Annotated in this window: 45 protein-coding genes (2 of these 45 cut by a window edge); 30 read left to right on the top strand and 15 right to left on the bottom strand. The window is 67.9% G+C overall.

The genetic code is table 11. From position 1 onward, the window contains the following. Nucleotides 1–1085 carry the 3' portion of an acyl-CoA carboxylase subunit beta gene (locus FBT69_04840; protein ID MDL1904128.1) on the top strand. It extends 835 nt beyond the left edge of the window, so only the last 1085 of its 1920 coding nucleotides appear in the window; the start codon falls outside the window, past its left edge; its stop codon occupies nucleotides 1083–1085. A 6-nt stretch (nucleotides 1086–1091) separates the two neighbouring features. On the opposite strand, the gene FBT69_04835 is transcribed toward FBT69_04840, so the two are convergent. Both FBT69_04835 and FBT69_04830 read right to left on the bottom strand, forming a co-directional pair. Then, entirely contained in the window at nucleotides 1092–1436 is a 345-nt protein-coding gene (locus FBT69_04835) for a hypothetical protein (GenBank protein ID MDL1904127.1), read from the bottom strand. Next, nucleotides 1433–1669, bottom strand: a complete 237-nt coding sequence (locus FBT69_04830) for a DUF433 domain-containing protein (GenBank protein ID MDL1904126.1) — start codon at nucleotides 1667–1669, stop codon at nucleotides 1433–1435. Before FBT69_04830 ends, FBT69_04835 begins: the two co-directional genes overlap by 4 nt. Before the next feature lie 289 nt (nucleotides 1670–1958). Here FBT69_04830 and FBT69_04825 point away from each other — a divergent pair, with 289 nt between their 5' ends. Next, nucleotides 1959–3050, top strand: a complete 1092-nt coding sequence (locus FBT69_04825; GenBank protein MDL1904125.1) for an arabinan endo-1,5-alpha-L-arabinosidase — start codon at nucleotides 1959–1961, stop codon at nucleotides 3048–3050. 41 nt (nucleotides 3051–3091) lie between these two features. Here the strand turns inward: FBT69_04825 and FBT69_04820 are convergent, their stop codons facing one another. Further along, on the bottom strand, nucleotides 3092–3961 hold the full coding sequence (locus FBT69_04820; GenBank protein MDL1904124.1) for a DUF1559 domain-containing protein: 870 nt from the start codon (nucleotides 3959–3961) through the stop codon (nucleotides 3092–3094). 113 nt (nucleotides 3962–4074) lie between these two features. Here FBT69_04820 and FBT69_04815 point away from each other — a divergent pair, with 113 nt between their 5' ends. Then, nucleotides 4075–5037, top strand: a complete 963-nt coding sequence (locus FBT69_04815) for a hypothetical protein (GenBank protein ID MDL1904123.1) — start codon at nucleotides 4075–4077, stop codon at nucleotides 5035–5037. A gap of 12 nt (nucleotides 5038–5049) precedes the next feature. Here FBT69_04815 and FBT69_04810 read toward each other — a convergent pair whose 3' ends face one another. After that, a complete protein-coding gene (locus FBT69_04810; protein ID MDL1904122.1) occupies nucleotides 5050–5571 on the bottom strand; it encodes a hypothetical protein in 522 nt (173 codons plus the stop codon). Between the two features lie 144 nt (nucleotides 5572–5715). Between FBT69_04810 and FBT69_04805 the strand changes: the two genes are divergently transcribed. From FBT69_04805 to FBT69_04750, 12 genes are all read left to right on the top strand, one after another. After that, complete coding sequence (locus tag FBT69_04805; GenBank protein ID MDL1904121.1) at nucleotides 5716–6660, top strand: hydroxymethylglutaryl-CoA lyase; 945 nt, start codon at nucleotides 5716–5718, stop codon at nucleotides 6658–6660. After that, entirely contained in the window at nucleotides 6660–7397 is a 738-nt protein-coding gene (locus tag FBT69_04800) for an enoyl-CoA hydratase/isomerase family protein (GenBank protein MDL1904120.1), read from the top strand. The genes FBT69_04805 and FBT69_04800 overlap by 1 nt, the downstream gene beginning before the upstream one ends. 48 nt (nucleotides 7398–7445) lie before the next feature. Beyond that, on the top strand, nucleotides 7446–13139 hold the full coding sequence (locus FBT69_04795; GenBank protein ID MDL1904119.1) for a hypothetical protein: 5694 nt from the start codon (nucleotides 7446–7448) through the stop codon (nucleotides 13137–13139). A 103-nt stretch (nucleotides 13140–13242) separates the two neighbouring features. After that, complete coding sequence (locus tag FBT69_04790; protein MDL1904118.1) at nucleotides 13243–14004, top strand: enoyl-CoA hydratase/isomerase family protein; 762 nt, start codon at nucleotides 13243–13245, stop codon at nucleotides 14002–14004. A 71-nt stretch (nucleotides 14005–14075) separates the two neighbouring features. After that, nucleotides 14076–15020: an enoyl-CoA hydratase/isomerase family protein gene (locus tag FBT69_04785; protein MDL1904117.1), complete on the top strand. Its 945-nt coding sequence runs from the start codon at nucleotides 14076–14078 to the stop codon at nucleotides 15018–15020. A gap of 82 nt (nucleotides 15021–15102) precedes the next feature. After that, nucleotides 15103–17043 (top strand): acyl-CoA dehydrogenase, encoded by a 1941-nt coding sequence (locus FBT69_04780; protein ID MDL1904116.1) that lies wholly within the window; start codon nucleotides 15103–15105, stop codon nucleotides 17041–17043. Nucleotides 17044–17132: 89 nt separating this feature from the next. Continuing rightward, entirely contained in the window at nucleotides 17133–18263 is a 1131-nt protein-coding gene (gene pdhA, locus FBT69_04775; protein MDL1904115.1) for a pyruvate dehydrogenase (acetyl-transferring) E1 component subunit alpha, read from the top strand. Nucleotides 18264–18313: 50 nt separating this feature from the next. Further along, nucleotides 18314–19288 carry an alpha-ketoacid dehydrogenase subunit beta gene (locus FBT69_04770; protein ID MDL1904114.1) on the top strand — a complete coding sequence of 325 codons (975 nt, stop codon included), beginning with the start codon at nucleotides 18314–18316 and terminating at the stop codon, nucleotides 19286–19288. A 69-nt stretch (nucleotides 19289–19357) separates the two neighbouring features. Continuing rightward, nucleotides 19358–20734, top strand: coding sequence for a 2-oxo acid dehydrogenase subunit E2 (locus FBT69_04765; protein ID MDL1904113.1), 1377 nt, complete (start codon nucleotides 19358–19360; stop codon nucleotides 20732–20734). Between the two features lie 496 nt (nucleotides 20735–21230). Continuing rightward, complete coding sequence (gene fusA, locus FBT69_04760; protein ID MDL1904112.1) at nucleotides 21231–23345, top strand: elongation factor G; 2115 nt, start codon at nucleotides 21231–21233, stop codon at nucleotides 23343–23345. Between the two features lie 111 nt (nucleotides 23346–23456). Then, entirely contained in the window at nucleotides 23457–24074 is a 618-nt protein-coding gene (locus FBT69_04755) for a nucleoside monophosphate kinase (GenBank protein MDL1904111.1), read from the top strand. Between the two features lie 29 nt (nucleotides 24075–24103). Then, complete coding sequence (locus FBT69_04750) at nucleotides 24104–24889, top strand: type II secretion system protein (GenBank protein MDL1904110.1); 786 nt, start codon at nucleotides 24104–24106, stop codon at nucleotides 24887–24889. 7 nt (nucleotides 24890–24896) lie between these two features. On the opposite strand, the gene FBT69_04745 is transcribed toward FBT69_04750, so the two are convergent. Continuing rightward, entirely contained in the window at nucleotides 24897–26321 is a 1425-nt protein-coding gene (locus tag FBT69_04745; GenBank protein ID MDL1904109.1) for a transglutaminase domain-containing protein, read from the bottom strand. 154 nt (nucleotides 26322–26475) lie between these two features. On the opposite strand from FBT69_04745, the gene FBT69_04740 reads away from it, so the two are divergent. The 4 genes from FBT69_04740 to FBT69_04725 all read left to right on the top strand — a co-directional run bounded on the left by FBT69_04740 (nucleotide 26476) and on the right by FBT69_04725 (nucleotide 30727). After that, entirely contained in the window at nucleotides 26476–27924 is a 1449-nt protein-coding gene (locus FBT69_04740; protein ID MDL1904108.1) for a class II fumarate hydratase, read from the top strand. A gap of 134 nt (nucleotides 27925–28058) precedes the next feature. Continuing rightward, nucleotides 28059–29570, top strand: a complete 1512-nt coding sequence (locus FBT69_04735; protein ID MDL1904107.1) for a hypothetical protein — start codon at nucleotides 28059–28061, stop codon at nucleotides 29568–29570. Nucleotides 29571–29687: 117 nt separating this feature from the next. Beyond that, on the top strand, nucleotides 29688–30320 hold the full coding sequence (locus tag FBT69_04730) for a porin (protein ID MDL1904106.1): 633 nt from the start codon (nucleotides 29688–29690) through the stop codon (nucleotides 30318–30320). Between the two features lie 101 nt (nucleotides 30321–30421). After that, nucleotides 30422–30727: a hypothetical protein gene (locus FBT69_04725; GenBank protein MDL1904105.1), complete on the top strand. Its 306-nt coding sequence runs from the start codon at nucleotides 30422–30424 to the stop codon at nucleotides 30725–30727. Nucleotides 30728–30748: 21 nt separating this feature from the next. On the opposite strand, the gene FBT69_04720 is transcribed toward FBT69_04725, so the two are convergent. Continuing rightward, on the bottom strand, nucleotides 30749–31759 hold the full coding sequence (locus FBT69_04720; GenBank protein ID MDL1904104.1) for a tetratricopeptide repeat protein: 1011 nt from the start codon (nucleotides 31757–31759) through the stop codon (nucleotides 30749–30751). Nucleotides 31760–31796: 37 nt separating this feature from the next. Here FBT69_04720 and FBT69_04715 point away from each other — a divergent pair, with 37 nt between their 5' ends. Continuing rightward, a complete protein-coding gene (locus tag FBT69_04715) occupies nucleotides 31797–35102 on the top strand; it encodes a valine--tRNA ligase (GenBank protein MDL1904103.1) in 3306 nt (1101 codons plus the stop codon). Then, nucleotides 35099–36151, top strand: a complete 1053-nt coding sequence (locus FBT69_04710) for a hypothetical protein (GenBank protein ID MDL1904102.1) — start codon at nucleotides 35099–35101, stop codon at nucleotides 36149–36151. The genes FBT69_04715 and FBT69_04710 overlap by 4 nt, the downstream gene beginning before the upstream one ends. A gap of 78 nt (nucleotides 36152–36229) precedes the next feature. Here FBT69_04710 and FBT69_04705 read toward each other — a convergent pair whose 3' ends face one another. From FBT69_04705 to rsmH, 5 genes are all read right to left on the bottom strand, one after another. Continuing rightward, complete coding sequence (locus FBT69_04705) at nucleotides 36230–36916, bottom strand: hypothetical protein (protein ID MDL1904101.1); 687 nt, start codon at nucleotides 36914–36916, stop codon at nucleotides 36230–36232. Nucleotides 36917–37068: 152 nt separating this feature from the next. After that, nucleotides 37069–39255 (bottom strand): penicillin-binding protein 2, encoded by a 2187-nt coding sequence (locus tag FBT69_04700; GenBank protein ID MDL1904100.1) that lies wholly within the window; start codon nucleotides 39253–39255, stop codon nucleotides 37069–37071. Then, the gene (locus FBT69_04695) at nucleotides 39207–39512 is read right to left on the bottom strand and encodes a hypothetical protein (protein ID MDL1904099.1); all 306 of its coding nucleotides are present in this window, start codon (nucleotides 39510–39512) and stop codon (nucleotides 39207–39209) included. The genes FBT69_04700 and FBT69_04695 overlap by 49 nt, the downstream gene beginning before the upstream one ends. Nucleotides 39513–39534: 22 nt before the next feature. Beyond that, the gene (locus FBT69_04690; protein ID MDL1904098.1) at nucleotides 39535–40413 is read right to left on the bottom strand and encodes a LysM peptidoglycan-binding domain-containing protein; all 879 of its coding nucleotides are present in this window, start codon (nucleotides 40411–40413) and stop codon (nucleotides 39535–39537) included. Nucleotides 40414–40488: 75 nt separating this feature from the next. Further along, on the bottom strand, nucleotides 40489–41448 hold the full coding sequence (gene rsmH, locus FBT69_04685) for a 16S rRNA (cytosine(1402)-N(4))-methyltransferase RsmH (GenBank protein ID MDL1904097.1): 960 nt from the start codon (nucleotides 41446–41448) through the stop codon (nucleotides 40489–40491). Here rsmH and sppA point away from each other — a divergent pair. The 4 genes from sppA to FBT69_04665 all read left to right on the top strand — a co-directional run bounded on the left by sppA (nucleotide 41447) and on the right by FBT69_04665 (nucleotide 46008). Further along, complete coding sequence (gene sppA, locus FBT69_04680) at nucleotides 41447–42724, top strand: signal peptide peptidase SppA (GenBank protein MDL1904096.1); 1278 nt, start codon at nucleotides 41447–41449, stop codon at nucleotides 42722–42724. The two genes, rsmH and sppA, sit on opposite strands and share 2 nt — an antisense overlap. A gap of 7 nt (nucleotides 42725–42731) precedes the next feature. Next, nucleotides 42732–43253, top strand: a complete 522-nt coding sequence (locus tag FBT69_04675; protein MDL1904095.1) for a hypothetical protein — start codon at nucleotides 42732–42734, stop codon at nucleotides 43251–43253. A gap of 633 nt (nucleotides 43254–43886) precedes the next feature. Beyond that, nucleotides 43887–44801 carry a hypothetical protein gene (locus tag FBT69_04670; GenBank protein MDL1904094.1) on the top strand — a complete coding sequence of 305 codons (915 nt, stop codon included), beginning with the start codon at nucleotides 43887–43889 and terminating at the stop codon, nucleotides 44799–44801. 10 nt (nucleotides 44802–44811) lie between these two features. Beyond that, nucleotides 44812–46008, top strand: coding sequence for a type II secretion system protein (locus FBT69_04665; protein MDL1904093.1), 1197 nt, complete (start codon nucleotides 44812–44814; stop codon nucleotides 46006–46008). Nucleotides 46009–46024: 16 nt separating this feature from the next. Here the strand turns inward: FBT69_04665 and FBT69_04660 are convergent, their stop codons facing one another. Continuing rightward, nucleotides 46025–47161 (bottom strand): aminopeptidase, encoded by a 1137-nt coding sequence (locus FBT69_04660; GenBank protein MDL1904092.1) that lies wholly within the window; start codon nucleotides 47159–47161, stop codon nucleotides 46025–46027. 137 nt (nucleotides 47162–47298) lie between these two features. Between FBT69_04660 and FBT69_04655 the strand changes: the two genes are divergently transcribed. Then, a complete protein-coding gene (locus FBT69_04655; protein MDL1904091.1) occupies nucleotides 47299–48060 on the top strand; it encodes an OmpH family outer membrane protein in 762 nt (253 codons plus the stop codon). A 359-nt stretch (nucleotides 48061–48419) separates the two neighbouring features. Here FBT69_04655 and FBT69_04650 read toward each other — a convergent pair whose 3' ends face one another. Beyond that, a complete protein-coding gene (locus FBT69_04650; protein ID MDL1904090.1) occupies nucleotides 48420–49466 on the bottom strand; it encodes a hypothetical protein in 1047 nt (348 codons plus the stop codon). A 499-nt stretch (nucleotides 49467–49965) separates the two neighbouring features. Further along, nucleotides 49966–51177: a glutamine-hydrolyzing carbamoyl-phosphate synthase small subunit gene (gene carA / locus FBT69_04645; GenBank protein ID MDL1904089.1), complete on the bottom strand. Its 1212-nt coding sequence runs from the start codon at nucleotides 51175–51177 to the stop codon at nucleotides 49966–49968. A 21-nt stretch (nucleotides 51178–51198) separates the two neighbouring features. On the opposite strand from carA, the gene priA reads away from it, so the two are divergent. The 4 genes from priA (at nucleotide 51199) to FBT69_04625 (ending at nucleotide 56538) form a co-directional block, all read left to right on the top strand. Then, nucleotides 51199–53517: a primosomal protein N' gene (priA, locus tag FBT69_04640; protein ID MDL1904088.1), complete on the top strand. Its 2319-nt coding sequence runs from the start codon at nucleotides 51199–51201 to the stop codon at nucleotides 53515–53517. A gap of 92 nt (nucleotides 53518–53609) precedes the next feature. Next, nucleotides 53610–54467 carry a D-amino acid aminotransferase gene (locus FBT69_04635; protein MDL1904087.1) on the top strand — a complete coding sequence of 286 codons (858 nt, stop codon included), beginning with the start codon at nucleotides 53610–53612 and terminating at the stop codon, nucleotides 54465–54467. Further along, nucleotides 54464–55807 (top strand): UDP-N-acetylmuramoyl-L-alanine--D-glutamate ligase, encoded by a 1344-nt coding sequence (murD, locus tag FBT69_04630; GenBank protein ID MDL1904086.1) that lies wholly within the window; start codon nucleotides 54464–54466, stop codon nucleotides 55805–55807. The genes FBT69_04635 and murD overlap by 4 nt, the downstream gene beginning before the upstream one ends. Beyond that, the gene (locus FBT69_04625; protein ID MDL1904085.1) at nucleotides 55786–56538 is read left to right on the top strand and encodes a hypothetical protein; all 753 of its coding nucleotides are present in this window, start codon (nucleotides 55786–55788) and stop codon (nucleotides 56536–56538) included. Before murD ends, FBT69_04625 begins: the two co-directional genes overlap by 22 nt. 3 nt (nucleotides 56539–56541) lie before the next feature. Here the strand turns inward: FBT69_04625 and FBT69_04620 are convergent, their stop codons facing one another. Continuing rightward, nucleotides 56542–57671, bottom strand: the 3' portion of a protein-coding gene (locus tag FBT69_04620; GenBank protein ID MDL1904084.1) for a PDZ domain-containing protein. 328 nt of this gene lie beyond the right edge of the window; the window shows 1130 of its 1458 coding nt (coding positions 329–1458); its start codon lies beyond the right edge, outside the window — the gene reads right to left on this strand; its stop codon occupies nucleotides 56542–56544.

Raw genomic sequence — 57671 nt, 5'->3', positions numbered from 1 at the left:
GCCTGTACCTCGCCGGCCCCGCCCTGGTGAAGGCGGCGATCGGGCAGCAGGTCTCGGACGAGGAACTCGGCGGCGCGGAGATGCACGCGAGCGTCAGCGGAACCATCGACTTCCGCGAGCCGGACGACGAGGCGTGCCTCGTCCGCGTGCGCTCGCTGGCCGCGAAGTACGCACCGGCGACGAGCCGCGACGCGACACGCTCGACCGCTTCGTCGTACCGCGACGCCGCGGACGTGTACTCGATCTTCACCGACAAGCCCGGCGCGCAGTACGACGTGAAGGAAATCATCGCGTGCTTCGTCGACTCGAACGCGGTTCCCAATACCGAAGGTCACCAGTCCCTCGCCCCCGACTTCGACGAATACAAGTCGGAGTACGGCCGATCGCTCGTCTGCGGCTACGCACGCATCGGCGGGCATCCCTGCGGCATCGTCGCCAACCAGTGCCGCCTGACCACGCGCACCATGCCCGGCGGCCGCGCCGGACCGTCGAAGTCGACCAACATGCCCCGCGTAATCTACGACGACTCCGCCGACAAGGCCGCCCGCTTCATTATGGACTGCAACCAGCGCAGGATTCCCATCGTCTTCTTTCACGACACCACCGGCTTCATGGTCGGGCGCGACAGCGAGCAGGCGGGCATCATCCGCGCCGGCGCGAAACTCGTCAACGCCATGAGCAACTGCGTCGTGCCCAAGATCGTCGTCATCATGGGAGGAAGTTACGGCGCGGGCAACTACGCCATGTGCGGCCGCGCCTTCGACCAGTTCCTCTCCTTCGCATGGCCCAGCGCCAAGTGCGCCGTCATGGGCGCGGCCCAGGCCACCGGCACGCTCGCCATGATCGAGGAGAAGAGCCGGGAACGAAAGGGTGAGACCATCGACCCCGAGACCCACCGTGCGATCCTCGACGCCGTACGCGCGTCCTACAACGAGCAGCAGGACATCCGCCACGGCGCCGCCCGCGGCTGGGTCGACCGCATCATCCAGCCCCACCGCACCCGCGACGAACTCATCGCCGCCCTCGACGCGACGCGGAACTGGGACTACTCACGCGAGTTCCGGACGGGGGTGCTGCAGACGTGAGGAGCTCTATCTCGGTGCCCTGTGGACTTCGACGAGTGGTTCGCCCGAGTCGAGCAATCCCAGCGCTCTCTCAAGAGCCGCCCCAAAGAACTCTCGGAGCGCTCTATTCGTCACGTTGCCGACCCTGACCCAGAGCACCTGCGGAGGGGGCCCCAGACGCGTGACGAGATCCGCGAAGTCCTCGTCCTTCGTCACGATCACCTGCCCGGGCTTGCGCAGCGCCTCGAAGATCGCTCCGTCATCCGCCACGGCATAGGGCGTGTCCCGAACGTGCTCGCACTCCACGTCAAACGTAGTAGCGATCCATGACCCGATGGCCGGTGGAAGCTGCGCATCGAGCCAGAGTTTCACGCCGCCACCTGCACGTGCGCGGCCCGTCTCGCCGCGAAGACCAGGCACGCCCGGATGTCGTCACGCTCCAGGTCGGGGAAGTCCGCGAGGATTTCGTCCTCGCTGACTCCCTCCGCCAGCATCTCGAGCACGTCCATCACCCGGATCCGCAGCCCTCGGATGCAGGGGCGACCCCCACACTGCCCCGGCTTCTGGGTGATGCGCTTCAGCAGGCTCTCGGCGTCGATCGGCATGGCGCCATCATATCCGCACCCGACGAAGCCGCACGCCATGCCGTCGAGGCCCCGGCGGAGAGCCGAAGGGACGCCCCTGCGGTGAGAAGCGCGAGAGAGGCTCCGTCAGTGCGCGGTGCCGCGGCGTGCCGTATGCTCGATGCCGGTGTGCGTCGTGCTGAGCGTCCCGTGTGCTGCGGTGGGATCGAAGTGCGCCCGCTCATGAGGTCCTGTCGTCCAAGGCCCGGTCTCCACAGGGTCTCGGGTGTCCATGGGGAGAAGTCCCCCATCATCGCATAAAGTTGTGCGAATGCGACTCCCCCCGATCATCGTGTTCGCGTTCGTCGCGACGCCGCTCAACGCCCAGAGCGCCGACCCCGACCTCAAGGCACGCGGCCTCTCCGGCAACCCCGTCTTCGAGGGCTGGTACGCGGATCCCGAGGCGGTCGTCTTCGGCGACCTGTACTGGGTCTATCCGACCTGGAGCGACGACTGGGGAGAGAGCGTCGCGGACGAACGGGCGGCTGCAGGAGAGCAGCGGCAACGCCCCATTAATCCGCAGTACCACAAGCAGACGTACTTCGACGCGTTCAGTTCCCCCGACCTGGTGCACTGGACGAAGCACCCACGCGTGCTCGACCTTGCCGACGTCTCGTGGGGCGAGTACGCCCTCTGGGCCCCAGCCGCCGTCCACGCCAACGACCGCTACTACCTCTTCTTCGCCGCCAACGACATCCAGAACAACGAAGAGATCGGCGGCATCGGCATCGCCGTCGCGGACAACCCCGCAGGCCCCTTCAAGGACGCCCTGGGCAGACCGCTCATCGACCGCTTCCACAACGGCGCACAGCCGATCGACCAGTTCGTCTTCCGCGACGACGACGGCCAGTACTACATGTACTACGGCGGCTGGCGGCGGTGCAACGTCGTCAAACTCGCCCCGGACCTGCTGAGCCTCGTCCCCTTCGAGGACGGCGAGACCTTCAAGGAGATCACGCCGGAGCAATACGTCGAGGGGCCGTTCGTTTTCAAGCGCGGCGGCCGCTACTACCTGATGTGGTCCGAGGGCGGCTGGGGCGGCCCGCACTACTCGGTGGCGTACGCGATCGCCGACTCTCCGATCGGGCCTTTCCGACGAGTGGGCAAGATTCTCCAGCAGGATCCGGAGGTGGCGACCGGCGCGGGACACCACTCGGTGATCCCCGTGCCAGGATCGGACACGTGGTACATCGTGTATCACCGGCGGCCGCTGGGCAGGACAAGCCCGCATCACCGCGTCGTGTGCATTGACGAGATGCACTTCGACGCCGACGGCACGATCCGATCCGTTACGATCACCTTCGAGGGCGTGCGGGCGCGGCCGCTGGTCGCGCCGGCCGACTTCACCGAAGAGGGCCGCTGAGCGAAGCATCCCTTCTCCGCTTCGCCAGGAGGACCCCGGCGTCAGTTCCGCTTCGTGTTCATCCACGCCCCCGCCAGGTACGCCCAGTCCGCGTTGCCGGGGCACGGAACATCGAACTTCTGGTTCCGACTCATGGTGATGGTCCGCCGATCCTGCCACACGTGGACCTCGGCATGACCGTCGGCGTACCCGATCGTGCTGGTGTCCTTGTGCCACACGGTCAGAGGGTCGATCCACTTCTCCTGGTCGAGGTGCATGACCCACGAATCCATGTTCACGCCCCGCGGATCGGACTCTTCGATGAAAACGAACTTCGATGTCGGGAACTGCACCGCGCTCATCCGGCGCGTCACCGTGTGCCCGCCGATGTACGACTCCCACTTCTCGTCCCCGCTGACCCAGTTGGGCATCGAGTAGGTTCGGAAGGCGATCGCACCGGCGACGCCGCGCCCGCGCGCGCGGAGGTCGGAAGGGCAGTGATACGCCTCGACGTTCTCCAGGTAGGGGTAGAGTTTGCCGTTGCGGATGCCCCTCTTGTGGCCTTCCGTGTCCTTCGCCTGCTGGAGGGCGTAGGTGCTCATGTATCCGCCGTCGGGGAGCATGGGCCAGTCGGCCCAACTGTGGTCGTGGTCGCGCCGATCTGTCCATGACGACACGATCCCGTCGTCGTTGTCGTCGGCGTACATGACGAACGCCGTCGCCAGGCTCTTCTGGTTGGCGAGGCAGACCGTCGCCCTGCCCGCTTCGCGGGCGTGCGCCAGCGCTGGCAGCAGGAGGCCGACCAGGAGGGCGATGATCGCGACGACGACCAACAGCTCGATCAGCGTGAACGCGCACGCGATCGGACGTCCGCCACCGACGACGCTCCGATGGCTGGCTCGCGTCGTGATCCTCTCCATGGTCTGCCGCATCGGCGCCTAGCCTACCAACTCGTGGCCAGTGGTCGCAACCCTCGGCCAGAGACTTCGCGAACGCGCGACGCGGGGGGGTTCCACGTCGCGGCACATCAACTCGGACTGCCGCCATGCCCGAGACACCCTCCACTCCCCTCCGTCCCTGGCTCCTCGCCGCCTGGCCCGGCATGGGCAACGTGGCGGTCATCGCCGCCGGGTATCTCATCAAGCAACTCGCACTCCGCCCTTTCGCCGAGGTTCACGCCCCCGAACAGTTCGACATCGGGCAGGTGGACGTGGTGTCGGGGATCATCGAGCAGACGCGCCTGCCCCGCAGCGTCTTCTACCGGACGCCGGAGGGCGCGTCGGGGCGGCCGCTCATCGTCTTCCTCGGCGAAGCCCAGCCCACACACGGCGGGTACATGTTCGCGCAGCGGCTGCTGGAACGAGCCGCCGCCTTCGACATCGAACGCGTCATCACCTTCGCCTCGATGGCCTCGCAGGTGCATCCGACCGACGAGCCCGCCGTACACGCCGCCGCGACCTCGCCGCTGCTCCTCGAAGAACTCGTCCGCAGCGGAGCGCAGCCCGTCGAGGGCGGGCAGATCGGCGGCCTGAACGGCGTCCTCCTCGCCGCCGCCATGGAGCGCAACCTCCCGGGGCTCTGCCTGCTCGGCGAGATCCCCTTCTACGCCGCCAACGTCCCGAACCCCAAGGCCGCGCGGGTCGTCCTCGAGTCGTTCTCGGAACTGGCGGGCGTCTCGATCGATATGGCGGAACTGACCGAGCACGGTCGGATCGTCGAGGGCGCGCTGCTCAAGATGCTCGACCGCATGCAGAAGATGACCGAGGGCGAAGATGACGATGAGAGCGAGTTCGCCGTTGCGGACGCGCCGGACGAACCGCCCGAGCCTGCCGAACCGTCTGCGAAGAAACGCCTCGACGCCGCCGCCCGCAAGCGCATCGAGCAACTCTTCGAGGACGCCCAGGCCGACCGCCGCCTCGCGATGGACCTCAAGGCGGAACTCGACCGGCTCGGCGTGTTCAAGGAATACGAGGACCGGTTCCTCGACCTCTTCAGGCGCGCCGAGTGAGCCGGCGAGGACTCATGCCGCCCGTGCGATGCGGTCGATCAACGCGTTGACAAACGCGAAGCGCGACACCTGCACGCCCGCCTCCGAGCGTTTGCGCCCCGAGGCCAGTTCATCCGCGACGGCGCGAATCTTCGCCGGCGCCTCGTCCTGCCAGCGCTCCATGAGCGCCTGAACCTTCTCCAGCTCCTCGTTGTCGAGCCACAGGCCCTGGCACTCCGTGCAGCGGTCCACCACGATGCCGCTGTCCACGCCGTAGTTGATGACGTCCATGCACTCTCCGCACGCGGGGCAGTTCACGCCGGTCTCCTCTTCCTCCTCGGGAATGCCGAAGGTCGGCTCGCGCCGGGCCATCTCGTCGATGATCGCCCGGCAGAAGGTCATCTCGCGCACGCGGACGATGTGTGCCAGTTCCTCCCCGCCCAGGAACTCACCGCCGCACCCGCCGCACGAATGGACGTGGACCCCCTCGTAGACGACCTCGGACATGCCGAATCCGCAGCACGGGCAGCGCATGGTCGGGCCTCCGGAGTGCATGGCCAGAGCATCGGAACAAGGCCGGGGGTGCGATCGCCCCGCCGACCCCGTCCCCGCCGCAGGGGAAAGCGGGCCGCCCGCACGATCCGCGCCGTCTCCCGCGCGACCGGCCGATAAACCCCCGACGACCCGCCGGCCTTTACAATGCCCGGCGTGAGCGAGCGAGTGCGGATCACCGATGTCTCCCCCCGCGACGGCCTCCAGAACGAGCCGCACGCCATCCCCACCGACGACAAGGCGAGACTCGTCGAACTCCTCACGCTCACGGGAGTCGACGAGGTCGAAGTCACCAGTTTCGTCAGCCCAAAGTGGGTGCCCCAACTCGGCGATGCCGTCCAGCTCTTTGAGGCCGTCGCGGACCTCAAGCCTCCGGAACTCGTCTTCTCCGCGCTCGTGCCCAATGACCGAGGGGCGCAGGCGGCCCTCCGCGTCAACGAGCACGCAGGACGACGAGTCATCGACAAGGTCGCCGTCTTCACTGCCACCAGCGAGACCTTCACCCGCAAGAACGTCAACGCCACCATCGCTGAGAGCGTCGAGCGCTTCCGGCCTGTCGTTGCCCTCTCCCACGGATCGGGCCTGCGCGTCAGAGGCTACGTCTCCTGCATCATCCGTTGTCCCTTCGAAGGGGACGTTCCACCCGCCAGAGTGGCTGAAGTCGCGTCCATCCTCCTCGACGCCGGCGTGGATGAGATCGACCTCGGCGACACCATCGGCGCGGCGACGCCCGAATCGCTCGCGCCCGTCCTCGACGCCATGCGCACGGTCGTCGGCGACTTCTCCCTCCGCGACGACGGCGAAGCCCCGCTCACGCTCCACCTGCACGACACGACCGGACGCGCCGCCGAGTGCGTCGCTACCGCCCTGGCGGCGGGCGTTCGCTCCTTTGATGCCGCCGCCGGCGGCCTCGGCGGCTGCCCCTTCGCGTCCACCGACGAAGCACGCGCACCGGGCAACATCGCCACCGTCCTCCTTATCCACGCCGTCGAGCGGGCGGGTTTCGTAACCGGCGTCGACCGCGAACGCCTCGCTGCGGCATCGGCCTTTGCCGAGCGCCTCGTCGCCCTTGCCGAGCGAGGGGGCGTCTGATGATCCGGCTCGACTTCGACTGCACGATCGCCTCCATCACCCTCGACCGACCCGACCGCCGCAACGCCCTCACCCCAGAGATGCTCGACGCGATCCCGGGAATGGTCGATCAGGCGGCGCAGTCTGCGCGCGTCATCGTCCTTCAAGGTGCCGGCCAGGCCTTCTGCGCCGGCTTCGATCTCTCGCTCTGCAAGGACGATCCGATCGGCGACACCATGAAATCGTTGCTGCGTGGACTGTCCATGGCCGTCCGGTCGCTCCGGGCTTGCCGCGTTCCCGTCGTCGCAGCCGCCCACGGCGCAGCCGTCGCCGGCGGATGTGCCCTCCTCGGCGGCGCGGACTTCGTCATCGCCAACGACGAGGCCCGGCTCGGTTACCCCGTGCTCCGCCTCGGCGTTTCACCGGCTGTTTCCGCGCCTTTCCTCCGTGCCGCCGTCGGCGACGCTCTATGCCGAGAACGGCTGCTGGATACGGGCCTGATCTCAGGGCGCGAAGCCGCCCGCCTCGGGTGGGTCTGGCGCAGTGTGCCCGATCCCGACTCGGTTCGTACCGCCGCGTTCGAACTCGCACAGCGGCTCATACCCAAGTCCGCGGCCGCTCTTGCCGCGACGAAACGTTGGCTCAACACCATCGACGGCACGGAAAACACCGAGTGGCCCGAACGCGCACTTCAAGCATCGCTCCGGCTTGCCGGCGGGGCGGAGGAACGGGCGATGCTGCCAGCGGCGTGGGGGTGAGGAGCGATTGAGTGATACCCAAACAAACTACGATCGAACGTGTGGATAATGGTGGGAGGAACCACGCCAGCACGATTGCGGATATGCTGTAGCACGACAGTGCATTCGGCCGGGGGCCTGCGCCCACGCGGTGCGCGGGGCCTCCACCGCTCGCCGACCCACCTCGAGCGGAGCGCCGAGACAAACGATTCGCATGAGCGAGGCCTGACCCCAAGGCTCGGGAGTCCTGAGATGTCGAGCATCTTCCGCGTTCCGGGCGCGCACGCCCGCCGTTCCGCAGCCTCCGTCGCCCGAGCCTCGGGCGCACCGCTCGAACGAGCGACGATCGACACGCTCGAACAGCGCGTGCTGCTCTCCGCGATCGACCCGTTCGTCGGGCCGCTGCCCGCATCGGCGAACGGCCGCGTGGGCGTCGTCGAGCACGTCGCCTGGCGCGGGGGGTCGATCGAGGCAAAGGCAGGATCGTGGATGGTCACCTTCGACGATGCGCTCGGCGACGAGGGCGCGATCGACGCCGCACGCCGCATCGCAGACGCTATGGGGATCGACGAGGCGACCATCCGGTCCGTCGGCCGCGGGCGATACGCGACGATCGACTCCACACAGAGACCGCACCAGTGGGCGATCGAGGCGGCGCTCCACGCCGTCGAGGGCATCAAGGCCATCGAACCCAACGCCGTCTACCACAAGCAGCAGCTCCCCAACGACCCGCTCTTCACGAACCAATGGCAGCTCGACAACACGGGCCAGTTCATCCCGGGCAGCGGGTTCGGCACCGCAGGGGCCGACGTCGGCGCGGCCGCGGCATGGGACGTCACCATCGGATCCCGCGACGTCATCGTCGCCGTCATCGACTCCGGCATCGACTTCAGCCACCCCGACCTCGCCGCCAACATCTGGCGAAACCCCAACGAGAGCGGGAACGGCGTGGACAGCGACGGCAACGGATTCGTCGACGACCTCAACGGCTGGGACTTCGGCGACCTCGACAACGACCCCAGCGAGAACATCAACACCGGACCGTGGTACGGGCACGGCACCTTCGTCTCCGGCATTATCGGCGCGGTCGGCAACAACGGCGTCGGAATCTCGGGCGTCGCATGGGACGTGTCCATCCTCCCCCTCAAGATCCCCAACAGCAACGGAAACGCGCTCCTCTCCGCCATCGTCGGCGCGCACGACTACCTCACCATGATGATCGGCGAGGGGCACAACATCGTCGCCAGCAACAACAGCTACGGCGCCTTCGACCAGGCCTTCTACGCAGACGTGCCCACGGGCTTCGACGCCGAGAAGGACGCCATCGAGCGGTTCATCCAGGCCGGGGGCACGTTCGTCGCCGCCGCCGGCAACAGCGCCTTCGACAACGACGATCCAGACATCACGTTCTTCCCAACCTCCTACAACATCCCGGGTCTCATCGCCGTCGCCGCCACAGACAACAACGACGCCCTCGCCGGCTTCTCCAACTACGGCGCAAAGACCGTGGACCTCGGCGCGCCCGGCGTGCAGGTCTATTCCACGACCGTCGGCGGCGGGTACGGATTCGGGTCCGGCACCTCCTTCGCCGCTCCCATGGTCGTCGGCGCGGTCGCGCTCCTCAAGACGCACCGTCCCCAGGCCTCCGCACAGGAAGTCCGCCAGACACTCATCGACAGCGTGGACATCCTCCCAACCCTCCAGAATCGCGTTGTCTCCGGCGGCCGACTCAATCTCATCAGGGCCTTGAACATCATCGGCATCGACGGGCCGGTCGTGAAGCGCATCGACCCGGGCCCCGTCACCGGACGCAACGACCCCTCCACAGGCCTCCCCATCGACACCATCACCGTCGAGTTCAACAAGTCCATCGACGCGTCCGTCCTCGCCATCGACTCCGCCTCCTTCCTCTACGCAGGCCCCGACGGCCTCTTCGGAACCGGCGACGACTCGACCGTCATCACCATCTCCTCCGTCGACATCGACCCCGACAACGACGCCATCATCCACATCTCGCTCGACCTCACCAACGTCCCGCAGCAACGCCTCCTCCTCGGTAAATACCGACTCACCCTCCACGCCGGCACCCCCGGCGACCCCAAGATCCGCGACCTCCTCGGCAACCTCCTCAAGGGCGACTCCAACGGCGGGACCGACGAGGTCTACGAGTTCGAGGTCGTCGGCGTCGGCGGCAGCCTCGAACCAAACGACACTCTCGCCACCGCAACTCCCGTCTCCTTCAACGCCAGCGGCAAGGCCAACTTCAACGGCCTCTTCCTCGGCGACGGCCTCCACGCCGGCCTCGACGTCGACATCTTCCGCATCACCATGCCGCGCGGCGGACTCATCACCGCACGCGTCGACGCCAAAAACCTCCAGATCCCCTCGCAGTTCGACTCCTACCTCCGACTCTTCGACGCCCTCGGCAACGAACTCGCTTTCAACGACCAGTTCAACGGACCTGACGCCTACCTCGACTACTTCGTCTCCACCGGCGGAACCTACTACGTCGGCGTCTCCGGATTCCCCAACGACGACTACAGCCCCACCATCGCCGCCAGCGGCGTGACCCAGTCCACCGGCAACTACAACCTCTCGCTCGGCATCGAACTCGTCGGCGAGGATCGCATCACCATCCCGGACAACCTCGACGCTCCAGTCGCCGTCCCACCGACAGGCACACAGGGCACGACCTCCGATTCCGTCACCGTCGCGGACGCACGCGCCATCCGCGACGTCAACCTCCGACTCGACCTCGACCACACCTTCGTCTCCGACCTCCGAATCTCGCTCATCAGCCCGCGAGGCACGGAAGTCGTCCTCTTCGATCGGCACGGCTCCAACGGCCAGGACTTCGACAACGTCCTCTTCGATGATGAGGCCGCACGGTCCATCGTCACCGCTGCCACCCCGTACTCCGGCTCCTACCGACCCACCAACGCGCTCAACAGGTTCGACGGCGAGTCCGCGGCAGGACAGTGGACCCTCGTCATCAACGACACCACCGCCCTCAACTCCGGCGTCCTCCGCTCCTGGGCGCTCGAACTCACGCTCGAAAACGACATCTTCGGCCCGTTCGAACTCAACGACACCCTCACCACCGCTCGCAACCTCAACGAAATCAACGGCACCGGCGCCGCCACACGAAACGCCTACATCGGCGACGGCGGATTCGGTCTCCTCGACCGTGACCTCTTCAGATTCCGCGTCGATGCCGGCACCACGCTTAATGCCGTCGTGACCTCCGTCGCGGACCCAAGCACCGGGCAACTCACCCTCGCCACCGGCCTGCGACTCCTCGACGCCGGCGGGAACGAGATCAAGCGTTCAACCCCGGACGGCACCCTCAACAGCAGCATCGGCGGCTTCGTCTTCGCAGCGGGAGGAACCTACTACATCGCCGTCAGCGAAGCCTCGAACCTCGACTACGACCCCTTCAACGTCACCAGCGGCACCCCGGCCGAGACCACCGGCAACTACACCCTCGCCATCGCCGTCTCCGGCGGCGTCAGCGACGCCTCCCACGTCCTCGCGGGACAGCGCGTCCGTGCAGGCATCGACAACGACGGCACCTTCGGCATGAACGACGCCGGCTCGCCCCTCGGCATCCGCTTCGACGGCATCGAGTTCCTCCGGAACGCCACCAACGGCCAGGGCCTCCGTTCCTTCTACGGCATGTCCGCGGGCGGGTACGAGTTCCTCAACAACGGCTCGTCCTCACCCACCTCCCTCCCCATGACCATGGTCAGCCAGAGCGACGCCTTCAACCGGCGCACCACCGCCCAAGGACTCTTCCGTCAGTCCCTCAACGTCGAACGCACCATCTCCTTCGGGCCCAACGACGCGTTCCTCGCCATCGACGTCCGCCTCACCAACAACGGACCCTCCACCATCTCCGACGTCTCGTGGATGGAAGCCATCGACGCCAACCAGGGCCTCAATCTCGACAACCGCGGGCCGAATACGCAGAACGACATCCTCGACGGCGTCCCCTACATGCGGTCCAGCGTCATCACCAACGCCTTCAATCAGGGCATCACCATGGCGATGGGCGCACCCGCCTCCGACACCCGCGCCATGGCCACCTTCGTCGATCCAAACTCGCTCGTCATCCGCGACCCCAACCAGGTGCTCGACTTCGGCGTCAACGATCCCGACGGCGCCTCCGCAAACCTCGTCATGGTCCTCGCCTACGACCTCGGCTCCATCGCCGCAGGCCAGAGCACGACCATGCGATACTTCATCTTCTTCGGCAACTCCCCCTCGGCCGCGCAGAGCCTCTACGACGCCGTCAACACCGGCACCGGTGCGGGACACCTCACCACCGACACCGCCAACCCCTCCACCGAGACCCTCTCCGACGGCTCCCAGGCCCCGACCCTCCCCTACCGCTCCTACTACCCCGAGGGCTTCGCAAGCCCCTTCATCTACACCTTCGTTCCCATGCTCAACCCGCACGACCAGCCGACACGCGTCTTCGCCATCGCTCGCTACGAGACCGGGCAACGCGACCAGGTGCTTGCCGACTTCGTCATCGCACCGCAGTCACGCGGCGGCATCACGCTCAACACCCCGGAAATGTACGACATCGGATTCGGCAACCCCGGCGGCTCGCTCGTCCGTCCACTCGAGCCATACGCCATCGAGCTCCGCTCCGAGCGCCCCATCGCCGCCACCTTCAGCCACTACGACACCTTCCTCCTCGACGGCCTCCGCTCCGCCGTCGGCGAGTCCTTCATCTCCGACGTCACACAGACCTGGACCATCGGCGAGGTCGAGAAGGCCGACGGCATCTTCGACATCATCATCTTCCAGAGCATCTCCGACATCACCATCAAGGTCGAGACCACGCTCCTCCCAACCGGCGGCGGAAACCCGATCGTCCTCACCCAGGAACTCGCCCCCTTCCGACGCGGCGGCTGGAACCTCTCCTCCCTCCCCAACGTCCCCAACGGTCGCTACGGCGCGCTCATCCAGGCACAGGCGCCCATCGTCGCCGCCGTCAGCAGCTACGACAACGGCATCACCACCGACGCCCCGGGCGCCAAGGGCTTCGCCGCAACGCCAGGCCTCGGAGCCACCTCCGGCGTCACCCCGGAAGGACAGTTCGGCATCAACGCCGCCGAAGAACGCGTCGGCATCGTCAACCCAAACAACGCCAGCGTCTCCGTTGTCTTCTCCTTCCTCTTCGAGAACGGCAGCGCCTACCGCACCGCACTCGACGTCCCCGCTCTCTCACGCGGCGAGATCAACGTCCAGTCTCTCCCCGGTTTCCCCCAGGGACGTGCCTACTCCATCCTCTTTGAATCACCCCTCCCGATCTCCCTCTCGCTCCCGACGGCCGTCTTCAACGACGGCAACGGCACCACCTTCGCTACCCAATCCCACACCTTCTGGGCGTTCGGCGAAGGCTTCAGGCCGCAGGATCCCTTCAACACCAACGTCGTCGAATACCTCCGCCTCTTCAACCCCACGCAGCAGGATCAGGTCGTCGAGATCACCATCCGCTTCGACGGCAACTTCAAGGGCACAAGCACCCCGCTCGGGCAGGAGGTCTTCCGCCGCGTCCTCCCCGCTCGGCGTGTCACCGAGTTCGACGTCCACGACTTCGTCACCGGGGACCGGCGCACCCAGGACGTCTTCTACGGCCTCACCATCAAAAGCCCCGCCGGCATCGTCGCCTACATGGGACACTACGACGCCTTCTTCCCCGGCGCGTTCGGCACGCTCGGCGTCCCGCTCGGCATCACCGGCACGATCTGACCGCCCCACCTCTGTTCCTCCTCAACGCCCGATGCCGACCGGCTCGGGCGTTTTTCTCGCGCACGTCGCCTAGCCTCAGACGCACCCTCCACTCGACGCCGCCATGACCGACACGCTGACTACCCTGACCATCGACGGCGCCATCGCTCGTCTCACCCTGAACAGGCCGGATGCGCGCAACGCACTCTCGGTCCCTCTTCTCCAGAGCCTCCTCGCACGTGTCGGCGAGATCGACGCGACCTTACCCCCCCCCTCTGTCCTCGTGCTCACAGGCAGCGGACCAGCGTTCTGCGCGGGCATGGACCTCCGTGCCGTGCTCGGCGACGCCGCCGCAGGCTCGACCCTCCTCGGCCTCCTCGCCGAACTGACCCTCCGCCTCCGCAGACTGCCAATGGCGATCGTCGCGGCTGTCAACGGCGCTGCCATCGGCGGCGGCTGCGGACTCGCGTGCGTCGGCGACTTCGTCTTCACCCACAACGACGCCAAACTCGGATTCCCGGAAGTCGATCTCGGCGTCTGTCCGGCTGTCGTCGCGCCCTGGGTCGTCAAACGCCTCGGCCCAGGCAGGGCGCGGCACGTCCTGCTCGCGGGAGGCGTCATGTCCGGCCAGGAGGCAGCCGCGATCGGTCTCGCAACCCGCAGCCTCCCGACGCTCGCCGATCTCGAAACCGCCGTCGCGGACCTTGCCGACAGGCTCTCCAAGGCCGGCCCCCTCGCGCTCCGGGAGACAAAGCGCCTCCTCAACACCCTCGACGGCTCCGATGACGACACCATCGTTCGCCGAGGTGCCGAGTTGTCGGCTTCGGTGCTCGCCACCGAGGATGCGCAGTCCCGCCTCCGACAACGCCTCTCCACGAAGCCCTGAACACGCCGATTCCAGAGCACGCCGCTGCCATCGCGCGCTATACTCCCGCTGTTCCGGGACGTGATCGGGGTATGTCCGGTGTCGGCTTCGGCCAGCCGCCGGGCGGTCGGAGCAGACGAATGACGGCCCAACCGCTGCCAGTCGAGCGCGATGACCGCGGAGAGCACGAAGGCGTGCTCACGATCCGGCTTGAACAGGTGGACAGGCCCATCATCGTCCTCGACCACGCGCTCATTCAGCGACTCGAAGCGACACTCGCAACCATCCCCGTCGACGCTCGCGCCGTCGTGCTTGCCTCCGCCAGCGAGCGTGCCTTCGTCGCCGGCGCGGACCTCAAGGCCATCAGCGACCTGAGCGACGAACAACTCGACCGCTACCTCGACTACGGCCAGCGCGTCTTCGGCATCCTCTCGCAACTCCCCTGCCCCACCGTCGCGGCGATCAACGGTGCCGCGCTCGGCGGCGGCCTGGAACTCGCCATGCACTGCGACGGCCTCGTCGCCTCGCCCTCACCCTCAGGCAAGCCATACCAGGTCGGCCTGCCCGAGGCATCCCTCGGCCTCTGCCCCGGTTGGGGAGGCACCAACCTGCTCCCAGCTCGCATGGACCCCGCCGACGCGATCCGCAGAACCGCAACCGGCCGCACCATGGCCTTCGACGAAGCCGCCGAGGCAGGCCTCTTCGATGACGTCGCCGCCACACCGGATGAACTGCTCGACGCGGCCAAGTCGTGGGTCTGCGCTCAGAAGACGCCGAAACGCGACGCAGCCCCGGCTCGTTGGATCGGGCGGAGCGAGACCGCCCCCGCCGTACTCGCCGCTGCCGATGAAGTCCGAGGCGAGGTGGGTTCGAGCCTGCCCGGCAAGGCCGTGCTCGACGCCGTCGATGCCGGCACGGCCCGGGGATGGCAGGCCGCGCTCGACGCCGAGCGACAGAGACTCGTGGCGCTGCGTCGCACGCCCGCCGCCGTCGAAGCCATCCGTGCGTTCTTCGAGCGCACGGCGAAGAAAGGATGACGCCCGGGGGACGGAGTTCGAGGATTCACGCCAACCCGGGGGAGGAAACACGCGGCCTCACCGCGTGACGCAGAGGTGTCCCATGGCAGACCTGAAGTCGATGAAGGGCGTCTCGGAGAAGGACCGCAAACTCATCGCGGAGGCGGAAGCCCTCCTCGGCCCGGAGCCGACCTCGATGGGCTTCATCAAGAACCTCTTCTGGGGACGATTCCGCAACGACCTCGTGCTCCCCTACCCGGAAGTCAGCCCGGACGAAGCCGCTCGCTGCGACCAGTTGCTCGCCGAACTCGAACGCTACCTCAAGACCGAGCACCCCGCCATCCAGATCGACCAGGAGCAGGAGATCCCGCGCTGGGTGATCGACCGGCTCTTCTCCATGGGCGTCCTCGGCATGACCATCCCCAAGGAGTACGGCGGCCTGGGCATGGGCATCACCAGTTACAACCACGTCCTCGAGATGATCGGCCGCTACTGCGGCTCCACCGCCGTGCTGGTCAGCGCGCACCAGTCCATCGGCTGCAAGGCCATCATGCTCTTCGGCACCGAGGAGCAGAAACGCCTCTGGCTCCCTCGCCTCGCCAAGGACTGGCTCAGCGCGTTCTGCCTCAGCGAGCCGAACGTCGGCTGCGACGCCGGCGGGCAGGAGACCACCTGCGAACTCTCGCCCGACGGAACTCACTACATCCTCAACGGCGAGAAGAAGTGGGCGACCAGCGCCGCGATCAGCGGACTCTTCACCGTCATGGCGCGCCAGAAGATGCCCGACGGGTCCGAGAAGGTCACCGCTCTCGTCTGCACGCCGGACATGGAAGGCGTCAACATCTTCGAGAAGAACCGCAGCAAGTGCGGCATCCGCGGAACCTGGCAGGCACGCATCCGCTTCTCCAACGTCCGAGTGCCGAAGTTCAACCTCCTGCACAAAGAGGGCCGCGGCCTCAACGTCGCCCTCAGCTGCCTCAACTACGGACGATGCACCCTCAGCGCCGGCATGCTCGGCGGAGCCTACGGTGCGATGAACCAGGCCATCCGATGGTCGCAGACCCGCTACCAGTTCGGCGATCCCCTCTCGGAAAAAGAACTCGTCCGCCAGCGCATCGCACACATGGCCGCCATGGTCTACGCCATGGACGCCGTCCTCTACATGACCACAGGCATGCTCGACCGCCACGACGAGGACATCATGGTCGAGACCGCCGCCTGCAAGGTCTTCTGCTCCGAGATGGGCTGGCGCGTCGTCAACGACGCCATGCAGATCATGGGCGGCGAGTCCTACATGACCGAGAATGAGATCGAACGCACCTTCCGCGATTCACGCATCAACATCATCGTCGAAGGCTCCAACGACCTCATGTGGTCCTTCATCTTCGCCTACGGCGGGAAACAACTCGGCGAATGGATGCTCAGCATCCGCGACGCCCCCCTCTCCAGGAAACTCAGCCCGGCCCTCCTCAGGGCAGCCATCCCCCTCGCCGCGGAGGTCTTCCTCGGCGTCCGCCGACGCGCCCCGGCCATCGAGGGCGTCCATCCCTCGCTCCGCCCGCAAGCGCAGCGCCTCGCACGCCTCATCTCCGAGCACACCTACCAGTTCAAGCAGACCAGCAAACGCTACGACGCCGCCGTCGTCTCCCGGCAGGCCGTGCAGGCAAGGCTCGCGCTCGCCGCCATCTACCTCCACGCCTGGGCGTGCACGCTCAGCAAACTCGACCGCGACGTGCGCCGCCACGACGGCAACGGCGGCCTCGATTTTGAACGCGACCGCGCCGCCGCACTCCACTTCTTCGACCTCGCCGAGATCGAGATCAACCGCTTCTATCGCGAGCTCTACTTCAACGCGGACGAGACCATGCTCGCGGCCGCGGACGCCGCCCTTCGCCACAACGACTCTCTCCCCACCGAGGACTTCATCATCCCCGAGCGCAGCCCGACGCCCCAGCGCGGGAAAGGCCGGCGGACCGACCACTCGTCGATCAAGTTGTTCCCGGGCGACTCGCACGCCCGGACCGCGGACGCCGCGCAACGCTGAGCCGTACCGGCACGTCGCAGGCCCACCGGGCCGCTACGCTGTCGCCAGAGAGCAGCCCGACCCGGAACCGGGCGGGCGGGAGGACGCCGATGCCGAGGAAGGTCGTCTACGAAGCGCGCGTCGAGTACGTGCAGGTTCTCGACGAGGAGGGACGCCTCGATGCCAAGCTCGCCGCGGGCACCCTGACCGACGAGCAGGTCGCCTTCCTCTACGAGCAGATGGTCATCTGCCGCCAGTACGACGAGGTCGCCTTCAAACTCCAGCGTTCAGGCCGCATGGGCACATACCCGCAGAACAAGGGCCAGGAGGCCGCCGCGCTCGGCTCCGGCTTCGCCGCGAAGAAGGGAACCGACTTCCTCGTCCCCTGCTACCGCGAGAACGCCGCCCTCTTCCTCCACGGCCTCCCCATGGAGCACATCCTCCTGCACTGGATGGGCGATGAACGCGGGAACCAGATTCCCGAAGGCGTCAACGTCACCCCCATCAGCATCCCCATCGGCACCCAGATGCTCCACGCGACCGGCATCGCGTGGGCGTACAAAATCCGACGCGAGCCACGCTGCGTCATCACCTACTTCGGCGACGGCGCGACCAGCGAGGGCGACTTCCACGAGGCCGCCAACTTCGCCTCCACGCTCCAGGTCCCCTGCGTCTTCTTCTGCCAGAACAATCAGTGGGCCATCAGCGTCCCGCGCGAAACGCAGACCGCTTCCGAAACCATCGCACAGAAGGCGCTCGCCTACGGCATGCCCACCGTCCAGGTGGACGGCAACGACCTCTTCGCCGTCTACAAGGAGACTCGCGACGCGCTCGACCGCGCCCGCAGCGGCGGCGGTCCGAGTTTCATCGAGGCCGTCACCTACCGCCTCGGCGACCACACCACCGCCGACGACGCCCGCCGATACCGCGACCCCGAGGAGGTCGCCGCGTGGCAGCAGAAAGACCCGATGATCCGCACCCGCAAGTATCTCGAGAGCAAGGGCCTGTGGGACGACGACCGCCAGCGGGCCGCCGAGGAACGCGCCAAGGCGATCGTGCAGGAAGTCGTCCGCGCCGCGGAAGGGATCGAGAAGCCCACCACCGACGACATCTTCAACTTCACCTTCGCCGAACTCCCCGACGAGATCGCCCGCCAGCGCGACACCCTGCGGACCAGCTCGATCGGCCAGGATCCGACCCAGATCGACCGCGAATCTTGGGCGAACGCCCCCACCCGCTGAGCGGCACGCGACTCGCTCCGCCCTGAGCCTTCCCACGAACGAGAACCACCATGGCGCAGATGACACTTGTCCAAGCCATCAACCACGCTCTCGCCCACGAGATGGAACGCGACGAGCGCATCGTCGTCCTCGGCGAAGACGTCGGCCTCAACGGCGGCGTCTTCCGTGTCACCGAAGGACTCCAGAAACGTTTCGGTCCAGAACGCGTCGCCGATACCCCACTCGCCGAATCCGGCATCATGGGCACCGCCATCGGACTCGCCATGGCAGGCATGAGGCCGGTCCCCGAAATCCAGTTCGAAGGGTTCCTCGGACCCGCCTACGACCAGCTCGTCAACCACGCGGCTCGCTATCGCACACGCAGCCGCGGAGCGGTCACCATCCCCCTCACCGTCCGCGTCCCCGTCGGCGGCGGCATCCACGCCCCCGAACTCCACTCCGATTCCCCGGAAGCCATCTACGCCCATCACCCGGGACTCAAGGTCGTCATGCCCAGCACGCCATACGACGCCAAGGGCCTCCTCCTCAGCGCGATCCGCGACCCCGACCCGGTCGTCTTCTTCGAACCCAAGCGTGTCTACCGCAGCTTCCGCGAGGACGTTCCCGAGGACGACTACACCATCCCCATCGGCCAGGCTAAGGTCGTCGCCGAGGGAACCGACGTCACCGTCGTCACCTGGGGCGCACCCGTCTTCCAGTGCCTCGCCGCCATGGACGAACTCCCCGAGGATGCCAGCGTCGAACTCGTCGACCTTCGCACCATCTACCCCATCGACACCGACACCATCGTCGAGAGCGTCCGCAAGACCGGCCGCTGTGTCGTCGTCCACGAGGCCCCCAAGACCGCGGGCCTCGGCGCGGAGATCGCAACCATCATCCAGGAGCACTGCTTCCTCCACCTCGAAGCCCCCGTGCAGCGATGCACAGGCTTCGACACCGTCATGCCCTACTACAAACTCGAACTCGACTACCTTCCCGAAGCCCCTCGCATCCGAAAGTGCATCGAGGAGTGCCTCGCGTACTGAGCGCGAACGCCCGGAGCGCGGCTACCACACGAACGCAGCGGCAAGGATCAGAACCAGAGGACAGATCGCATGGCCCACACGAAATCCGCGAACCCGGACCAGTTCATCCTCCCCGACCTCGGCGAGGGCGTACACGAGGCCGAACTCATCAAGTGGCGCGTCCAGGTCGGACAGGCCGTCGACGAGCACGACATCCTCGCCGAGATGGAGACCGACAAGGCTCTCGTCGAAGTCCCCAGCCCACGCGCAGGCGTCATCGCCGCACTCCACGGCAAGGAAGGCGACATCCTCAAGGTCGGCTCCGTCCTCGTCGAATATAAGGGCGATGGATCGCCGTCAAGCTCCGCGCCCGTCGCGCCGGCAGCGTCAAAGCACGCCCCCGCGATCACGCCCGAGCCTGAACCGGAAGCCGAACGCGAGGACGCAGGCACCGTTGTCGGCCAGGTCGGCGGCGACCTCGCCGGAATGACCCCACGCGACGGCAAGGCCCTCGCCACCCCCGCCGTACGCCGCCTCGCCCGCGAACTCGGCATCGACATCAATCAGGTGCCCGGCTCCGGCATTGGCGGCCGGGTCACCGAAAAGGACGTCCGCGCGTTCACTTCCGCCGGCTCCCGCCACGCTGCCGCCGCGCAGACCCGCCCCGCACCCATCCCGACAACCGCCATCCCCGCTTCACCCCCCCCCGCACGCGCGCCCTCCCACTCGCACGCCCCCGCGCAGCAGCCCGCCATCCCCCCGGGCGCGGACACGGCCGTCATCCCATTCCGCGGCGTACGCCGCACCATCGCCAACCGCCTGCGCGAGAGCGTCTCAACCGCCGTCCACTTCACCGTCATGGACGAGGCCGACGTCACCGAACTCGACTCGCTCCGCCGCAGGCTCGCGGCCGCCAGCGGCGAGAAAGTCTCCTTCCTCCCCTTCGTCTGCTCCGCAGTCTGCCGCGCCCTCGCCGGCAGGTTCGGCGCGCTCAACGCCACCGTCGACGACAAGGCCGAGCAGATCGTCCAGCACCGCGCAGTACACCTCGGCATCGCCACCGACACCGACTCCGGCCTCATGGTCCCCGTCATCCGCGACGCCGACAAGCTCGGCGTCCTCGAAATCGGACGACAGATCGACGCCATCGCCCGCGCCGCCCGCGAACGCTCCATCCCCCGCGAGCAACTCCTCGGCTCGACCTTCACCATCAGCAACGTCGGCAGCCACGCCGGCCGCTTCGCCACCCCCGTCATCAACTACCCCGAAGTCGGCATCCTCGCCGTAGGGCGCGTCCACGAGGGCATGGTCACACGCGACGGCTGGTTCCGAGTCGGCAGACTCCTCCCCCTCAGCCTCGCCTGCGACCACCGCGTCGTCGATGGCGCGACCGGCGCCCTCGCCCTCGCCGAGATCGTCCGACTCCTCCAGCAGCCCGAGCAACTCCTCACCCCCGCCAGAGCCTGACCATCCACGCCCTCCGCCGCACCGAAGACGCCCGCCGCTGGGCCGCCAGAGCCGTCGAGATCGACGCCCTCAAGCGTCTTGACCCCCTCGCCGGCCTCGACCCCCCTCGCAGACAAAGGATCGATGAACTTCTCGGCGGTTCTTGATTCCCACCAACGCCCCTCGAACAATCGACCGATCAGGGAGTAGCCCGTGGTCGCGGCGGGAGGCGTTCGCCCAAGCCGCGCCCGAAAACGGCCGATCCGAAAAGGGGACCGCGCCATGGACGAGGAAGACGAATCCGGGCCGACCCCCGCCGCACTCTGAGACGGCGGGCGGCCCGGACGGCCCGAGGGGGGCCGACGCCGAGAGCCGCCTACCGCGACTCAACACCTCTCAGACACCCGACCCCGACACGGACGACCGCGCCGGGGACCATCCACCAGACCACCACGGCCCGTGCCGGCTTCGCCCGGTGCCCGCCACGATCGCACGAACGAACCACCGAGACCGACCCATGGCCATCGACCTTTCCCATATCCGCAACATCGGCATCTGCGCCCACATCGACGCCGGCAAGACCACCGTCACCGAGCGCATCCTCTTCTACACCGGCAAGAACTACAAGATGGGCGAGGTCCACGAGGGCACCGCGACCATGGACTTCCTCCAGGAAGAGCAGGAACGCGGCATCACCATCCAGTCCGCCGCAACCACCTGCCCGTGGACACGCAACGGCGTCGAGTACAAGATCAACCTCATCGACACACCCGGTCACGTCGACTTCACCATCGAGGTCGAGCGTTCGCTCCGCGTGCTCGACGGCGCAGTCGCCGTCTTCGACGGCAAGGAGGGCGTCGAGGCCCAGTCCGAGACCGTCTGGCGCCAGGCCGACCGCTACCGTGTACCGCGCCTCTGCTTCATCAACAAGATGGACAAGCTCGGTGCGAACTTCGAGTTCTCCTTCCGCTCCATCCGCCAGCGCCTCGGCGCGAACCCCATCGCCGTGCAGTACCCCATCGGCCAGGGCCAGACCCTCGAAGGCCTCATCGACCTGCTCACTATGCGCGCGTATTACTTCGACGCCGACGAGCAGGGCGCGGTCGTCACCGAGAAGGACATCCCCGAACACCTCCGCGAGACCGCCGAACTCTGGCGCCACGAACTCGTCGAGAAGGCCGCCGAACTCGACGACGCCCTCATGGAGCGATACCTCGAGGACGAGTCATCCATCACCGACGCCGACATCCGCAAGGCCCTCCGCGCCGGCACGCTCGCCCGCAGGTGCAACCCCGTCTTCTGCGGCGCGGCCCTCCGCAACATCGGCGTCCAGCGCCTCCTCGACGGTGTCATCGACTACCTCCCCAATCCCACCGAAGTCCCGGAAGTCGAGGGCGTCGACCCCGACGACCGCGAGAAGAAACTCTCCCGCCCCCACTCTGACACGGCCCCCTTCTCCGCACTCGTCTTCAAGGTCGTCAGCGATACGCACGGCGACCTCACCTACGTCCGAATCTACTCCGGCGTCCTCAAGAAAGGCACGCGCCTCCTCAACCCCGTCAACCGCAAGCGCGAGATCGCCAGCCGAATCTTCGAAATGCACGCCAAGGACCGCATCCCCCTCGAAGAGGTCGGCGCGGGCAACATCGTCGCTGTCGTCGGCATCAAGGACTCCATCACCGGCGACACGCTCTGCGACCCCGAGAACCCGATCATCCTCGAACGCATGGAGTTCCCCGAGCCGGTCATCTCCATGTCCATCGAGCCGAAGACCGCCGACGACAAGCGCAAACTCTCCGAGGCTCTCGTCACCATCCGCCGCGAGGACCCCTCCTTCCGATCCAACTACGACGAGGAAACCGGCCAGACCATCATCGCCGGCATGGGCGAACTCCACCTCGAAATCATCAAGAACAAGCTCGTCCGCGACATGAAGGTCAACGTCGAGGTCGGCAAGCCGCGTGTCTCCTACCGAGAGGCCATCGCCGGACCGGCCAAGAACGTCCGCGGCCGGTTCGTCAAGCAGACCGGCGGGCGCGGCCAGTACGGCGACGTCATCATCAACCTCGAACCATGCACCCCAGAGCAAGCCAAGGCCGAGGGACTCGACTTCCGAGACTCCGTCGCCTTCGTCAACAAGATCATCGGCGGCTCCGTCCCCAAGGAATACATCCCCTCCGTCGAGGCCGGCATCCGCCAGACCGCCATCTCCGGCGTCACCGCCGGCTACCCCCTCATCAACATCAAGGTCGAACTCATCGACGGCTCCTACCACCAGGTGGACTCATCGCAGGTCGCCTTCGAGCAGGCCGCACGCCTCGCCCTCCGCGAGGCCGTCGCCAAGGCCGGAAGCCTCCTCCTCGAACCCATCATGAAGGTCGTCATCCTCACCCCCGAGGACTACGTCGGCAACGTCACCGGCGACATCTCCTCACGCCGAGGCATGATCGTCGACACCGAGGACCGCGACGGCGTCAAGGTCATCACCTGCGAAGTCCCCCTCTCCGAGATGTTCGGTTACACCACCGTCCTCCGCGGCCTCTCCCAGGGACGAGCCAGCAACACCATGGAGTTCCTCGCCTACCGGCCCATGCCCGCCAACATGGCCAAGGAAGTCCTCGCGGCAGGCTGACTCACGCGGCCTACCCGGGCCGAGCCGAAGCAGAGACGCCACGAGGCCGATACTGCGTACACTGGCGCGCTCCAACAGTGCCAGGGTGGAGCAGCGCGACGGAGACTCCCAATGCCCGACCGCTACCAGACCATCCTCCTCTTCGGCGCCCCCGGCGCGGGCAAGGGCACCCAGGGCAAGATCCTCGGCCTGATCCCCGGCTTCTACCACCTCTCCTGCGGCGAGGTCTTCCGCACGCTCGACATCCACTCCCCACTCGGAAGAATCTTCGTCGAGTACTCCTCCCGCGGCGAACTCGTCCCCGACGACGTCACCGTTCGCATGTGGAAGGAGAACCTCCACGCCCAGACCGTTCTCAGCCTCTACAAGCCGCACGTCGATCTCCTCGTCCTCGACGGCATCCCCCGCAACGTCAACCAGGCACAACTGATGGAGAAGCACATCAACGTGCTCGCCATCGTGCACCTGATCTGCTCCGACAAGGAGAAGATGATCGAGCGCCTCCGCCGCCGCGCCCTGAAGGAGAACCGCGCCGACGACGCCAAGGAGGAGGTCATCCGCCGCCGCTGGGAGGTCTACGAGGCCGAGACGCGCCCCGTCCTCGCGCACTACCCCAGGTCCGTCATCCACGACGTTGACGCGATGGGCTCCCCCGGCCGCGTCCTCCAGCGCGTCCTCGAAGTCGTCGTCCCCGTGCAGGAGAAGCACTTCTCCAACGCCCTCCAGTAGCAGCGCGCCTCCCGCGGTAAGATGCCGGCATGGCACGCCCACGCGCCTTCACCCTCATCGAACTGCTCGTCGTCATCGCCATCATCGCCCTGCTCGTCGGCATCCTGCTCCCCGCGCTCGGCGCGGCCAGGCAGACCGCACGCAACACGCTCTGCGGCTCGCGCACCGGCCAGATCAACCTCGCCATCGCCATGTATCTCCACGATCACCGCGAGCACCTGCCGCAGGTGCTCGTGCCCGGCTTCGACGGCGAGCCGACCGTCATCGGCACGCTCTTCGCCGGCAAGAAGGGCACGCTGCCCATGCTCCAGATCGACGAGTACGGCGCGGAACGCCGACCCCTCAACCGCTACCTCATCGACTGGACGCCCCCCCCCGACGACGCCGACACCGTCGCCGAGGTCGAGCCCTGCCGATCACCCGCCGACAAGGGCGCCGAGAACCTCCCCATCCCCGGCTTCGAGCGCTGCGAATCCATGTACGACCTGCTCGGCGCGAGCTACACCCTCAACGATCACGCCCCGGACACCAACCCCTGGGGCGACGACTACCCCACCCTCGTGCCTCCCAAGGGCGGACGCATGCCGCCGGTCCATGACACGACGAAGACCTGGGTCGTCGGCTCGCACCCCATCTACAACTACGACGACGGCGACGACCGCGGCCAGCGCTGGTACTCGCCCAAGGCCGTGCAGGCGACCCTCGGCTTCCTCGACGGCCACGTCCGCATCGCGCTGCCCGTTCCGCCCGACCGCCCCCACACCACCGACGACTTCACCTATCTCCCGCAGCCCAACTGGATGGACAGGTTCTGACGCGCGGTCAGCTGCCGGGCCGTGCCCCCGGCGGCGTCGCCCGCACAGGCGTCGTGTGCGCGCGGAACGAGAGTCGCTGATACGCACGATCCGGCGGCACCGGCGTCACGAACCACCCCCAGAATCCCGGCGACCCGTACGCACGCACCGTCGTCGGCGGGTGGAAGTGGAACGCGAACGGAATCACGCGGTCCAGCTCGTCGTGCGTGCCGAAATACCGCTGGTCCCGGTCCATGAAGTTCGGCGGCAGACGCGAAGACGAGCCGCGCATCGCCGCAGGGTCGACCGGAACCCAGCCGAACGTCCCGTTCGCTTCGTCGTAGAGCGCAAACTCCACCCACGCTCGCAGGTCCGGCACGCTCTTGGGCCGCTTCAGGTAGACCTGCTTGCCGGCCCGCGACTCCTGGTCGTACCCGATCACGATCCGCGCCGGCAGACCCGCTTTGCGGTACACGGCCGCCAGCAGGCACGCCATGTCGTACTCGCTCCCTCGCTTCTCCAGTGCGGTCAGCGGCGCGCCCTTCAAGTCAAGCCCCTCGATCATCCCCGTGCGGTCGAACGCCAGCCCGTCGCCGCTCAACTGCACGTGCTCCACCACCTTGGCCGCGAACCACTTCGCCAGCGTCACCGGCGCGATCGACTTCGGATCGCGCCCCTCGGTCCAGATCGCCACCAGGTCCGATACCGGCGCGGTGTCATACGGACGGCCGTCCGGACCGAAATCGATGAACATCTGCGGCGCGAATGTCGCGTGCGCCTCCGGCGGCCACGCCTCCTTCGGCCACGCCACCGCGCGCGCCCCACGCTCGTCGAACGTCGTCCGGTACGACGTCACAGGGATCACCACCTGCAGGCTCATCTCCCGGCCGTCGTACAGCGACGCCCCCTCCAGAGGTGGCATCACCCACTGGGCCCGCCACGTCCCCGAGTGCAGCACGTTCCCTCCAGCGTCCGCCGCGATGATCGCCGTCTCGCGCGTCACCTCGCGGTCCTGGAACTTCACCACGCCGCTGATCGCAGGCTGGATGCCGCTCGCAGACTCCACCGCGTCCATCACGCTCGACGCCGTCTCGGGAACCAGCGGCCACACGATCGTTGCGCTGCTGAACGTGAACCGATCGTTCTCCGGCGGCCGGCCTTCGATGTACCGCTTCCACGCCTCGATGTTCACGTCCACCGTCATCGTCCAACGCTTCGAGCGGTTCTCCTCACGCACGATGTACGGGCTGGGCTTCAAACGCACCGCCTGCGCCGCCGGCTGTGTGCCAGCAGGCGTCGTCACGGGTGTCGAGCCGCCCGGCGCAGGCGCCGGTTGGCCCTGCTGACGGTCGCGCGGTGTCGTGCGCCCCCCCTGCGCACATGCGCCTTCGCCAGCCATCCCCAACCCGATCAGCGCGGCGATCATCCCCGCCAACACTCGCCCTGCGTTCATCGCTCATCCTTTCGCTGGACCGCCCTCGCCCTCACAGTGGTACGGCCTTGCGCGCCCGAGGTTCCTCCTTCACCGGCCCGGCACGCCCAACGCCGCCCTTCCCTGCACGAACATCCTATGACCGTCCGCTAGAATCCCGCACAAGGAGCACTCCATGCCACCAGCCAGCGCGACGCGCACCGAACGGGACACCATGGGCGAGATGGCCGTTCCCGTCGATGCCCTCTACGGCGCTTCCACCCAGCGGGCCGTCCTCAACTTCCCGGTCTCGGGCCGACCCGTTCCAGCCGAGATCATCCACGCCTTCGCCCTCATCAAGGCCGCGTGCGCACGCGCCAACCGTCGCCTCGGACTCCTCGACGAACCGCGAGCAGAGTCCATCGTCGCCGCCTGCGCACAGATCGAACGCGGCCTCGCGGAACACGGCGGACTCGCACGGCATTTCCCCGTCGACGTCTTCCAGACAGGCTCCGGCACCAGCACCAACATGAACGTCAACGAGGTCGTAGCAAACCTCGTCTGTCTCGCCAGGGGCAAGCCCATCGGCTCCTCGAAGGATCCCGCCTATCTCCAAGCCGGCGGCGTACACCCCAACGACCACGTCAATATGGGGCAGTCTTCCAACGACACCTTCCCAACCGCGATGAACGTCGCCGCCGCGTTCGCGATCACCGCCAGACTCATTCCTGCCATGCACGCTCTCGCCGTCGAACTCGAGAAGAAGGCCCGCGAGTGGGACGGCATCGTCAAGATCGGCCGCACCCACCTTCAGGATGCGACCCCCATCCGCCTCGGGCAGGAGTTCTCCGGCTTCGCCGCCCAGGTCCGCCACGGCGTCGATCGCCTCGGCCGCGCCCTCGATTCGCTCGCGGAACTCGCCATCGGCGGCACCGCCGTCGGCACCGGCATCAACACCCACCCCGACTTCGCACGTCTCGTCGCCGCAGATCTCGCCGAACTCACCGGCGTTCCCTTCCGCGAAGCAGACAACCACTTCGAGGCACAGCACGCCCGCGACTCCATCGTCGAGACCTCCGGCCACCTCCGCACCATCGCCGTCAGCCTCAGCAAGATCGCCGGCGACGTCCGGCTCATGGGCTGCGGCCCGCGCTGCGGCATCGGCGAACTCCGCCTCCCCGCCGTCCAGCCCGGCTCATCCATCATGCCCGGCAAAGTGAACCCCGTCATCTGCGAGTCGCTCGTCATGGTCTGCTGCCGCGTCATCGGCAACGACGCCGCCATCGCCACCGCAGGTCTCGGCGGCGTCGGCGGCCTGCTCGACCTCCACGTCGCCATGCCCGTCATGGCCGATGCCCTCCTCGACTCCATCAACCTGCTCGCCAACGGCTGCGCGATGTTCACGGCCAACCTCCTCGCCGGCCTCCAACCCGACGAGGACCGCTGCCGCGAACTCATCGAGGGCAGCCTCGCCATGTGCACCAGTCTCGCGCCCGTCATCGGCTACGACAAGGCCGCCGCCCTCGCCAAGCAGGCGTACAAGGAAGGCAAGACCGTCCGCCAGCTCGCCCGCGAGCAGCACCTCCTCCCCGACGCCGACCTCGACCGCCTCCTCGACCCCATGAGCATGACCCGCCCCGGCTGAGCCGCCCGCCCGCACGATCCGAACCTCCGCGTGAGCCTGTTGTCATGCGACCGTCTTCCACCGCAACCCCCACACGCCGGAGAACCACAGCCAAACCCTTTGCGATGCGATCGATCGGCGATAACATCGTTCCCATGTTCCACCGAGTTGTCCCCGCTCTCGCCCTCACACTCCTCGGTACCTCGAGCGCATCCGCCGCCGACGGCCTGCGCGTCGCCACCTGGAACATCTCGTACTACTCCGGCGGGCGCACGTCGCACATCCAGACCTCCGTCTACGGCGTCTTCGAGGGCCGATCCTTCGCACCCGACGCCATCCTCCTCCAGGAGATGGTCAGCGAAGCCGCCGTCGCGCACATCGTCCTCGCCCTCAATACCGCGCCCGGGTCACCAGGCGACTGGGCGATGGCCCCCTTCATCGACGGCAACGATACCGACAACGCCTTCGTCTACCGTACCTCGAAACTTCACCTCCTCGACTCGGTCGTCGTCGCCGAGGGCGGCCCCCCCCCGAACCACCCGCGCGACGTGAACCGCTACGACGTGCGCCCCGTCGGCTACGAGTCCGACGCGACCATCGTCTCCCTCTACTCCTCCCACATGAAGGCAGGCACCTCCAGCCAGGATCAACAGCGACGCCTCCTCGAAGCCCAGGCCATCCGCGCCGACGCCGAGTCCCTCCCCGTAGACCGCCACTTCATCCTCGGCGGAGACTTCAACATCCAGTCCTCGAACCAGGCCGCCTATCAGGAACTCGTCGGCTCGCAGGCCAACAACGCCGGCCGCTTCTTTGATCCCATCGCCACTCCCGGCTCGTGGAACAACAACCCCAACTTCCGCTTCGTCCACACCCAGGACCCCGTCGGCCCGGGCGGCATGGACGACCGACACGACCAACTCCTCCTCTCGGCCACGCTCATCGACGGCCAGGGACTCGACTACATCGGCGACCCCGCCATGCCCTACTCCACCTTCACATGGAACGACCCGAACCACTCCTACCGCTCGTGGGGCAACGACGGCTCATCCTTCGACACCGTACTGCGAAGCGACGGCAACGAGATGGTCGGCCCCGCCATCGCCGACGCCCTGAAGGCCGTCGCCAACGGCGCGGGCCACCTGCCCGTCTTCCTCGACCTCCGCGTCCCCGCCCGCATCGTCGCGGACGGGCTGCTCGACTTCGGCACCGTCACTCAGGGCACGGACGCCTCACTGATCCTCACCGTCGGCAACGCCGGCGACACCGAACTCTGGGGCGAGGGCGGCATCGAGAACGCCGTCTACACACTCGCCGTCGCCCCCCCCTACGCCGCCCCCTTCGGCCCGCACGCCGACGCCCCCGGCGGCACGCTCAACCAGCACACCGTCACGCTCGACACCTCAAACGTCGGCTTCTTCGAGACCACCCTCGTCATCGCCTCCAACGACCCCGACATGCCCGAGTTCCACGTCGCCCTCATCGCGGATGTTGTCGAGGCCTGCCCCGCCGACTGGAACAACGACGGCACGGTCAACACCCTCGACGTCCTCCAGTTCCTCAACGCCTGGACCGCAGGCGACCCCGCCGCCGACCTCAACGGCGACACCGTCATCAACACCCTCGACGTCCTCGCCTTCCTCAACATCTTCGCAGCAGGCTGCGACTGACGCACGCAGCCTGCCCCCATCCGTTTCAGGCAGGTCCGTCTCGTCCGAGGTACACTCCTCCCCGCCAAACCCCCGGCCGACGTGCCGGGGGCGTCATGCCATCACCGGGGATACCGCATGAGCCTGAACAAGTACCTTGTCGAGTTCATCGGCACGTTCTTCCTCGTCCTCACCGTCGGATGCACCGTCCTACAGGACGCGCCGGGCGTCATCGCCCCGCTCGCCATCGGCGGCGCGCTCATGGTCATGGTCTTCGCGGGCGGGCACGTCTCCGGGGGGCACTACAACCCCGCGGTTACGCTCGCCGTCCTCATGCGCGGCCGATGCTCGCGCAACGATGCGATGCTCTACATGGTCGCCCAGCTGCTCGCTGCGGGTGCCGCGGCTCTCGCGGCGACGTTCCTCACCGGCCGCACCGGCATGCCCATGACGATCGAGGGCGTCCCCGCCGCGCTTCTCGCCGAGTTCCTCTTCACCTTCGCACTCGCCTGGGTTGTCCTGAACACGGCCACCGCCAAGGGCACCGCGAACAACTCCTTCTACGGCCTGGCCATCGGCGGCACGGTGATGGTCGGCGCGTTCGCCGTCGGCGGCATCTCGGGCGGCGCCTTCAACCCCGCCGTCGCCCTCGGTGCCTGCCTGATGAAACTCGTCTCCTTCTCCGATGTCTGGGTCCACTTTGCCGCCGATTTCGCCGGCGGGGCTGTGGCCGCCGTCGCCTTCAAGGCCGTCAACCGCGACGACAAGTAACCCCGACCCAGGCTCCTCGCACGCCCCCCCCACCGCCCGGTCCCGACCCGCTATAGTGGCTGCCACGCCGACGCCCGCGGTCGGCCAGGAGGATCGAACCCATGGCCGAGAAGGCCCCCCCCGCCAAGGTCGCCGAGCAGCTCGCCGCCTTCTACAAGCGCAACGGCTATGTCCGCAAGCAGAACACCAAACGCCTCGACAAAGAGGGCTACATGGGGTACAAGAAGGGCGACGAGGTACGCCTCGTCGTCGCTACAAAGGCGGAACTGGCAACCGTCAAGAGACTCCTCAAGGCCGCCGGCATCAAGCACGGCAAGCCCTTCGCCAAGGCTCAGCAGATCGCCGTTCCCATCTACGGCCGATACCAGGTCGCACAGTTCCTCAAACTCATCGGCAGCCGCGGCTGACCGCGATTCGCAACCCAAGCATCAACCCCCGCCAAGACGCGCGGTCATCTCCTTCGCCCCGGCGTGCCCGAGTTCAGCCGCACGCCGCGCGAACCGCAGCGCGCCGTCCATCTCCTCCGCTCGTTCCAGCCACGTCGCAGCCTCGAACGCGAGTTCCGCGTCGCCCGGCGTCGCATCCGACGCCTGCGCAAACTCCCGCGCAGCGTCGCCGGGCCTCCCGAGCAACCCGTAGCACTCCCCCATCAGTCGCAGCACCGGCAGCGAGCGCACGTCCGCCCCCTCGACACCGCGCAGCGTGAGCAGCGCCCGCTCCGGCTCACCCAGTCTGTTCAGTGCGCGCGCCTCCACCACGCGCCACGCCGTCACGCGCGGCTCGATCTCCCGCGCCCGAACCACGTGCTGCAATGCCAGGTCCGGCTTGTTCTCGCGCAGCGCGATCTCCGCCAGCGTCCCCCATACCACCGCACGCCCCTCATCCAGCCGCGCCGTCAGCAGCAGGTTCACCTTCGCACGCTGCACGTCCCCCTGTCGCAACTGCACCTGCGCCAGATACAGCGGGTAGTCCGCCTTCGTCGGGTCGGCCGCCTGCGCCGCCGAGAAATGCTCCACCGCACGATCCGGCAGCCCCGCCATGCTCGCCACCGTTCCCGCCGCGAAGTGCACCGCCGCGCCGTCCGCGCCGCTCGCCAGCGCGGCCTCGTACTCCCTATACGCCGCTCCCGGCCGGCCCAACGCAACCAGTACCTCCCCGAACGCCAGCCGCAGGTCCGGGTTCGCTGGGTGCTCGCGCACCGCTGCCGACAGCACCGCCTCCGCTTTCGCACGTTCTCCAGCCTGTACGTAGTCCGCCGCCGCCCGCAGCACGCCCTCCACCGTGCGAGCCGCACCGGGTCGATCACCCTCCGCCCCAGCCGACGATGGCCGCCGCACGACCACCGCGGTCACGAACACCGCCAGTGCGAGCACGAACAGCCCCGCCAGCACCCACGATCCACGCCCGCCTCTCGCCCCGTCGTCCGATGCCTCGCTCATGCCGATAGCGTATCGGCACGCTTAGACTGCTGGCTCCATGACCGATCCGAACGCCTCCCTCCCATCCCCGCTGCCGACACGCTACCTCCCCGCCGAGCACGAGGACCGCATCCGCACGCGCTGGGACGAGGCCGCCGCGTTCCACGCCGACCCCCGGCGCGTCCTCGAAGGCCGCGCCGCCCCGTACTGCATCCTCATCCCCCCGCCAAACGTCACCGCCGCCCTGCACCTCGGCCACGCCCTGAACAACTCCCTGCAGGACGTCCTCTGCCGCGCCCACCGCATGATGGGCTTCGAGACGCTCTGGATGCCGGGCACCGACCACGCCGGCATTGCCACGCAGACCGTCGTCGAGAAGCGCGTCTTGGCCGAAGAAGGCAAGCGCCGCACCGACTTCACTCGCGAGGAGTTCGTCGCGAAGATCCAGGCCTTCAAGGACGAGTACGAGGCAACCATCACCGACCAACTGAAGCGCATCGGCTGTTCCTGCGACTGGCAGCGACAGCGATTCACCATGGACGAGGTCTGCGCCCGCGCCGTCCGCGAGGCCTTCTTCCGCCTCTTCCGCGACGGCCTCATCTACCGCGGCAAGCGACTCGTCAACTGGGATCCCGTCACGCAGACCGCCCTCGCCGACGACGAGGTCGAGATGGAAGAGGTGGACGGCCACTTCTACTACCTTCGCTATCCCCTCGTCCACAAGCCCGCCAACCCCGCCGACCCGCGCGACGCGCAGGAGGTCACCTGGGGCGAACTCGCCGCACGCGGCTACCCCGGCGCGGACGCGCACGAACCCGACGACAACGCCTGGCTCACCGTCGCAACCACACGCCCCGAAACCTACCTCGGCGACACCGCCGTCGCCGTGAACCCCAAAGACCCACGCGCCATCCCTCTCCGTGGCCTCTTCGTGCAACTCCCCCTCGTCGGCCGCATCATCCCCATCGTCGAAGACGACTACGTCGTCATGGCTGACGCGAAAAGCGAAGACGCCAAGGCCCGCTTCGCCACCGGCTTCCTCAAGGTCACGCCCGCCCACGACCCCAACGACTACGAGATCGGCCGCCGCCACGACCTCCCCATCATCAACGTCATGGCCCCCGACGCCTCCATCAGCGACAGGCACGGCTGGAGCGATGTGGGCGACGCCGCCGTCTTCCTCGGCAAGTCACGCGAAGAAGCACGCGACCTCGTCGTCCGTGAGTTCCACGCCCGCGGCCTGCTCGAACGCACCGTCCCCTACCGCCATGCCGTCGGCCACTCATACCGCAGCCACGTCCCCGTCGAGCCGTACCTGAGCGACCAGTGGTACGTCAAGGTCACCGACGACAGTCTCCGCGGCGCGGCCCTCCGCGCCATGGCGCCCGACCAGCGCACGACGAACATTTGTTCATCGTCGGACGATACACTCCGCTTTCACCCCGACCGCTACGCCAGAACCTTCGAGCACTGGCACGAGAACCTCCGCGACTGGTGCATCAGCCGACAACTCTGGTGGGGACACCGCATCCCGGTATGGCACCGCCGGATGACGATCAAGCGGGGCGACTCCGCCGAGGCGGGCGAGTTCGGCGCGTGCGGGCTTGATCACCTGGCGCGTGGTGAATACGAGCACGGCGCACTCCGTGCCCGAGACGAAACCGGCGACGAAGTCGATCCCCGGGAGGTGCTGCGCCGCGACCGGGAGAAGGACCGCACGTTTGACCTCTTTGTGTGCTACGACGGATCCGACCCACGCGACGCACAACGCCTCGTGGAAGCGGGCTTCACACAGGATCCCGACGTCCTTGACACCTGGTTCTCCTCTGCCCTCTGGCCGCTCTCCACCATGGGCTGGCCCGATGCCGACGCCGCCGCACGCGACACGGGCATCGCCGATTTCCCCTCCCTTCTCCCCGCCTTCAACCCCACCGACGTTCTCTGCACCGGCCGCGACATCATCACCCTCTGGGTCTCGCGCATGGTCATGTTCAACCGCTACTTCCTTGACGAAGGCGCTGGCACAGGCCCACTCCCCTTCCGCGACGTCTATATCCACCCCATCATCCAGGACGGCCACGGCCAGCGCATGAGCAAAAGCCTCGGCAACGGCGTCAACCCCCTCGACATCGTTCACTCCCACGGCGCGGACGCACTCCGCCTCGTCCTCTGCCAGGCCGCTACCGCCACGCAGGACGTCCGCATGCCCGTGGACCTCGTCTGCCCGCACTGCGCGCACACCTTCGAACCCGCCTGGACCACCACCCCCGCCGGCCACCGCGTCGCGGCGCCGCACCAGACCTGCCCCGCCTGTTCGAAGAAGATGGTCACCTCCTACGGCGTCGCCGGCGGGCACGCGAAACCGACCGCCGACGCTCCGCTCGCCATGAACTCCTCCACACGCTTCGACGCCGGCCGCAACTTCTGCAACAAACTCTGGAACGCTTCGCGCTTCGCCCTGAGCATCCTCGAAAAACCCGGCGAACACGACACCGGCGAATCCGTCGCCCGCGCCTCGCTCTCGCTCGTCGATCGCTGGATGCTCTCTCGCCTCGATAGCGCCGTCCACGCCTGCGAGCAGGCCATCGCCGGCTACCAGTTCGCCGCATATGCACAGGCCGCCTACGACCTGCTCTGGCGCGACTTCTGCGACTGGTACCTCGAAGCCATCAAGCCCACCGTCGCCGCGAGCCGCGCCCAGCGCTCCGTCCTCGCGCACGTCTTCGAGGCCACGCTCCGAATCCTTCACCCGATGATCCCCTTCGTCACCGAAGCCATCTTCGAGCGCGCCAGCGCAGTCGGCGCCGATCCGCTCGAAGGCGTCACGCTCGCGCCCGCACGCAAGGGCGGCCTGCTCGCCACCGCCGGCTGGCCCATCCTCGACGACGACCTGCACGATGAGTCCGCCGAACGCGAGTTCGAACGCATCCGCGCCCTCATCACGGCCATCCGCGACGTACGTTCGCAGCATCAGACCCCGCCCAAGCGCCGCATCCGCCTCCACGCCCCCGCCGACATCGTCCGCCTCCTCGCGAGCACGGAGCCGATCGTCCAGACGCTCGCCGGCCTCCACACCGTCACCGCCGACGCGCCCGACGGCCCCTCCGTCTCGTTCCGCTTCGAAGGTCACGAACTCCGCCTCGGCGACCTCGCCGACGCAGTGGACGCCGGAGCGGAACGCGAACGCCTCTCGAAGCGCATCGCCGATCTCGACCGCTCGATCGGCGCGCTCGAACAACGCCTCGCCAACCCCGGCTACACCGACCGCGCCCCGGCACACCTCGTCCAGCAGACCCGCGACCAGCTCGACCGTGCCCGCGCCGAACGCGACGCCGCGGCCGGCTTGCTGGAGGCCCTCCCGTGAACCGGGCGATCGCGCTCGGCCTCCTGCTGCTTCTCCCCGCCTGCGCGTCCTCTCCCTCGCTCCGCGCCAACCGCGCCGCTCCGTCCCCCGGCGTCGTCGGCGCGGCGTCCACGACCTCGCCCGCCCTCGCCGTCGAGCCGTGGACCTTCAACGGCCGCGTCGGTCAGGCCATCACCACGCCGTCCTACCGCATCTTCACCACGCAGCGCGACACGCCCCTCGCCGACCGCCTCCCCGGATTCATGGAAGCCTCCCTCGCCAACTACACCACGGCAATCGCGCCGCTCCCCCCCCCTCGACGCCGGCTGGATTTCTACGTCCTCTCCAACCGCGCCGAATGGGCACGCCTCACCCGCGACCTGCTCGGCGAGGAGCGCGCCTCACGCTACCTCCACATCGAACGCGGCGGATTCTCCGACGACGCCCGCGCCGTCCTCTTCAACATCGGCCTGCACGACACCCTCGCCATCGCCGCCCACGAAGGCTGGCACCAGTACACCCAGTCCGCCTTCGCCGAGCCGCTCCCCGCCTGGCTCGACGAGGGACTCGCCGCCTGGATGGAGGGATTCCGCTGGGACGCCAGGCGACCCGACCAGCCGCTCTTCCTCCCGTGGGCGAACATCGAGCGCTTCGACCACCTGCGCGCCGCCTGGGCACGCGGCCAGACCGTCCCCCTCCAGACGCTGCTCGAATCCCGCCCTGAAGACCTCATCCGCGCCTCATCCGACGGCACGCTCACCTACTACTCGCAGGTCTGGGCACTCGCCCACTTCCTCAACGAGGGCGATGAAGGCCGATACCGCAATGCCATGCGCCGTCTCCTCCTCGACGCCGCCGAGGGCCGCATGCGCCGTGCCGTGCAGGCGCACCTCGGCCAACGCGCCGCTCGATCAGCCGTCATGCGCCGAACCGGCCCCGAAGTCTTCCTGACCTACTTCGACGACGACCTCGACGCCGTCTCCCGACGCTACGCCGACTTCATCGACCGCCTCGTCGCCACAGGCGCGAAGGACCGCATCATCGCGGGTCGGTCCCCCGTCGAGCCGTAAGCCGACGAGCGAACAAGCATACGGGCGACCCGCCCACGCGAGCCGCCCGTTCGGTATGCTCCATCTGTTCCGCGCGGCTTAACGCCGGCGGCGCATCCCCACGACCCCCGCCACGCCCAGCAGCGCGAACGCGCCCGGCGCGGGCACCTCGTAGGCACGCCAGCGGCCGTGCTCGAGATCCAACTCGAACCGCACCGGCAACGCTCCACCGACCGTGATCGAGTTGTTCGCGGCCGAGTTCCCGAAGTCGTCCCCGATCGAATAGCCCCAGTCGCCCACGCGACGGAACTTGAACTCGTACGTGCCCGCGCCAAGCGAGAAGTCCGCGCTGTGCAGGCCCCCGCCCTGATCCACGAGCTCCCACCCCGCCCCGCCGCCCCATCCGTTCATCTCGCCGACCAGTTCCCATCCGAACAACCCAGAGTCCGCCCACCCGAGACGCCACTTGCCCTCGGGGGACCACCCGTCGCCGTGCGTGTTGGTGTCGTACAGGAACACCGTCAACTCTCCGTTCGCATCCGCCACGTATCGCGCGTTGCTCCCGGGCGCGTTCATGGACCAGTCGTCCACGGTCGCCTTGAACTCGTACCCCTGTCCGGGGTTCAGCCCCGTCACCGTGTACTTCCAGGCGTTCGATCCGATCTGCGTCATCGCATCGGTGCTGTTCGACCAGCCGTTGAACTCCCCACGCACGTAGTACGGCTGGGCGATCGCCGCGCCGGCCACCACGCCGGCGCACACGAACGAAACCGCGAAAGCCTTCATGTCCCATCTCCTCATCGGCACGCGCACCGCGCTTTTGCGCCGCACCGCTGCTCCGACTCATCGCACGCCGATGCGGCCCGGATTCCAACCCGAGTATAAGCCCTCGCGGCGTCCCGGCACAAGGCTTCGAGACACACACCATCAGGTCGCTGTCAATCTGGGAGGTCTGGCTTCGTCTGCGCGCCCGCCGCGGTCGCCAGCCCTACTCCCCCCGAACTCTCACGCGGTTCACCCAGGTAGATCAGCGACCGCTCCAGCACCCGCCGCGCCACGGGCCCCGCCACCCACGAGCCGTAGTGCTGCCGCTTGCGGATCGTCTCCGGCCCCGGGTCGTCGATCACCACGAGTGCCACCAGCCGGGGCCGCTCGTACGGCGCGCCCGCCACGAAACTCGAGTTGTACTGGTTGTCGTAGTACCCCGTCGAACCAGGCGGACGACGCTTCCCCTCCGGCGCCTTGCCCAGCGGAATCTCGGCCGTCCCCGACTTGCCCCACATCGGGTATCGCCACTCGCTCTCGCTCGGGTCGGCCTTCGCCATGTTCTGCTCGACTTTCTCCGCCATCCGACGCAAAACCATCCGCGTGTGCGCCGCGACCTCCGGCGAGAGCACACGCTGCCGAAGCGCAACCGCCGGATCGCCGGGCTCCGGCGCGGTCAGCCTCACCTGCGGCAGCGTCGCCGCCAGTTCCCCAGTCCGCGCGAACACGCTGAACGCCCGCACCATCTGCACCGGCGTCACCGCGACTTCGTGCCCGAACGCCACCGACGTGTGTGTGTACTTCGTCCACTGCCGCTCGGACGTGATGATCCCTGCCGCCTCGCCCGGCAGACCGATCCCCGTCGCCCTCCCGAACCCGAACCGCGTCAGCCCGTCGCGCAACTGCCGGTGCCCGACCCGCTCCGTCACCTTCACCATGCCGATGTTCGACGAGTTCATCAGCACGTCTTCCCACGTCATCGACGCCCGCCGTGTCACGTCCGCGATCGGTCGCCCGTACGACGTGCGCCACTGCCCGCCCTCGGTGTCGATCACCTCGTCGTACTTCGCCGCACCCGCCTCGCTCACCACCGCCCATACGAACGCCTTGAACGTCGATCCCGGCTCGTAGATGTCCTCCACGCACCGGTTCCGACCCAATGCAGGATGCACCTCCCGACCCGGATCCGCTGGGATCGTCCGGTATCGCACGCCCGCCGACGGGTCATAGCGCGGCGGCGTCGGCACGCCCGGTTCAGTCTTGGCCGGCCACCACGGGAACTCCGCCAGCCCCGGCATCTCCCGGATCAGGTCCACCATCGCCAGGATTTCACCCGTCGCCGGGTCAGCGAGCACGAGCCGCCCGCCCGCCGCGTCCGCGTCGAGCACGCCGCGCTCCAGTTCCTCCGTCGCAATCCGCTGCAACTCGACGTCGATCGACAGACGCCGGTCGCGCCCGTGCTCCGCGGGCGACCACTGCCCACGCTCGATCCACAGCGGCCGACCCCACGCGTCGCGCGCATATCTCGCTTGCCCATCGCGCGCCGCCAGCTCCTTCTCCATCGTCAGTTCCGCGCCGAGCAGCCCCGTGTGCTCAAAGCCAACCTTGCCGACGATCGACGCTGCGATCTCGCCGCCCGCGTATTCGCGCACCGGACGCCGCTCCACGTGCACGCCCGCCAGCCCCAGACGCCGAATCTCGTCCAGCTGCGCATCGCTCAGCACGCCCCCGATCGGCACGTACCGAACCAACGGCTTCGGTGCCTCCCCCTGCTCCTCCTCTTCTCCTGCTTGGGACGGCGCCTTTTCAGACATCGTCTCCCCCTCTCCTGCACCTCCCACACCAAACACCACCGACAGCACGCCTCTTACCCTTCCCTTCCGCTCCGCCTCAGGCCCGCGCGCCGCCTCCAGCGCAGCCGCCCGCTCCCGATTGATCGCCATCGCCCGCACGATCCGCCGTCCGACTTCTTCTGCGGGCATACCCGTCGCCTCCGCCAGCGCGACGATCGCCTCGTCCGGCGGCGACGCGAACCGCGTCGGATCCACGAACACCCGGTACCCGATCCGCGTCGTCGAGAGCAGCCGTCCGCGCCGATCCAGCAACTCCCCCCGATATCCCACGACCGGCCTCGTCGCCAGCCGCTCCGAGACGTACATCGCCAGGTCTTGGCCCGGCCGCAACTGCAACTGCGCCACGCGACACAGCATCACCGCCAGCGCAAGCACGACGAAGCCGATCACCACCACCGCAACGCGATCCGCCCTTTCCGTCCCGGCCATCTCGCGGCTTGGCCTGCCTCGTCCGAGCCTCATCGCTCCTCTCCCTGTGCCAGCGCAGGCCCGTCCAGCCACAGCCATGCCGTCTGCTCGGGCAGGATCGGCTCAAACCCCCCGAAGTCCGACTCCAACTCCTCCGCCATCCGACGGACCTGCTCGGGTGAGACCAGCCGACCGATCTCCGCCCGCCTCAACGCGACCCGTTCGTCGAGCGCACGTACGCGCAACCGCGCCTCGGCCAGGTCGTGCGCCGCCTGCAGCCTCGCCTGCCGCATCGCCAGCAGCGTGCAGGCACACACGCCCACCGCTACGATCACGGCCGCCAGTTTCGCAAACATGCCCGCGCCCCGTTCGCTCGCGTCACCTCGCAGGGATCGTCAGCACCATGCCCACGCGGATGTCGTCCGGGTCGTCGATGCGCCCCTTGTTCGCCGCGAGCAGGTCCGACATCCGACGCGACGAGCCGAGCGTCCGCTGCGCGATCTCGCCCAGCGTGTCGCCCTTGCGCACCGTGTACGTCGTCGGCCCAGGACGCTGAGGCTCGGGCACGTGCGGCGTCGCCTCACGCGGCCGCGGCTCGGTCTGCGGCCTCGCCCGCGGCGTCTCCGGCGCGACCGTCGCCGCCACCCCCGGGATCTCAAGCCGAACGCCCTCACGCACCGTGCCGTCCGCCGACACCTTCCCCCGGTTGTGCTCCGCGATCCGCCTCCACTGGTTCCCGTCGCCGTAGTACCGCTTCGCAATCCCGAACAGCGACTCGCCCTTGGCCACGAAGTGAACCTGCAGCGGCGCAATGGGCGACTGCGGCGTGCCCGCGGGCTTCGCCTCCTGCGACGAGTGGTTCACCGCCGCTGGCAGGTGGATCACGCCGTTACGAATCTGCCCCCCGTAGTCCTTCACCACGTCCAGCAGCGACCGCCCCTCATCGCCCGTCGCCGGACCCTGCGCCAACGCGGTGCCGAGACCCGTGCGACCCGTCCCCTGCTCGAACACGAACGGCTCGACCGCCGGCACTTCCACCACCGGCGTCGGAGTCGGCGCGGGCACGTGCGTCGGCGGCGTCCACTCCGAATCCGGCAGCGTCGCGCCAGGCCCCAGCGCAAGCAGCCCCGGATCATCACCCGCCGGGTCGTTCAACTCCAAGTGCCGCGCACGCGACAGATGGTCGCTGATGAGCACCCCCACCACCAGCACGAGGGCGAACCCGACGATCAGGGCGATCTTGTTTTCTCTGGTCACGTGCGCGTCCTTGCCTTCGGTCCCGAACCCATCCTCGCCGGCCGCCGATCCGTGGCGCCCGACGCGGCCGACAGTCTACCTGCGCCTGTCATCCCCCGCCGCGCCCCCGATCGCAATCGCCCGGACTTTCGCCGATCGCGCCCGCGGGTTCGCCTCGACCTCCGCATCGCCAGGCCCCACGTGCCCGCGCGTCAGCGAGCACGCCAGCCCGCGATCCACCAGGCTCGCAAACGCCCGCTTCACCGGCCGATCCTCGAGCGAGTGGAACGAGATCACCGCCACACGACCTCCCGGCGCAAGCCATGACGCCGACCCCGCCGCGACCGACTGTGCCGCACGCTCGACCGCGCGCAGCAATCCATGAAGCGAACCCAGCTCGTCATTCACTGCGATCCGCAGCGCCTGGAAAGTCCGTGTCGCGGGGTCGATCCCGCCACCGCTCCGGCCGCACACCGACCGCACGATCCCGGCCAGACGCTGCGTCGTGGAGATCGGCTCGACCGCGCGCTCCGCGACAAGTTTTCGAGCGATGCGCCCGGCCTCGCGCTCCTCCCCGTATTCCCGCAGGATCGACGCCAGCTCGTCCTCCGGAAGCCCGTTCACCAGCTCCGCCGCCGACGACCCCACCGATGCGTCGTACCGCATGTCCAGCGGCCCCTCTCGCATGAACGAAAAGCCCCGCGACGCGTCCTCCACCTGAACCGACGCGAACCCCAAGTCCGCGAGGACCGCGTCCGCCGCCAGCCCTTCCGCTTCCATCCGCCGGGGCAACTCGGCGAAGTTGCCCTGGAACCGCACCACCCGCGGTACCCCGCCCCCGTCCCCCCCGCACACCTTCCGCACCGCCCCCGCCGCACGCTCAAGGTTTCCCGCGTCGAGATCGTTGAGCACCACCGTCCCTCGCAGCCCCACCCGACGCGCTGCCTCCACCGCGTGCCCCCCAAGCCCGGCCGTGCAGTCCGCGTAGACCTCCCCCGGCCGAAGCCCGAGCAGCCCCATCACCTCCGCCACCATCACCGGCACGTGCCCGCCCATGCCGGGAGCCTACGGAAGCAGAACGCGAAGGATGCGGGGAGGAGCACGGAGGTCGCGGAGAGAAGAACTGGGTCTGCTTCGATGGGTTCCACGATGTCATGGACTCCAGAGCCAGGATTATCTGAGCCGGGGACTTCAGTCCCCGCTCCGTCTCGCGCCCGTCCCCCTCCCCAATCTCCCCCTCCGCGTTCTCCGCATTCCTCTCCGCTACCTCCGCGTTCTCCCAAGGCACCGCCCGCCTCGGTTGTACACTCCCCCGATGCATAGCCTCCTCGCCCTGCTCGCCTGCCTGCTCGCCCTCGTCGGCTGCTCGCCGCTCTCCTTCACCGTCTCCCTCGACGGCTCAGGCGGCCGCCTCAACGAGCACACCACCCTCGCCGACCCCGGCAACCCCGCCACCAAGGTTGCCCTCATCGACCTCACCGGCCTCATTGCCGATCGGCCCCGCTTCTCCATCCTCGGCCGCGGCGAAAACCCCGTGGACGAGTTCCTCCTACGCCTCGACCGCGCTGCCGTCGATCCCGCCGTCCGCGCCGTCGTCGTCCGTATCAACTCGCCCGGCGGCTCCGTCACCGCCAGCGACGTCCTCCACGCCGAACTCCGCCGCTTCGCCGACGAGACCGGCAAGCCCGTCGTCGCCTCACTCGGCGAGGTCGCGGCCAGCGGCGGCTACTACGTCGCCCTCGCCGCCGACGAGATCGTCACGCACCCCACCGCCATCACCGGTTCCATCGGCGTCATCATCCCCACCGTCAACGTCAGCCAGGGACTCGCCAAGATCGGCATCCACTCGCGCTCCGTCACCAGCGGCCCCAACAAGGATCTCGCCAACCCTCTCGAACCCCCGCGCGAGCAGCACTACGCCATCCTCCAAGGCATGGTGGATGAGTTCTACGGCCGCTTCCGTTCGCTCGTCGTCGAGCGACGACCGGGCCTCGACGCCTCGCGCCTCGACACCATGACCGACGGCCGCATCTTCAGCGGCACGGACGCCGTCGCCGCCGGACTCGCCGACGCCGAGGGCGACGTCCGCGACGCCTTCGACACCGCGAAGCGCCTCGCCGGTGTCGACCGCGCCCGCCTCATCAAGTACGGCTACGCCCGCAAGGGAACGCCCGCCACCGCCTACTCACTCGCCGACGCCCCCCCCCTTCATCCCGCTCGCACCGACGACCGCTCCGGCGTCTCGATCGTCCAACTCAACCTCGGCGCGGGACTCGCCGCCGAGGTCGAACCGGGCCGACCGTACTACCTCTGGCTCCCCGACTTCCCGTGAGCCGACCATGCCCAGGCGCACGCCCGACCCAAACCGCATGATCCCCGTCGCGCACACGCCCGTCGAGTTCGAGGCCGAGCTCCTCGTCCACTCCCTCCGCGCCATGGGCGTCGCGGCAACCGTCACCGGCGGCTTCGGCCAGGTCATCCCCATCGCCGGCATCGCCACGCCCCTCTCCGTCATGGTCCGCGCCGCCGACCACGCCCGCGCCCGCGCCATGCTCGCCGAGATCGCCGCCCAGGCCGCACGCCGCCGCGACGAGCAGGGCCTGCCGCCCGTCTGCCCGGTCTGCGGCTACGACCTCTCCGGGCTGCCCGACGGCACCCCCTGCCCCGAATGCGGCGCGGACGCCGACGCCCTCGTATCCGGCGCGATGGGCGCTGTCCAGTGGACGCTCGCCCCCCCCCTCGAACGCCTCGAAGGCTCCACCGCGGGCCACGTCATCGCCTGGGCCGTCATCGGCCTCGTCGTCGCCGTGCTGGTCGTCGGCATCGGCGCGGCCATCCTCGACCTCTTCGGCCTGATCTGATCACGCCGGCGCGGGGAAGCCGTCGCGCGTGAACCGCCCGTCCCCGTGGAACACCTCGCCCTCGGCCTCGATCGTCCAGCCAGACCACGAGTTAGAGCAACCGATGGCCACCTCGCTCGTCTGGACCGTTGCTGCCGTTGCACGCGGAATACACGCTGTTGGGGCATCGGACACCATCCCCGATGCCCTCAGCGCGATATGACGATCCTACCAGGCAGTAGTACCATACGCCGATATACGTTAGCGTTTTGTTTGCATTCAACTGCCCCCGCTGGCCGACTGACCGTCCGAAAAGAACCCAAAGCTATTGATACGATGACCTCATTCTGGCAACATGGATAATGTCAATCTGGGAGAACGATCATGTCGAAGCTCGGTGCTTGGTGGATTCTCGTCGTTGGTATCGTGCTGCTGCTCGCGTCCGTCGTCATGGGAAGCGATTCCCTCATGGCTCCCTGTTCCTGTGGAGGCTACTCATGCGGCGGATTCACGCCTGGCGGATGTCAGGGCAGCTGCGCCTGCTGTGGACCTGTTGGCGGTCCGCGTACATGCACCTGCTGCAACCTTCAGTACGATTGCGACAATCCGCCCGCTGGCCAGCACTGCATCTTCACCTCGTGAACTGCTCGAGTCATGAGCATTGAACCGGCCAATGAACCCACCCATCGCCGACGCTGGGGGCTTCTCCTAGCAGCACTAGTCGCCCTAGCCGTTGCAAGTATCGCGTTTCTGCGTGCCATCCAGCACCGCCATGCCGTTGCGGAATCACGCCGTACGCACGAACGAGAGATCCGGGAAGCGATCGATCTCGGCCAAGAAAACTATCGTCGGATTACGATGGCGCCTTTTCGGGACTTTCCAACCGCCTCAAGCGTTCGCCCCCACCTCGCGAATCTCGCACTACCGCCCGGTGACGACCTTGCTGCGGCTGACAACGACACGCTTCGTCTCATCAATCTCACAGGCGACACTATTTACTTCCGGCTGATCCAGCAGTCTCCCGAGGCATACAGGGCATGGCGAGAATCCTCGGGCTATGTCTTCCGCGACGCCGCCGCCATGCGTCGGGAATTGGTTCCGCAAGACTACGAGTTTCTCTTTCAGGAATCCTATCCCGGCGACGATCATATTGTGTCCGTGTTTGATCGCCTTTGGACTGTCGCCCGAGACCGATTCAACGGCGCGGCAATGCCCGTTGCCCTTCCGGCGGAGGGGACCGGCTTGGCGATCGCGTTCGGACAGATCGAGTTCGGTCAGGAAATCCGCCTGCCCGTTCTTTCAGGCACGCTACCTGGGGATGTCTGGATGGGGCGCTCGCAGATCGGCTTCCGGAACTGGTGGTCCGACCCAGAAGGCGGCGCGATGCAGGCTTTGCAACGCCATGGCCGCCTGCGCGTCGCCTTGGTCGGCGTGATCCTCGAGCTTCAGTCGGGGGAACGTTACCCGTTCTCCTTCCTATACTATCAGGTTCCGTCAGGCGAATGGTGGCTATGGAGAATGAACGTGCTGAATACGACCCCCGAGCGGGGAGTCATGTTCGAGCTGTGAAGCCCTGGAGATGCTAGCCCGCACAGTCATACTGATGGTTATCGCCGCAGCGTTTGCTCTAGCCGGCGTCTTGAAGGCAGTCACGCCGCAGCACGCCTCCGGCGTGCTGCTCTATCTCTTCCCCCCACTTTCATCCACTCCTGCCGTGGCCGACGCCGCAGTTGCGACACTAGCCGGGCTAGAAGTCAGCGTTGCGATCTTGGTCGTTGTCGGCCCCCATCACCTCCTCGGGCTGTGGATGGCTACCGTGATGCTGGCGCTGTTCACAGTTGTTCTCGGAATCCTTGCTGCGAGCAGCGGCGCTCCGAGTTGTGGGTGTTTCGGCGTACCCAAGGCCGAACCACGCTCCGAGGCTGCGGCAGGCATCTTGCGCAATCTCGGGCTGATCAGTTTCGCAGGCTGGAGCATCATCAAGGAGCGAGCATCGACAGACCGGCGGCGAGAAGCCTCGCCCGCAATCGGGAGCGTTTTACGGCAAGACGCTGGAGGCTTCACTCTCCTCGAGATGCTCGCCGTGATCGTCGTTGTAAGCCTGCTCATTGCCCTGGCGCTTCCGGCCCTTTCTCGCACCCTTGAGAACGCGCGGCTAGCCCGCAATCTCGAGACCGGGCGTCAGCTCAACACGGCTCTAGCGATGTACACCGCTGACCATCACGAGCGTTTCCCGTTCTTTGGAACACCCAAGAAGCCGTACGACCCGATTCGCATCAGGGACTTTGAGATCGACGGTCCCTTCTTTCTTACGCAACGCTGGTACTGGACGAGCGTTGTTGTGCCCGACTATTTCGGCGCTCATAGGAGCGCAATCGAGCCGCCAGGACGAGCGGAGTATCTTCGTGATTACCGCGGTTATCCCGAGTTCATCATCTCATCTCATTATCAGATCACTTCAACGGTGTTCGCCCGTCCCGCATTCTGGCGCGATGATGACGCCGTAGGACAACCTCTCCATCTATTGCAGCACGTACACCCTACGTTCCAGGCTCATCTTCGATATCCCTCGAACAAGGGCCTTCTCGTCTTCGACCTCGGAGGGCCAACGGGCGTGCCTCCGAGTGAGTTCACCCCGGTCGGCCTCGGCGACCTCTCAGCCAGACTTGTCGCGTGGAAACGGCTTGACCCCGCCCTTGCTGTACAGCGCCCGTGGGGTGCGGCAGGAATGAACATCGAATCGACACGCAACGGTCTTTCCGGAGCCGATTTCTGAACTACGAACTACGTCGTTACTCCCGCGAGGCCCCGATGACGAACGTGCCGTCCCTGTGGAACACCTCCCCGTCCGCCTCGATCGTCCCGCCCGTGCGCAGGTCGCACACCATGTCCCAATGCAACGCGGACTTGTTCGCGCTCCCGCTCTCCGGGTAGCCCGCCCCCACGGCCGCGTGGAACGTCCCGCCGATCTTCTCGTCGAAGAGCGTGTTGCGCGAGAACTCCTTGATGGCGTAGTTCGTCCCGATGGCGATCTCGCCCAGCGTGCGCGCCCCCTCGTCCTGGTCCAGCATCGCGATCAGGTACGCCTCGTTCTTCCTCGCCGAGGCATCCACCACGCGCCCGCCCCTGAACGCCAGCCGCACGCCCTCCACTTCGCGCCCGTGATACACCGCCGGGAACGTGTAGTTCACGTGCCCGTCCGCCCCCTGCGGCCCCGTGAACACCTCGCCGTCGGGAAAGTTCTCGTGCCCGGCGCAGTTGATCCACTTCGACCGCGACGGGTCCACGTTCACGCGCAGGTCCGTCCCGTCGTGCCCGTCGCCCGGCGGCACGCGGAACCGCAGTTCCCGCTTCGCGCCGAGGTACTCGCACACGCGCCGCTGCCGCTCGTGGATCGCCGTCCACGCCGCCACAGGGTCAGGCAGGTGCAGCAACCCCGCCTCGAACACGAACCGCTCGTACTGCGGCAGGCTCATCTCCGCATCCTGCGCGCTGGCGAGCGTCGGGTACTGCGTCCCCACCCACCGCAGTTTCCCCTCCGCGAACCGCGTCAGGAACCGGTCCATGTACCCCTTGCGCGACTGCTGCCGCTTCGCCAGCCGCCCCGCTTCGAATCGGCTCATCGACCGCGTGTTCACGTCCGCCCACAGCCCGATATGCACGTCCATCGTCTCCACGCGGTGCGCATCGAACGGGGAGACCCATCCCAACTGCTCCTCGCTCGCGTGCTCCATCAACACAACGTCCAGAGCGTCGCTCCGCGCCGCCCAGACCGGGTGCCCTCCCGTCCGCAGCACGGCCTCGAACACCGCCTCCACCAGCGGCAGCGCGGCCGGCTCCGAGTGCACGCTCACCACGTCCCCCCGCTTCACCCGCGTCGAATAGCGCACGAGAACGTCCGCGAGCCGATCCAGCCTCTGGTCACGCATGAGAACCTCCGGGAGCGAGTGTAGCAAAGAGCCAGATCCCCAAAGCGCCGAAGTGCCGACGGAACAAGCGGACAAACCCAAAGCGCGGTCTGTCTGCCCATGCCAGTCCGCCCTTGTCGCCCCCCTCTGCCGATCTGATGATCTGCTGCTCTACTTGTTGCCCCCTCTTTGGCCGTTTGGCCCTGTGCTCCCACTCCGCTCCTACACTCCCCCCAACCTCTAACCCCGGAGCCACCATGTCCAGCATCACGCGTTCCCTGACCGGCGGCGCGATCGTCGCGGCCGCGCTCCTCGCCGTAGGCCTTCGACCCGCAACGGGCACACTCTCCCCGACACCCGCAGGCGGTGCCGAAGTGCGCATCGCCACCGTCGACACGCTCAGCCTTCTCGAACGGCTCATGGAAACCGAGGCCTACCGCCTCGAACGCGAGCAGCACACCTCGTCATGGAACGACCAACTCAAGGCCATGAGCGAGAACATCCAGGCCCTCGAGGCACGCCTCATCGCCATGACCCCGCAGGATCCCGCCGCCCAGGATGTCTACGGCCAGTACCAGTCCCAGCAGCAGGCCATCCAGGAACTCCAGCAGCGCGCCTACGCCGACGTGGACGAGTTCAGCGCGCGCCAACTCGCCGACGGCTACCGCAAACTCCACGAAGCCTGCAACCGCGTCGCCACCGAACGCGGCTACACCCACGTCGTCAGCACGCGCCTCGCCATCGACGAACTCCGCGAAGTCGGCACGAACATCCTGCTCCAGGAAGTCATGATCCGACCGCTCCTCCGTGCACCGGCAGGCGACGACCTGACCGATGCCATCGCCGACGCCCTCCAACTGCCCGAAGCGGCCGACGCGGTGGGGCCGAATGCCGGCGAGGATGTTCCCGAGGGGCGCTGACCGTACGCCTCGGGTTCACCCCGCAACGCGCCAGTGTGCCGCGGTTGCGCACGCACCAACGTGCGCAGCCGCCAATCCATCCCGCCGTACTCGCGTAGAACCAGGGGAAACGGAGTTCCTGCCGCCTCGGCTCGCCCGCCATCCCGAGGCGGCTTCCCCTCTGCCTCGTCTCGCTCCACCCAAGAATCTGACCCGGACTGCACGAGGCTTTGCCCCGACGAACACGTGCTCCAGCCGATGCCATGAGCAGCCCTCAATCCGTCCGTGTCAGGCAAAAAGAACGCCCGGGCCTTTCGGCCCGGGCGTTGATGCTACCTAGGGGTCAGGTACGAACGAGGTAGCGTTGCCGTGCAGCCGTATCAGTCGGTGCAGGGCGGGTTGGTGTAGAGGTTGAGGAAGCAGATGAAGTCGAGCGAGTTGATGTTGGTGTCGCCGTTGCAGTCGGCCAGCGGGTTGTTCGAGGTGTAGAGGTTGAGGAAGCAGATGAAGTCGAGCGAGTTGATCGCGCCGTCGTTGTTGCAGTCGACGTAGCAGTCCTCGCTGCCGCCGGTGTTGCCCCAGAAGGCCATCATGTTGCAGAGCGGGTCGGGGCAGACTCCGAAGTCGTAGTAGTAGCACTCATCGGGCATCGTGTGGACGCCGTCGGTCGGGAAGTCGTCGTCGTGCTGCTGCGAGTCGTTGGTGCCGGGGCGCCCGGGGAGGCCGCCGTCATCGGAGGTGCCCCAGAGGCCGAAGTGGCAGTTGAAGGTAGCCAGGTAGAAGAACGCGCCGTCGAAGAAGTCCGACAGGAAGTAGACGTTCGAGCCGTCACCGCCCTTGACCAGGTTCCAGCCGTCCGGCGAGCCGTCGCCGAAGGAGAACTCGGAGTACCAGAAGCCGCGGGGCAGGACGCCGTAGTCAAAGACCCAGCCGTCCGCCGCAGCAACCGCGAGGTCGCACGCGAGCGAGATGAACTCATCGGAGGTCAGGATCGCGACGTAGGCCTGAGAGGTCATGCCCCACCAGAACACCCACGCGGCGCGGGCAGAGAAGTCCTCCAGCGCGTCCGACATGTCGTTGGCGGAGAAGGGGTTCACGTACACGGTGCCGAAGTACCAGCGGGAGCCCTCGCCGATGCCGCACTCAGGCCCACCGACCGGCGGGAAGCCGGACGCGCAGTTGTCGGTGGGCTGGACGGCGTCCCACAGGAGGTCGCAGACCTCATCAACGCGGCCGAACGAGGAGGCGTCGCGCCACTCGCCCATGATCTTCAGCTGGCCGTCCACGAGGGAGACCGGCGCCACGCGGACCGGCTTGACCATCCCGTCGATGGCCTTGGCCTGGGGCTGCGGCTTGTCACCGGCGATCGCGGCGCCGGCGAGACCCAGACACATCCCAGCACAGACAAACAGGTTTCTCGCCTTCATTGAGCAAACTCCTTCTTCGATGCAAAGGAACCAGACGCACTCTTGCCCCGATCACTCCGCGGGGCAAACGCGGAACACGCGATGAACCCGACACGGAACGACCGTGACGGGAGTACGACCACTATCGAAACAACCCGCGCGGCCACCGCGCGACCCGGCACTGAACATGGCATGGGCAGCCACCGTGGGCAACGAACCGTCTCCTTCCCCCGACGAGATCCGCGAGTCTCCAGCCTGCGAATCCCCTCCGACACGGGAGATGCCCCGATCGGAGTCTGCGAACACAACCTCTCCTATCCGGCATCTCGAACGAGCCACCGGCCTATGCGCAATATACACACCTTCGCCCGCAACGCAATAGGGGGACGGGCATTTTTCCGTGTATCCTCAGATTCTCCACAAAGTTCCGCCACGGCCAGAGTTAGCCCATCTTCACAGCCTGCGGCCAGCCTCAACAATCATCCTGTCGCATACCTAACACGCCGAGCCATCCACGCACTCAAGCCGAGCCAATGCCCGCAGAAGCAGGCTCCGGCGGGCGATGGGAACCCATCATGGCCACGAACGCATCAAACAGCCCCGCCGCATCATGCGGGCCGGGGGAAGCCTCCGGGTGGTACTGGACCGCGAATACCGGACGATCCGACAGCCGAAAACCAGCCACAGTGCCGTCGTTCAGGTGCCAGTGCGTCGCCTCCGCCCCGATCGCCCGCAACGATTCGGCATCCACCGCGAAGCCGTGGTTCTGGCTCGTGATCTCCACCCGGTCCGTCAGCCGGTCATGCACGGGCTGATTCGCTCCCCGGTGCCCGAACGGCAGCTTGTACGTCCTCGCCCCCAGCGCGAGCGCCAGCAACTGGTGCCCGAGGCAGATGCCGAACGTCGGAATCGGATCGCGCTCGTCCGGACCCACCAGGTCGCGCAGCGTCGCGATCGTCCGCTCCACCGCCGCCGGATCGCCCGGACCGTTCGACACGAACAGCCCGTCGGCCTTCCCCTCTGCGCGCAGCCGCCGAACGTCCTCCGGCGAAACATCGTGCGGCACCACCGTCACCTCGCACCCTCGCTGCGCCAGGTGCCGCAGGATGTTCCGCTTCGCCCCGCAGTCCAGCGCGAGCACCCGGTACGGCTTCGGTGAGCGTGCACCGCCCTCCGGCGCCCAGTCACCCAGCGTCTCCGCCCACCTCGCCGACGACGTGCAACCGACCCTCGGCACAAGGTTCTGCCCCGCCATCGACGGCGCGGTCCGTGCGGCCTCCACGAGTGCGGCATCGCCCAGGTCCTCGCGGTCGGTCATCGCGCCGGGCATCGCGCCGCGCGTCCGAATCCGCCGCGTCAGCGCCCGCGTGTCCGCGTCCGTCATCCCCAGCACGCCATGCCGCGCGAGCCACGACGAGAGGTCGTCCGTGGCCCTGAAGTTCGAGTGCCGCCGGGCAAGTTCGCGCACCACGAACCCCGCCACCTGCACTCGCCCAGACTCCACGTCCTGCTCGTTCACGCCCGTGTTGCCGATCAGCGGAAATGTCTGCACCAGGATCTGCCCGCTGTACGAGGGGTCCGTCAGCGACTCCTGGTATCCCGTCATCGCCGTGTTGAACACGACCTCCGCGACCGACAGCACGCCCCGACCGGCGGCCCCGAACGCTCGCCCACGAACGATCGAGCCGTCGGCAAGAGCGAGTCGGGCGGTACGCGGGCGTTGGTTCGGCATCGGTAGAGTGTACGCAGAATCATGGCCGAGACACTCTTCGGACGCGAGGAACGCGGACACCCGCGCGAGGGCGGGGTCTATGTGCGCGTCGCCGTCGAGCGCGGCATCGAGGGCGCGGGCGAACTGACCTACTGGTCGCCGCAGGTCGTCATCGTCGGCCAGCGCGTGAACGTCCCCCTCGGCCGAAAGGACAAGCCTGCCGGCGGCATTGTCGTCGCCGTAGGCGGCGAGGAACTGCTCGACGGGTTCGCCCCCGACCGTGTCAAGTCCCTCCTCGCCGCGGGCACCGCTCATCTGCCCGAACCCATGCTCGAACTCGGCCGATGGATGTCTCGCTATTACGTCTGCCCGCTCGGCATGGCACTCGCCACCATGATGCCTGCCGCGGTCAAACGCCGGGCAGGACGCAGGGTCGTCACGGAACTGACCCCCGCCGAGTCGCCGGAAACGCCCCCCGACTTGACGCCCTCGGCACGCCGCGCCTGGGAAGCCATCCGAGCGATGCCGCCCGGGGCGTTCCCGCTCTCGCCGCGCAACCTCGCCGCCCGGATCGGCGAGAAGACCCTGGGAGCCATCAACCGCCTCATCCGCGCCGGGCTGCTGCTCGAAGCCGACCGCGAGACCGTCCGAGAGGCCGGCCCGCCACGAAGTCTCTACGTCGAAGCAGACCACCCCGTCGAACTCACGCCGGCTCAGGATCGCATCGTGCAGGGCATCGGGGCAGGCATGGACGCGTTCGGCGTCCACCTCCTCCGCGGCGTCACCGGCAGCGGCAAGACCGAGATCTACCTCCGCCTCATCGACCGCGTGCTCCACATGAAAGGAAGCGCTCTCGTCCTCGTCCCTGAAATCTCGCTCACCCCGCAGACCGCGGCACGCTTCGAAGCACGCTTCCGCGAACACGGCGTCGTCACGCTCCACTCCGGCCTCAGCGCAACCCAGCGCCACGCCGCCTGGGCACGCGCTGCCTCAGGCTCCGCCCGCGTCGTCGTCGGGGCGCGGTCGGCCGTCTTCGCCCCGCTCTCCCGCCTCGCACTCATCGTCGTCGACGAAGAGCACGACGCCTCCTACAAGCAGGACCAGGTGCCTCGCTACAACGCGCGCGATGTCGCCGTCATGCGCGGACGGATCGAAAACTGCCCCGTCCTCCTCGGCAGCGCGACCCCCTCGCTCGAAAGCTGGGCAAACGCCAGGGCCGATCGCTACCGACTCTGGGAACTCCCCGATCGCGTCGGTGCCGGCAGCCTCCCGCCCGTCGAGATCGTGGACATGCGCGAAGAACGCCGCGCCCGCGCCGAACTCGGCGGCGACCGCGATGCCTCCCTCGGCCCAACGCTCCAGCACGCCATCGCCGAGACCCTGCGCGACAACGGGCAGGTCATCCTCCTCGTCAATCGCCGCGGTTTCGCCCACTACCTCGCCTGCCCCAACGCCAGGTGCGGCTGGGTGATGACCTGCGACCACTGCGACGCGGGCATGGTCCTGCACCTCGGCCGATCCCTCCCCAAGGGGGGGGTGGTCCGCTGCCACCATTGCCTCGCAGAGCAGCGCGTCCCCGCGGTCTGCCCCGTGTGCGGCCTGGCCGTCTCACGCCTCGGCGCGGGCACACAACGCCTCGAAGACGAACTTGCCCGCACCTTCGGCCCCGGAACCCTCGAACCCGGACGGACCATGCTCCGCATCGACTCCGACTCCATGCGCTCCGGCCGCGACTACGCAGACGCCCTCGCCCGCTTCGGCCGCGGCGAAGTCCGACTCCTCCTCGGAACCCAGATGATCGCCAAGGGCCTCGACTTCCCCGGCGTCACCCTCGTCGGTGTCGTCAGCGCGGATACCGCCCTCGCCATGCCCGACTTCCGTGCCGCCGAACGCACCTTCCAACTCGTCAGCCAGGTCGCCGGCCGCGCGGGTCGCGGCGAGCGACCGGGCCGCGTGATCGTACAGACCTGGGAGCCCAACGCCCCGCCCATCCGACACGCCGCCGCACACGACTACCCCGCCTTCGCCGAAGAGGAACTCCACCAGCGCGGCATCGCTCGCCTGCCACCAGCAACACGCATGGTTCGGATCGTCTGCCGCGACGAGGACTCGGCCAAGGCGGGCGAAGCGGCCCGCGCACTCGCCGACGCACTGCGCGAATCCGGCGGACGCTCGGTCCGCGTTGAAGGCCCGATGCCCTGCCCCATCTCGCGCATCGCAGGCCACTACCGCTTCGCCGTCGAGGCCTACGGCCCCACCGCTGCCTCCATCCAGTCCATGCTCGCCGCCGCACGCTCGGCAGGGCTGCTCCTCAGCGACGCAAAGACCGCCATCGACGTCGACCCCGTGGCGTTGATGTGAAGAACTGGATCAAGGCATCCGGCATCGAGGAATCCGCTCCCCCCGCGCGAACACCCCACTGCCATCCCGCCTCGATCCCTCTATCCTCCCGCATGATCGTCCACCTCAACGGGGAACTCCTGCCGCGCGAGCGCGCCGCCGTGAGCGTCTTCGATCGCGGCTTCCTCTTCGGTGATGGCGTCTACGAAGGCCTGCGGTCGTTCGACGGGTGGGTCATCGCCATGGACCGCCACGTCGCGCGCATCAGCCGGGGACTCGCCGAGGCTCGGATCGACTGGGATGCCTCCCCACTCCAACGATTGACGGACGAACTGCTCGCCGCCAACGGCATCCGGGACGCTTTCATCTACTGGCAGGTCACACGCGGCACGCCCGGACCAGACGACCCCGTCCGCACCCGCCTCCCGGCACGCCCGATGCGACCGACCGTGTTCGGCTACTGCGTCCCGACCCCGGGCCTGGCCACGTGCGTCGAGCCTGCCCGCGTCCGCGCCGCGACAACGGAAGACCGCCGATGGCTCCGAGGCACGCTCAAGTCGATCTCGCTCCTCGGCAACGTCCTCGCCGCCGCCGAGGCACGCGAACGCGGCGCGGACGATGCGATCATGGTCCGCGACGGACTGGTCGGCGAGAGTTGCACCTGCAACGTCGTCGTCGTCGATGCACTCGGTCGCATGGCGACGCCCTCCCTCGACAGCGTACCGATCCTCGCCGGCGTCACGAGGGCGCTCCTCCCCGAGTTCGCGCCCGCCGTCGAGTCCCGCCCGGTTCGCGCGGTCGAACTCCGCGAAGCACGCGAGATCGTCCTGCTCGGCACACTCACCACCGTGGCGAGCGTCGTCGAGCTCGACGGCAGACCCGTCGGCGACGGGAAGCCGGGGCCGGCTGCGCGGCAACTGCTCGCCCGCTACACCGAGTGGATCGCGACCCGTTCGAGAGCACAACGATGAGCGACTTCGACGGCGCACGGGCCACGGTCATGGGACTCGGCCGCTTCGGCGGAGGCGTCGGCGTCGCTCGCTGGCTCGCGGCGCGCGGCGCGGACGTCCTTGTCACCGACCTCGAACCCGAGGATCGACTCCGTGCCTCCATCGCCGCTCTCGCGGACCTGATCGACGCGGGGAGCGTGCGCCTCCGGCTCGGTGAACACAACGTCAGCGACTTCACCACCCGCGACCTTGTCGTCGCCAACCCCGCCGTTCCCACGCCCTGGGACAACCGCTTCCTCCGCGCCGCTCGCGCCGCCGGCGTCCACGTCACCACCGAGATCGCCCTCCTCGTCGAGCGGCTCTCCGCACGCGAGCGCGTCATCGGCGTCACCGGGACCGTCGGCAAAAGCACCACGGCCGCCATGATCGCCGCCGGCCTCACAAGCGCGGGACGCCCCGTCGCTCTCGGCGGCAACATCGGCGGCTCCCTCCTCGGCAACCTCGACACGCTCGACCCCGCCGCCTGGATCGTGCTCGAACTCTCCAGCGCCATGCTCCACTGGCTCGGCGAAACCGGCTGGTCCCCCGGCGTCGCCACCGTCACCGGCTTCGCTCCCAACCACGTCGACTGGCACGGCTCGCTCGAACACTACGAAGCCTCAAAGCGAAAAATTCTGGCCTTCCAGCTGCCGGGCGACGCCTGCGTCCTCGGCTCGAGCGTGCATGAATGGCCGTCCGCAACGGGCGTGCAACGAACGCTCGTCGATCCATCGAACCGTGTCGATGCCCTGCGCGTTCCCGGCGCGCACAACGCCGCCAACGCAGCCCTCGCCCTCGCAGCGTGCAAGGCGTCTGGCGCGAACCCCGATGCCTGCGAGCGGGGCATCCGTGCCTTCGAAGGACTCCCGCACCGCCTCCAGGCCGTCTGTGATGCACGCGCAGGCGCAGGCGTCATCCGGTTCTTCAACGACTCCAAGGCGACGACGCCCGACGCCACGCTCGTCGCCATCGACGCCGTGCGCCCCCTCGGCCCAATCCATCTCATCGCCGGCGGCTACGACAAGGGCATCGACCTCTCCCCGATCGCCCGGGCCGCCCCCAGCCTCGCCGGCCTCTACACGATCGGTGCGACCGGGGACGCCCTCGCCCGCGCCGCCACCACCAACGCCGAACCCTGCGGCACGCTCGACGCCGCGGTCTCACGCGCGTTCGAGCGAGCGCGCCCGGGTGACGTCGTCCTGCTCAGCCCGGGCTGCGCCTCCTGGGATCAGTTCGAGAACTACGAGCGCCGCGGCGAGGCCTTCTGCCGCCTCGTCCTCGAACGCGCGGAGGCGACGCGATGCGCCCACTCCTCTGGCTAGCCGCACTCGGCACGCTCGCCGGATGCACCGCCCGGCCGAGCGCCACCGCGCCGGCAACACCGGCCGATGCACCGGTTGCACCGCCCGCTGTCGCTCCCGACAACGGCTGGACCGAAGCCTTCCCCGGCGTTCGGGTCAGTGTCGCACGCCGCGCCGTCGAGATCGAAGGGATCGTGCCCATCGACTGCCATCACCCGGAAACCCCGGACGTCTTCCTCGAAATCGTCGTCTGCACACCCGACACACGCGAGCACGAGGCGCTCGTGATGACGCGAGCGCTCCCCTCGCACGTCCACGCCGCCCTCCTTCTCATCGGGCTGGACGCCGGCGCGCCCGGCTCGTTCACCCACGACGACGAACGCCGACTGGTCCGCGTTCCGCCGCGCGGCGACGCCGTCCGCGTCCTGATCTTCGCAAACGACGACGACACCGGCGTCCCCGTGAGCGACTGGGTCGTGAACGTGAAGTCGGGCCGACGACTCAGCGAAGACACCCTCGGCGGCTGGGTCTTCGCCGGCTCACGGATCGTCGAGCGGCAGGGACAAGAACGCTACGACGCCGACGGCGAGGGCACCCTTGTCGGCCTCCACACCTTCGGCGCGGAGGTCATCGCCTGGCGCGCCGTTTACAACCCCGAGTCCGTCATCGACGAGCCGGAGTGGATCGCCGACCGATCGCTCGTCCCCGCGTTCGGAACCCCCGTCCGCGTCAGGATCGAGGCCGCCGACTGACCATCAACGCCCGAGCCGGAGCTCGACGTCTCTCGGCTCGGGGCTGGGGTTCGCCTCGTCGCCCGGCACGCTCAGCGTGAACCGTGCCCGCCGCCCCAGCAGAAAACCCGCCTCGTCCAACGCGGCGATGAGCTCGCCCACCGACCGCACCGGCCTGCCGTTCACCGCCATGATGCGCTGCCCCGCCGCGAAGCCGCGCAGTTCCGCGGGCGAGCCGGAACGCACGCCGATCACGTCCGGCCGCTCGTCGAGTGCGATTCGCCCACGCCGCGCATCCAGCGAATCACGCACGTACAGCCCCGCCGACTCCAACGCCTCGATCACCGACGCGTTCACCAGGTTGCCCCGTGGATTCTCGGCCAGCATCGCCGTCGTCTCGAAGAACTCGCCTTCCCTCCAATACCGCACCCGCACCGGGTTCCCCGGCTGGACGTTCGATACGAGCGAACGCAACACCCCGTCCCCAGTCACCATCTCCCCCTCGATGGCCACGATCACGTCCCCCACCCGGATCCCCGCCTGCTCCGCCGGTCCCTGCGGCGAGATGCCCTCGACGAGAACCCCGTAGCCGTTGTAACCCGACCGCTCGGTCAGGGCCGCGCCTGATCGCTGCGAGAACGTGATGCCCAGCAACCCGCGCGACACCGAACCATGCTCGATCAGTTGCGACACGACGGACTCGATCGTCGCAAGCGGAATCGCGAACGAGATGCCCGCCGACTGGCCCTCCGTCGTCCCCTCCGACTCCGTGCCCGTCGCTATCGCGACGTTCATCCCGACGACGCGCCCGCGCGAATCCACCAGCGGCCCGCCCGAGTTGCCGGGGTTCACCGCCGCATCGGTCTGGATGAAGTTCGTGTACCCGTTCGCAGACGCCACCGCGCCCCGCGGCTCACGCCCCACCCCCGACACGATGCCCTGCGACATCGAGAACTTGAACCCGAACGGCGAGCCGAACGCGAAGACCTGGTCGCCCTGCTGCAACCGCACGCCCGTCGCGCGCGTCGCCGGGAAAAGCCCGGCCGCCGTCGGCACCTTCAGCACCGCGATGTCGGTGAACGGGTCCGCCCCGATCAGCGTCGCCTCGAACAGCCGACCGTCCGACATCTGCACCCGGATCGCGTCCGCGCCGC

This window comes from Synechococcales cyanobacterium CNB, assembly GCA_030263455.1.
GTDB lineage: Bacteria > Planctomycetota > Phycisphaerae > Phycisphaerales > UBA1924 > CAADGN01.
The sequence above is the reverse complement of the archived record's forward strand: the minus strand, read 5'-3'. Positions and strand labels throughout refer to the sequence as shown.

What these genes read in the sequence shown, in the direction of transcription:
- FBT69_04830 (MDL1904126.1), bottom strand. Translation starts at nt 1,669, where the DNA reads ATGCCGATCGACGCCGAGAGCCTGCTGAAGCGCATCACCCAGAAGCCG.
- FBT69_04825 (MDL1904125.1), top strand. Translation starts at nt 1,959, where the DNA reads ATGCGACTCCCCCCGATCATCGTGTTCGCGTTCGTCGCGACGCCGCTC.
- FBT69_04820 (MDL1904124.1), bottom strand. Translation starts at nt 3,961, where the DNA reads ATGCGGCAGACCATGGAGAGGATCACGACGCGAGCCAGCCATCGGAGC.
- FBT69_04815 (MDL1904123.1), top strand. Translation starts at nt 4,075, where the DNA reads ATGCCCGAGACACCCTCCACTCCCCTCCGTCCCTGGCTCCTCGCCGCC.
- FBT69_04810 (MDL1904122.1), bottom strand. Translation starts at nt 5,571, where the DNA reads ATGCACTCCGGAGGCCCGACCATGCGCTGCCCGTGCTGCGGATTCGGC.
- FBT69_04805 (MDL1904121.1), top strand. Translation starts at nt 5,716, where the DNA reads ATGCCCGGCGTGAGCGAGCGAGTGCGGATCACCGATGTCTCCCCCCGC.
- FBT69_04800 (MDL1904120.1), top strand. Translation starts at nt 6,660, where the DNA reads ATGATCCGGCTCGACTTCGACTGCACGATCGCCTCCATCACCCTCGAC.
- FBT69_04795 (MDL1904119.1), top strand. Translation starts at nt 7,446, where the DNA reads ATGGTGGGAGGAACCACGCCAGCACGATTGCGGATATGCTGTAGCACG.
- FBT69_04790 (MDL1904118.1), top strand. Translation starts at nt 13,243, where the DNA reads ATGACCGACACGCTGACTACCCTGACCATCGACGGCGCCATCGCTCGT.
- FBT69_04785 (MDL1904117.1), top strand. Translation starts at nt 14,076, where the DNA reads ATGTCCGGTGTCGGCTTCGGCCAGCCGCCGGGCGGTCGGAGCAGACGA.
- FBT69_04780 (MDL1904116.1), top strand. Translation starts at nt 15,103, where the DNA reads ATGGCAGACCTGAAGTCGATGAAGGGCGTCTCGGAGAAGGACCGCAAA.
- pdhA (MDL1904115.1), top strand. Translation starts at nt 17,133, where the DNA reads ATGCCGAGGAAGGTCGTCTACGAAGCGCGCGTCGAGTACGTGCAGGTT.
- FBT69_04770 (MDL1904114.1), top strand. Translation starts at nt 18,314, where the DNA reads ATGGCGCAGATGACACTTGTCCAAGCCATCAACCACGCTCTCGCCCAC.
- FBT69_04765 (MDL1904113.1), top strand. Translation starts at nt 19,358, where the DNA reads ATGGCCCACACGAAATCCGCGAACCCGGACCAGTTCATCCTCCCCGAC.
- fusA (MDL1904112.1), top strand. Translation starts at nt 21,231, where the DNA reads ATGGCCATCGACCTTTCCCATATCCGCAACATCGGCATCTGCGCCCAC.
- FBT69_04755 (MDL1904111.1), top strand. Translation starts at nt 23,457, where the DNA reads ATGCCCGACCGCTACCAGACCATCCTCCTCTTCGGCGCCCCCGGCGCG.
- FBT69_04750 (MDL1904110.1), top strand. Translation starts at nt 24,104, where the DNA reads ATGGCACGCCCACGCGCCTTCACCCTCATCGAACTGCTCGTCGTCATC.
- FBT69_04745 (MDL1904109.1), bottom strand. Translation starts at nt 26,321, where the DNA reads ATGAACGCAGGGCGAGTGTTGGCGGGGATGATCGCCGCGCTGATCGGG.
- FBT69_04740 (MDL1904108.1), top strand. Translation starts at nt 26,476, where the DNA reads ATGCCACCAGCCAGCGCGACGCGCACCGAACGGGACACCATGGGCGAG.
- FBT69_04735 (MDL1904107.1), top strand. Translation starts at nt 28,059, where the DNA reads ATGTTCCACCGAGTTGTCCCCGCTCTCGCCCTCACACTCCTCGGTACC.
- FBT69_04730 (MDL1904106.1), top strand. Translation starts at nt 29,688, where the DNA reads ATGAGCCTGAACAAGTACCTTGTCGAGTTCATCGGCACGTTCTTCCTC.
- FBT69_04725 (MDL1904105.1), top strand. Translation starts at nt 30,422, where the DNA reads ATGGCCGAGAAGGCCCCCCCCGCCAAGGTCGCCGAGCAGCTCGCCGCC.
- FBT69_04720 (MDL1904104.1), bottom strand. Translation starts at nt 31,759, where the DNA reads ATGAGCGAGGCATCGGACGACGGGGCGAGAGGCGGGCGTGGATCGTGG.
- FBT69_04715 (MDL1904103.1), top strand. Translation starts at nt 31,797, where the DNA reads ATGACCGATCCGAACGCCTCCCTCCCATCCCCGCTGCCGACACGCTAC.
- FBT69_04705 (MDL1904101.1), bottom strand. Translation starts at nt 36,916, where the DNA reads ATGAAGGCTTTCGCGGTTTCGTTCGTGTGCGCCGGCGTGGTGGCCGGC.
- FBT69_04700 (MDL1904100.1), bottom strand. Translation starts at nt 39,255, where the DNA reads ATGGCTGTGGCTGGACGGGCCTGCGCTGGCACAGGGAGAGGAGCGATG.
- FBT69_04695 (MDL1904099.1), bottom strand. Translation starts at nt 39,512, where the DNA reads ATGTTTGCGAAACTGGCGGCCGTGATCGTAGCGGTGGGCGTGTGTGCC.
- sppA (MDL1904096.1), top strand. Translation starts at nt 41,447, where the DNA reads ATGCCGGGAGCCTACGGAAGCAGAACGCGAAGGATGCGGGGAGGAGCA.
- rsmH (MDL1904097.1), bottom strand. Translation starts at nt 41,448, where the DNA reads ATGGGCGGGCACGTGCCGGTGATGGTGGCGGAGGTGATGGGGCTGCTC.
- FBT69_04675 (MDL1904095.1), top strand. Translation starts at nt 42,732, where the DNA reads ATGCCCAGGCGCACGCCCGACCCAAACCGCATGATCCCCGTCGCGCAC.
- FBT69_04670 (MDL1904094.1), top strand. Translation starts at nt 43,887, where the DNA reads ATGAGCATTGAACCGGCCAATGAACCCACCCATCGCCGACGCTGGGGG.
- FBT69_04665 (MDL1904093.1), top strand. Translation starts at nt 44,812, where the DNA reads ATGCTAGCCCGCACAGTCATACTGATGGTTATCGCCGCAGCGTTTGCT.
- FBT69_04660 (MDL1904092.1), bottom strand. Translation starts at nt 47,161, where the DNA reads ATGCGTGACCAGAGGCTGGATCGGCTCGCGGACGTTCTCGTGCGCTAT.
- FBT69_04655 (MDL1904091.1), top strand. Translation starts at nt 47,299, where the DNA reads ATGATCTGCTGCTCTACTTGTTGCCCCCTCTTTGGCCGTTTGGCCCTG.
- FBT69_04650 (MDL1904090.1), bottom strand. Translation starts at nt 49,466, where the DNA reads ATGAAGGCGAGAAACCTGTTTGTCTGTGCTGGGATGTGTCTGGGTCTC.
- carA (MDL1904089.1), bottom strand. Translation starts at nt 51,177, where the DNA reads ATGCCGAACCAACGCCCGCGTACCGCCCGACTCGCTCTTGCCGACGGC.
- priA (MDL1904088.1), top strand. Translation starts at nt 51,199, where the DNA reads ATGGCCGAGACACTCTTCGGACGCGAGGAACGCGGACACCCGCGCGAG.
- FBT69_04635 (MDL1904087.1), top strand. Translation starts at nt 53,610, where the DNA reads ATGATCGTCCACCTCAACGGGGAACTCCTGCCGCGCGAGCGCGCCGCC.
- murD (MDL1904086.1), top strand. Translation starts at nt 54,464, where the DNA reads ATGAGCGACTTCGACGGCGCACGGGCCACGGTCATGGGACTCGGCCGC.
- FBT69_04625 (MDL1904085.1), top strand. Translation starts at nt 55,786, where the DNA reads ATGCGCCCACTCCTCTGGCTAGCCGCACTCGGCACGCTCGCCGGATGC.